Source organism: Labrys sedimenti (assembly GCF_034424805.1).
In the GTDB taxonomy this organism is placed as follows: domain Bacteria; phylum Pseudomonadota; class Alphaproteobacteria; order Rhizobiales; family Labraceae; genus Labrys; species Labrys sedimenti.
The window spans coordinates 1-56,190 of record NZ_JAXOUF010000016.1 but is presented as its reverse complement, the minus strand read 5'-3'; the positions used below and the strand labels follow the sequence as shown (position 1 = coordinate 56,190).

At 64.6% G+C, this 56,190-nt stretch carries 53 protein-coding genes, 1 tRNA gene and 1 pseudogene (1 of these 55 only partly in view); 18 read left to right on the top strand and 37 right to left on the bottom strand.

Annotation, left to right across the window (positions count from 1 at the left end; all coding sequences use genetic code 11):
- The 3 genes from U1R88_RS28105 to U1R88_RS28095 form a co-directional block, all read left to right on the top strand.
- Nucleotides 1–580, top strand: partial view of an AAA family ATPase gene (locus U1R88_RS28105; protein ID WP_322434239.1) — the 3' portion only. Its footprint begins 1,373 nt before the window's first position; the window shows 580 of its 1,953 coding nt (coding positions 1,374–1,953); its start codon lies off the left edge, out of view; its stop codon occupies nt 578–580.
- Nucleotides 577–1,911: a DUF6638 family protein gene (locus tag U1R88_RS28100; RefSeq protein WP_322434238.1), complete on the top strand. Its 1,335-nt coding sequence runs from the start codon at nt 577–579 to the stop codon at nt 1,909–1,911. Before U1R88_RS28105 ends, U1R88_RS28100 begins: the two co-directional genes overlap by 4 nt.
- A gap of 95 nt (nt 1,912–2,006) precedes the next feature.
- Nucleotides 2,007–2,693 (top strand): DUF1523 family protein, encoded by a 687-nt coding sequence (locus U1R88_RS28095; RefSeq protein WP_202908514.1) that lies wholly within the window; start codon nt 2,007–2,009, stop codon nt 2,691–2,693.
- Nucleotides 2,694–2,734: 41 nt separating this feature from the next.
- Here U1R88_RS28095 and U1R88_RS28090 read toward each other — a convergent pair whose 3' ends face one another.
- From U1R88_RS28090 to U1R88_RS28070, 5 genes are all read right to left on the bottom strand, one after another.
- Nucleotides 2,735–3,322 (bottom strand): GNAT family N-acetyltransferase, encoded by a 588-nt coding sequence (locus U1R88_RS28090; protein WP_322434237.1) that lies wholly within the window; start codon nt 3,320–3,322, stop codon nt 2,735–2,737.
- Between the two features lie 189 nt (nt 3,323–3,511).
- Nucleotides 3,512–4,288: an anti-sigma factor family protein gene (locus U1R88_RS28085; RefSeq protein ID WP_322434236.1), complete on the bottom strand. Its 777-nt coding sequence runs from the start codon at nt 4,286–4,288 to the stop codon at nt 3,512–3,514.
- A complete protein-coding gene (locus U1R88_RS28080) occupies nt 4,285–4,812 on the bottom strand; it encodes an RNA polymerase sigma factor (RefSeq protein WP_068293700.1) in 528 nt (175 codons plus the stop codon). Before U1R88_RS28080 ends, U1R88_RS28085 begins: the two co-directional genes overlap by 4 nt.
- A 99-nt stretch (nt 4,813–4,911) precedes the next feature.
- Entirely contained in the window at nt 4,912–6,396 is a 1,485-nt protein-coding gene (locus tag U1R88_RS28075; protein ID WP_322434235.1) for a YncE family protein, read from the bottom strand.
- Nucleotides 6,393–6,881 (bottom strand): DUF305 domain-containing protein, encoded by a 489-nt coding sequence (locus U1R88_RS28070; protein WP_322434234.1) that lies wholly within the window; start codon nt 6,879–6,881, stop codon nt 6,393–6,395. Before U1R88_RS28070 ends, U1R88_RS28075 begins: the two co-directional genes overlap by 4 nt.
- Before the next feature lie 187 nt (nt 6,882–7,068).
- Between U1R88_RS28070 and U1R88_RS28065 the strand changes: the two genes are divergently transcribed.
- From U1R88_RS28065 to U1R88_RS28050, 4 genes are all read left to right on the top strand, one after another.
- A complete protein-coding gene (locus U1R88_RS28065; protein ID WP_322434233.1) occupies nt 7,069–7,701 on the top strand; it encodes a DUF2239 family protein in 633 nt (210 codons plus the stop codon).
- 669 nt (nt 7,702–8,370) lie between these two features.
- On the top strand, nt 8,371–9,501 hold the full coding sequence (locus tag U1R88_RS28060) for a type III PLP-dependent enzyme (protein WP_322434232.1): 1,131 nt from the start codon (nt 8,371–8,373) through the stop codon (nt 9,499–9,501).
- 205 nt (nt 9,502–9,706) lie between these two features.
- Nucleotides 9,707–10,273, top strand: a complete 567-nt coding sequence (locus U1R88_RS28055) for a GNAT family N-acetyltransferase (protein WP_322434231.1) — start codon at nt 9,707–9,709, stop codon at nt 10,271–10,273.
- Nucleotides 10,274–10,452: 179 nt separating this feature from the next.
- A complete protein-coding gene (locus tag U1R88_RS28050; protein WP_322434230.1) occupies nt 10,453–11,889 on the top strand; it encodes a homospermidine synthase in 1,437 nt (478 codons plus the stop codon).
- Between the two features lie 38 nt (nt 11,890–11,927).
- Here the strand turns inward: U1R88_RS28050 and U1R88_RS28045 are convergent, their stop codons facing one another.
- From U1R88_RS28045 to U1R88_RS28020, 6 genes and pseudogenes are all read right to left on the bottom strand, one after another.
- On the bottom strand, nt 11,928–12,557 hold the full coding sequence (locus U1R88_RS28045) for a DUF1287 domain-containing protein (RefSeq protein WP_322434229.1): 630 nt from the start codon (nt 12,555–12,557) through the stop codon (nt 11,928–11,930).
- A gap of 2 nt (nt 12,558–12,559) precedes the next feature.
- A pseudogene (locus U1R88_RS28040) lies at nt 12,560–12,820 on the bottom strand (nitrile hydratase accessory protein); the annotation flags it as partial.
- Nucleotides 12,789–13,448 carry a nitrile hydratase subunit beta gene (gene nthB / locus U1R88_RS28035; protein ID WP_322434228.1) on the bottom strand — a complete coding sequence of 220 codons (660 nt, stop codon included), beginning with the start codon at nt 13,446–13,448 and terminating at the stop codon, nt 12,789–12,791. The gene nthB and the pseudogene U1R88_RS28040, both read right to left, overlap by 32 nt.
- A 76-nt stretch (nt 13,449–13,524) precedes the next feature.
- Entirely contained in the window at nt 13,525–14,085 is a 561-nt protein-coding gene (locus U1R88_RS28030) for a cytochrome b (protein ID WP_322434227.1), read from the bottom strand.
- Between the two features lie 48 nt (nt 14,086–14,133).
- Nucleotides 14,134–14,739, bottom strand: coding sequence for a YceI family protein (locus U1R88_RS28025; protein WP_322434226.1), 606 nt, complete (start codon nt 14,737–14,739; stop codon nt 14,134–14,136).
- A gap of 123 nt (nt 14,740–14,862) precedes the next feature.
- Nucleotides 14,863–15,774 carry a LysR substrate-binding domain-containing protein gene (locus U1R88_RS28020; protein ID WP_322434225.1) on the bottom strand — a complete coding sequence of 304 codons (912 nt, stop codon included), beginning with the start codon at nt 15,772–15,774 and terminating at the stop codon, nt 14,863–14,865.
- Nucleotides 15,775–15,907: 133 nt separating this feature from the next.
- Between U1R88_RS28020 and U1R88_RS28015 the strand changes: the two genes are divergently transcribed.
- The 4 genes from U1R88_RS28015 to U1R88_RS28000 all read left to right on the top strand — a co-directional run bounded on the left by U1R88_RS28015 (nt 15,908) and on the right by U1R88_RS28000 (nt 18,881).
- Nucleotides 15,908–16,747: an ABC transporter substrate-binding protein gene (locus tag U1R88_RS28015; RefSeq protein ID WP_322434224.1), complete on the top strand. Its 840-nt coding sequence runs from the start codon at nt 15,908–15,910 to the stop codon at nt 16,745–16,747.
- A gap of 9 nt (nt 16,748–16,756) precedes the next feature.
- Nucleotides 16,757–17,434, top strand: a complete 678-nt coding sequence (locus U1R88_RS28010; RefSeq protein WP_322434223.1) for an amino acid ABC transporter permease — start codon at nt 16,757–16,759, stop codon at nt 17,432–17,434.
- A 70-nt stretch (nt 17,435–17,504) separates the two neighbouring features.
- Nucleotides 17,505–18,242 carry an MBL fold metallo-hydrolase gene (locus tag U1R88_RS28005; RefSeq protein WP_322434222.1) on the top strand — a complete coding sequence of 246 codons (738 nt, stop codon included), beginning with the start codon at nt 17,505–17,507 and terminating at the stop codon, nt 18,240–18,242.
- Nucleotides 18,243–18,338: 96 nt separating this feature from the next.
- Complete coding sequence (locus U1R88_RS28000) at nt 18,339–18,881, top strand: P-loop NTPase family protein (RefSeq protein WP_322434221.1); 543 nt, start codon at nt 18,339–18,341, stop codon at nt 18,879–18,881.
- 304 nt (nt 18,882–19,185) lie between these two features.
- Here U1R88_RS28000 and U1R88_RS27995 read toward each other — a convergent pair whose 3' ends face one another.
- From U1R88_RS27995 to U1R88_RS27985, 3 genes are all read right to left on the bottom strand, one after another.
- Nucleotides 19,186–20,727: a trimethylamine methyltransferase family protein gene (locus U1R88_RS27995; protein WP_322434220.1), complete on the bottom strand. Its 1,542-nt coding sequence runs from the start codon at nt 20,725–20,727 to the stop codon at nt 19,186–19,188.
- Complete coding sequence (locus U1R88_RS27990; protein ID WP_322434219.1) at nt 20,724–23,135, bottom strand: GcvT family protein; 2,412 nt, start codon at nt 23,133–23,135, stop codon at nt 20,724–20,726. The genes U1R88_RS27995 and U1R88_RS27990 overlap by 4 nt, the downstream gene beginning before the upstream one ends.
- 518 nt (nt 23,136–23,653) lie before the next feature.
- Complete coding sequence (locus U1R88_RS27985) at nt 23,654–25,276, bottom strand: Na+/H+ antiporter (protein ID WP_322434218.1); 1,623 nt, start codon at nt 25,274–25,276, stop codon at nt 23,654–23,656.
- A gap of 325 nt (nt 25,277–25,601) precedes the next feature.
- On the opposite strand from U1R88_RS27985, the gene U1R88_RS27980 reads away from it, so the two are divergent.
- Together U1R88_RS27980 and U1R88_RS27975 are read left to right on the top strand one after the other, a co-directional pair.
- Nucleotides 25,602–25,904 (top strand): DUF485 domain-containing protein, encoded by a 303-nt coding sequence (locus U1R88_RS27980; protein ID WP_068293404.1) that lies wholly within the window; start codon nt 25,602–25,604, stop codon nt 25,902–25,904.
- Nucleotides 25,901–27,577 carry a cation acetate symporter gene (locus U1R88_RS27975; protein WP_322434217.1) on the top strand — a complete coding sequence of 559 codons (1,677 nt, stop codon included), beginning with the start codon at nt 25,901–25,903 and terminating at the stop codon, nt 27,575–27,577. Before U1R88_RS27980 ends, U1R88_RS27975 begins: the two co-directional genes overlap by 4 nt.
- 142 nt (nt 27,578–27,719) lie before the next feature.
- On the opposite strand, the gene U1R88_RS27970 is transcribed toward U1R88_RS27975, so the two are convergent.
- From U1R88_RS27970 to U1R88_RS27945, 6 genes are all read right to left on the bottom strand, one after another.
- Entirely contained in the window at nt 27,720–31,187 is a 3,468-nt protein-coding gene (locus U1R88_RS27970; RefSeq protein ID WP_322434216.1) for a 2Fe-2S iron-sulfur cluster-binding protein, read from the bottom strand.
- On the bottom strand, nt 31,184–31,465 hold the full coding sequence (locus tag U1R88_RS27965) for a sarcosine oxidase subunit delta (protein WP_322434215.1): 282 nt from the start codon (nt 31,463–31,465) through the stop codon (nt 31,184–31,186). Before U1R88_RS27965 ends, U1R88_RS27970 begins: the two co-directional genes overlap by 4 nt.
- 183 nt (nt 31,466–31,648) lie before the next feature.
- Entirely contained in the window at nt 31,649–32,914 is a 1,266-nt protein-coding gene (locus tag U1R88_RS27960; RefSeq protein ID WP_322434214.1) for a sarcosine oxidase subunit beta family protein, read from the bottom strand.
- Nucleotides 32,915–33,072: 158 nt separating this feature from the next.
- Nucleotides 33,073–33,189, bottom strand: coding sequence for an SEC-C metal-binding domain-containing protein (locus U1R88_RS27955; RefSeq protein ID WP_322434266.1), 117 nt, complete (start codon nt 33,187–33,189; stop codon nt 33,073–33,075).
- A gap of 143 nt (nt 33,190–33,332) precedes the next feature.
- Nucleotides 33,333–33,926: a peptide chain release factor H gene (prfH, locus tag U1R88_RS27950; RefSeq protein WP_068293415.1), complete on the bottom strand. Its 594-nt coding sequence runs from the start codon at nt 33,924–33,926 to the stop codon at nt 33,333–33,335.
- A complete protein-coding gene (locus U1R88_RS27945; protein ID WP_322434213.1) occupies nt 33,923–35,071 on the bottom strand; it encodes an RNA ligase RtcB family protein in 1,149 nt (382 codons plus the stop codon). Before U1R88_RS27945 ends, prfH begins: the two co-directional genes overlap by 4 nt.
- A 389-nt stretch (nt 35,072–35,460) precedes the next feature.
- Here U1R88_RS27945 and U1R88_RS27940 point away from each other — a divergent pair.
- A tRNA-Ser gene (locus U1R88_RS27940) sits at nt 35,461–35,550 on the top strand.
- A 166-nt stretch (nt 35,551–35,716) separates the two neighbouring features.
- On the opposite strand, the gene U1R88_RS27935 is transcribed toward U1R88_RS27940, so the two are convergent.
- On the bottom strand, nt 35,717–36,094 hold the full coding sequence (locus tag U1R88_RS27935; RefSeq protein ID WP_322434212.1) for a hypothetical protein: 378 nt from the start codon (nt 36,092–36,094) through the stop codon (nt 35,717–35,719).
- Nucleotides 36,095–36,326: 232 nt separating this feature from the next.
- On the opposite strand from U1R88_RS27935, the gene U1R88_RS27930 reads away from it, so the two are divergent.
- The gene (locus U1R88_RS27930) at nt 36,327–37,163 is read left to right on the top strand and encodes a response regulator transcription factor (RefSeq protein WP_322434211.1); all 837 of its coding nucleotides are present in this window, start codon (nt 36,327–36,329) and stop codon (nt 37,161–37,163) included.
- A gap of 179 nt (nt 37,164–37,342) precedes the next feature.
- On the opposite strand, the gene U1R88_RS27925 is transcribed toward U1R88_RS27930, so the two are convergent.
- The 6 genes from U1R88_RS27925 to U1R88_RS27900 form a co-directional block, all read right to left on the bottom strand.
- The gene (locus U1R88_RS27925; RefSeq protein WP_322434210.1) at nt 37,343–38,239 is read right to left on the bottom strand and encodes an outer membrane protein; all 897 of its coding nucleotides are present in this window, start codon (nt 38,237–38,239) and stop codon (nt 37,343–37,345) included.
- 455 nt (nt 38,240–38,694) lie between these two features.
- Nucleotides 38,695–39,024: a hypothetical protein gene (locus U1R88_RS27920; protein WP_322434209.1), complete on the bottom strand. Its 330-nt coding sequence runs from the start codon at nt 39,022–39,024 to the stop codon at nt 38,695–38,697.
- Between the two features lie 62 nt (nt 39,025–39,086).
- A complete protein-coding gene (locus U1R88_RS27915; protein WP_322434208.1) occupies nt 39,087–39,446 on the bottom strand; it encodes a DUF4180 domain-containing protein in 360 nt (119 codons plus the stop codon).
- 52 nt (nt 39,447–39,498) lie between these two features.
- Nucleotides 39,499–40,002, bottom strand: a complete 504-nt coding sequence (locus tag U1R88_RS27910; protein WP_322434207.1) for a class I SAM-dependent methyltransferase — start codon at nt 40,000–40,002, stop codon at nt 39,499–39,501.
- Between the two features lie 396 nt (nt 40,003–40,398).
- Nucleotides 40,399–40,665, bottom strand: a complete 267-nt coding sequence (locus U1R88_RS27905) for a hypothetical protein (protein WP_322434206.1) — start codon at nt 40,663–40,665, stop codon at nt 40,399–40,401.
- A 464-nt stretch (nt 40,666–41,129) separates the two neighbouring features.
- The gene (locus tag U1R88_RS27900; RefSeq protein ID WP_322434205.1) at nt 41,130–41,972 is read right to left on the bottom strand and encodes a lytic transglycosylase domain-containing protein; all 843 of its coding nucleotides are present in this window, start codon (nt 41,970–41,972) and stop codon (nt 41,130–41,132) included.
- Nucleotides 41,973–42,164: 192 nt separating this feature from the next.
- Here U1R88_RS27900 and U1R88_RS27895 point away from each other — a divergent pair, with 192 nt between their 5' ends.
- A complete protein-coding gene (locus tag U1R88_RS27895; RefSeq protein WP_068293484.1) occupies nt 42,165–42,794 on the top strand; it encodes a DUF4893 domain-containing protein in 630 nt (209 codons plus the stop codon).
- 189 nt (nt 42,795–42,983) lie between these two features.
- Nucleotides 42,984–43,895, top strand: a complete 912-nt coding sequence (locus U1R88_RS27890) for a DUF2167 domain-containing protein (protein WP_322434204.1) — start codon at nt 42,984–42,986, stop codon at nt 43,893–43,895.
- Nucleotides 43,896–43,931: 36 nt separating this feature from the next.
- Here the strand turns inward: U1R88_RS27890 and U1R88_RS27885 are convergent, their stop codons facing one another.
- The 5 genes from U1R88_RS27885 to U1R88_RS27865 all read right to left on the bottom strand — a co-directional run bounded on the left by U1R88_RS27885 (nt 43,932) and on the right by U1R88_RS27865 (nt 47,750).
- On the bottom strand, nt 43,932–44,603 hold the full coding sequence (locus tag U1R88_RS27885) for an HAD family hydrolase (RefSeq protein ID WP_322434203.1): 672 nt from the start codon (nt 44,601–44,603) through the stop codon (nt 43,932–43,934).
- Nucleotides 44,604–44,657: 54 nt separating this feature from the next.
- Nucleotides 44,658–46,046 carry a Si-specific NAD(P)(+) transhydrogenase gene (gene sthA / locus U1R88_RS27880; protein ID WP_322434202.1) on the bottom strand — a complete coding sequence of 463 codons (1,389 nt, stop codon included), beginning with the start codon at nt 46,044–46,046 and terminating at the stop codon, nt 44,658–44,660.
- Nucleotides 46,047–46,184: 138 nt separating this feature from the next.
- Nucleotides 46,185–46,370 (bottom strand): hypothetical protein, encoded by a 186-nt coding sequence (locus U1R88_RS27875; protein WP_322434201.1) that lies wholly within the window; start codon nt 46,368–46,370, stop codon nt 46,185–46,187.
- 125 nt (nt 46,371–46,495) lie between these two features.
- Complete coding sequence (locus tag U1R88_RS27870; protein ID WP_322434200.1) at nt 46,496–46,843, bottom strand: hypothetical protein; 348 nt, start codon at nt 46,841–46,843, stop codon at nt 46,496–46,498.
- Nucleotides 46,830–47,750: an aminotransferase class IV gene (locus tag U1R88_RS27865; RefSeq protein ID WP_322434199.1), complete on the bottom strand. Its 921-nt coding sequence runs from the start codon at nt 47,748–47,750 to the stop codon at nt 46,830–46,832. Before U1R88_RS27865 ends, U1R88_RS27870 begins: the two co-directional genes overlap by 14 nt.
- 159 nt (nt 47,751–47,909) lie before the next feature.
- Between U1R88_RS27865 and U1R88_RS27860 the strand changes: the two genes are divergently transcribed.
- A complete protein-coding gene (locus tag U1R88_RS27860; RefSeq protein WP_322434198.1) occupies nt 47,910–48,563 on the top strand; it encodes a glutathione S-transferase family protein in 654 nt (217 codons plus the stop codon).
- Between the two features lie 34 nt (nt 48,564–48,597).
- Here U1R88_RS27860 and U1R88_RS27855 read toward each other — a convergent pair whose 3' ends face one another.
- From U1R88_RS27855 to U1R88_RS27835, 5 genes are all read right to left on the bottom strand, one after another.
- Nucleotides 48,598–49,632: a hypothetical protein gene (locus tag U1R88_RS27855; protein ID WP_322434197.1), complete on the bottom strand. Its 1,035-nt coding sequence runs from the start codon at nt 49,630–49,632 to the stop codon at nt 48,598–48,600.
- 226 nt (nt 49,633–49,858) lie between these two features.
- The gene (locus U1R88_RS27850; RefSeq protein ID WP_322434196.1) at nt 49,859–50,854 is read right to left on the bottom strand and encodes a rhamnose ABC transporter substrate-binding protein; all 996 of its coding nucleotides are present in this window, start codon (nt 50,852–50,854) and stop codon (nt 49,859–49,861) included.
- 79 nt (nt 50,855–50,933) lie between these two features.
- Nucleotides 50,934–51,944 carry an ABC transporter permease gene (locus U1R88_RS27845; protein ID WP_322434195.1) on the bottom strand — a complete coding sequence of 337 codons (1,011 nt, stop codon included), beginning with the start codon at nt 51,942–51,944 and terminating at the stop codon, nt 50,934–50,936.
- A complete protein-coding gene (locus U1R88_RS27840; protein ID WP_322434194.1) occupies nt 51,941–54,514 on the bottom strand; it encodes an ATP-binding cassette domain-containing protein in 2,574 nt (857 codons plus the stop codon). Before U1R88_RS27840 ends, U1R88_RS27845 begins: the two co-directional genes overlap by 4 nt.
- Nucleotides 54,515–54,636: 122 nt before the next feature.
- Entirely contained in the window at nt 54,637–55,908 is a 1,272-nt protein-coding gene (locus tag U1R88_RS27835) for an ROK family transcriptional regulator (RefSeq protein WP_322434193.1), read from the bottom strand.
- Between the last annotated feature and the right edge of the window lie 282 nt (nt 55,909–56,190).

The following is a 56,190-nucleotide window of genomic DNA, read 5'->3' as shown; positions in this document are numbered from 1 at the left end:
GGTCGACGGCCCGCAGAGCAAGGAGGACTATATCGACCTGCTCTCCCTGCTGCTCGGCAAGCGCCACCAGATCCCGCTCGGCGAGCACGACCTCTTCGCCGCCCAGGAGATCAAGAAGGCGGTGGCCGCCTCCTATGACGCGCATTCGCGCCCGCAGGAAGAGGCCCTGAAAAAGGTGTTCGACAGCGTGCAGGGCAAGATCGGTGCGCTCGACACCGTCGCCAGGCTCGGGGCCTATCTCAAGGCGATCCAGGAGGCCGACGAGCGCTTCACCGGCCGTGCCATCAAGAACATCACCGATGCCATCAAGGTCAGGGCGATGGATTTCGAGCTGCCGGACGAATGGATGGAAAAGCCCGAGCTGTTCCTGACCAAGGACTATGCCACCAAGCTTGCGATGATCGCCGAGCTTGCCAGGCCCATCACGGTCGAGATGGTGATCCAGGAGATCAACCGCTACGCCGACAGTGAATTCCGCTATGCCGACAAGTCGGACGAGGCTGCCATCGACAATGCGGTGCGCGAGATGGGCCGCATGGAGGAAGCCAAGAAACGCTATCTGGAGCAGCGCGGGACATGATGGAGCGCCTGATCGAAGCGGGGCTGATGTTCGGGAACCTCATCGAGGTCTCCTCCCCCACCATGGTGGCGCGCTACAACGCGGCGCTGGAGAAACTCATCGGCAAGCGTACCGCGCTCACCGAGTTCCATATCGACCTCTCCGGCTTCTCGCCGGAGGTCGGCGACGAGCTCGACGACATCCGCTACCTCAATCCCGAGGGCTGCAACCGGATGTTCATCCTGCTCAGCCTCGACCAGCTCAAGGCACCGCTCCTGAACGCGCAGTTCTCGACCATGCGCTCGGTGCTGCGCAACTTCATGCAGGACAATGCCAAGGAGCTGATGGCGCTGAGCGTGCGCGAGGCCGTGATGGGCGAGCTCGTGCATTCGATGTGGCGCATCAAGAGCCCGGCCGACCTGCTGGAGCTGCGCTCCGTCACCGTCGAGGCCAATACGCCGACGGACCGGCTCGGCGAGGCCGAGCAGTTGTCGCGCCTGGTCGAGGATTTCCGCGCCAAGGATGATCTGTGGCAGGACGACGCCTATATCGACACCATGATCAAGCTTGCCGGCCGGGTTGGCGACATCGCCCGCAACCCGGTGCGTTTCCGCAAGACCGACTACAGCCAGGGCAATTTCTACACCAACTATTTCGACGGGCTCTATCTCTTCAGGGACATGTCCTACCCCGCCATGCTCTATCGCGGCGTGGCACCGGGCTTTCCCAAGATCGGCGCCGTGGAAACCAAGAATCTCGAAAGCGCCGTGGATGTCTGGCACTTCCTGCAGCTCAACGGCCTGATCACCTCGGTCTTCGAGGCTGCCGACCTCAATGCCAAGGCACTGCTGCGCCAGCGGCTCGACTTCATGCTGGCCAATGTCCTTGCCGGCAAGGCCGACGCGCCGGCGGAACTGGCCCGCCTCAACCGGCAGGACCTGCGCCGCTTCGCCATGCGCCACGCCGATGACCTGCCGCCGGAATTCGAGGTCGTCGAGGCTGCCTTGCGCGCCGCCGAGCAGGGACTCAAGCCCCGCCTGCCCGGCCCGACGGAGCCCGGCTGCTTCTATCTCTATCGGGCCGCCCAATTGCCGGACCGCGACCTCGTCAACCAGCTCCTGAGCGAGTTCACGCCCCTCGACATCCGCCAGCTCTTCCTGTGCAACAAGCCCGCCTTCTACAAGGCCTATCAGGGCTGGACCGAGCGCCAGCAGGACTATGTGGTGGAGTTCCTGTCCCGGGATGAAGCGCTCAAGAACGACGATGCCTGGGAGGACCTGTTCGGCGACGGCACACCGGAGGAAGAGCCCGAACCGCAGGCGGGACCCTGGGGAGCGATACCGAGGGGGTGATTCCGGGTGCGCGGGCATCTTGCCCGCCTCTTGGAAACACCCCACCTGTCGGATAGGAAGAAGCGGGCGAGACGCCCGCGCACCCGGGAGAGTTCATGCTGCGCCTGTTCAAATGGTTCCTGATCGTCCTGGTGCTGGTGGTCGGCTATTGCTGGCTCGATCAGGTGCTGCCGCGCTACGACGTGGTACGCATCGTCGGCACCGACACCAAGCGCCTCGACAGCTCCGGCTTCTTCGACAGCGAAGCGCCCAATGTGCAGGCGACCAACACGCGCGACGTGCGCTTCATCAACACCGTCTATCCCGGCGGCACCCTCAGGGTCTACCGCAACGAGGATACCGACTGGGGCTTTCCCTGGTACTACAAGTTCGACTCCGGCAACCTGATGGCGGCCGCCCAGTCCTTCCAGTCCAGTTCGGAAAGTCCGAAATGGGTGGTGATCAAGAGCTATGGCTGGCGGGTCACCTATCTGACCATGTTCCCCAACGCGCTCTCGATCCGGGCCGCGACCGGGCCGGACGAATATGTCATTCCATGGATGCGGATCTTCGTGTTCGGCGGTCTGGCGATCGGACTGATCTGGCTCTATTTCCGGCTGCGGCGCTTCAAGCGCGAGCGAATCGATCCGATGCTCATGCGCATCGAAGATCACGTCAGTGCCGCCGCCGACGCTGTCGACGAAAGGGCGGTGGCCGTATCGAGCAGCGCCACTGGCTTCATGGCCCGGATCCGGCGCTGGCTCGACAGCTGGAAGCCGAAGAACCAGCGGCGCTACAAGTAGGATCAAGTCTCGAGAATAGCTGACCTCGAGACTTCAGCCGCTCAGGCCGCCGCTCTGGCGATACCGTCGCCCACGATCGTCAGGGTCAGCGGTCCCGGCAGCATTTCGCCGATCGCCTCGAAGGCGGGATGCTCAAGCGTCACCGCCGGATCGAGTTCGATCACGCCCATGGTCTCGCCCTGCGCGAAGCTGAGCTTGGCGTTGAAGCGCCGGGCCAGCGCTTTCATGCTGGCGTTGTCGGCATGGGTGGAGACCTCGAGGCGGGTATAGCCGAGGCCGAGCGCGTGCAGCAGCAGGCGCGCGAACAGGCGCCCGCCAATGCCCTGATGTTGGCGGTGACGTTCGACGCTGAAGGCGATCTGGGCCGTCGGCTCCGCCAATTCGGGCAGTTCGTGCAATTCAGCCGCGCCGAGAACCTGGCCATCCTCGACATAGCCGATGACGGTTGCACCATCGCGGAAGCTACGCTCGGCATAGTCGGCGACGAAACTGGTGCTGATGCCGCCGTTGAAACGGTCATGCCGACTTTCGCGGTCCAACCGCAGCAGGTGATCGCGAAACTTCGGCAGATCGGACGGTCTCAACTGCCGGATAATGCCCCTGGGGGCCATGGTGGTGATCTGGTCCATCTCGCAGTCCTCGTGGCTTACCCCCGAGTCGTCACCTCCCTATGCGCGAAATATTGTGCACTGCAGCATGAATTGCAAGAAATCTCTGCCGCACCGCACACAGGGCTGCCATGCAGGAAATGACACCTGCTGCCTGGCCCTCCGGCCATGCTGACCTGCCGCGCGCCCGGACGGGGTTGGGCGCATCACCTATATGCTTCCCGAAACCTGCCTGCGGATATCGTCGGCCAGCGGATGCAGCGCGTCGGCCGGCATCGATCCCACCAGGCTGTAACCCATGCCGCGGCTTGCCCAGGTCCAGCCGTCGACCTTGCCTTCGGAATGGGCAGCCATCGCCTTGTCCTGGTCGACGGCCATCGGCCTGGTCAGCATCACGAGGCGGCCACCACGGTCGTCGTCATACATCAGCATGAGCGCCGGGCCATGGGGCGTGGATACCACCCGCCCTCCCATCAGCCGGTAGCCTGCCTTCGACAGATCCGGCAAGACTGGCCTGCGCCCCATCCGTGCACTCGCCCAATCGATGAGTTCCATAGCCTTGTCGGCACGGATTTCGACGGGCCTGATGGTATCGGAGGCATAGGCGCTGAAATTCGCCGATGCTTCACGGGCCAAGGCGCCTACCCCTTCCGAGGGCGCGGACGTCTTCTCGCGTAGAAGCCATCCCCCGGAACCGCCGGCAGCAAGAAGCAGGATGGCGGCTGCCGCGGCTCGCCATCCGGAGACGCGTGGCCGCCGCGGCGTGCCGATCATATGGGCCAGGTTGAGCCTGGTTGGAATGGGCTCGTCTGCGACTGCAGCGAAAGCAGACCGCAAACCGGAACGATGATCGGCGTAGGATCCAAAACGGCTGGCAATCTCGGGATGCGCCTCGAGATAGGAGGCGATCTCCGCCCGGCGGGCCTCGTCGAGAGCGCCGTCGACATAGGCATGGAGATCATCTTCGGAAATCGGCTTGTCGGTCATTTCACGCTCCGCAGATGGCCGCCGCGCCTGGGGGCAGATTGGTCAGAGTCTTCAAGCATTTGCCGCAGGCGTTCACGGGCGCGCGACAGCCTCGACATCACGGTTCCGATCGGGATCGCCAATATCTCGGAAACCTGGGCATAGGAAAGATCCTCGACGCCGACCAGGAGGAGCAGGCTGCGCTGATCATCCGGAAGCTGCGCCAGCGCCGAGACGAGATCGGCCTGCACCAGGGCGTCTTCCTGAGCCGGCCGGCGGGCGAGGACGCCTTCCTCGACATCCTCGAACGGCAGATGATCGCCGCGCCGCGCCTTCTGACGGAGCCGGTTGACGGCGAGATTGTGCAGGATGGCAAAGACCCAGGTGCGCGGATCCTTGCCGCGCCGCTGTTGCCAATGCGCGATCACCCGCTCCAGGCAATCCTGAACCAGGTCGTCGGCAGCGGCGGTGTCCCTCAGCAAGGCGCGGGCATACCGTCGCAAGGCGGGGATCATCGGCTCGACAAGCCTCTGCAGGTCACTCACGGTCTGGGTTACTCATGGCTTGGGGTCACTCATGGCTTTGACACAGCTTCCGCCCGATGGCGCACTCGCCGGAATGGCCGAGACGAGCGCGCCCGCTACTCATTGAACCTGCACTTGGACCACGTCACCGGGTTTTCCTTCGGTGGAGGTTGCAACCACCAGAAAACGCCTTTCGTCCTTATGCCTGGATTCGACGATCTGGCGTATCGGTCCGACCGCGTTGACGATGGCGGAGCCGGCCGGGTTCGTGGTGAAGGCCGAGAGCGGCTGCAGCGGCCCTCCTCCGTCCGGCCGGCCCGAAAGCGCAAGGACATAGGATTTCTTCGGTTCAAGGCCACTGACGGCGGCCTGGAGAATCTGGGTCAGGCCCTGATCGAACAAGGATATGCTGGTCGGCGCGGCCTTGTTACCCTTTCCCCCGTCATTCGCTCCCCTGGGCGCGAGCCTCAGATGGGCAGCCTCGCCGGCCGTACCGAGCGGCATCAGGTTCTGCAGGCCATCGCCTTCAGGCACCGCATTGGGAACATAGGCCACGGCCTGCGGCGCCTGCCCGATCGGAATGGTGGCGATCACCTTGTTGGTCAAGGTGTCGATGACGGCAAACTGGTCGGCATTTTCGAGCCCGACATAGACCCGGCTGCCATCGCCCGAGGGCCAGATGCCGTGCGGCAAATTGCCGACCGGAATGGTAGCCACCTGCGCGAAATCGTCGGTGCGGAACACCTTCACCTCGTTCAATCCGCCGACGGTCACATAGGCGAAGCTGCCCTTCTTGTTGGCCACGAGATTCACGTGATTGGTAATCGGGCCGGTATCGAGCGTCTTGACGAGATCAAAGGGAGGTTCGGCCTTGAAGACCTGCGTCTTGCCGATGTCCTTGAGGGTGAACCATACCTGCTTGCCATCGGCCGAAGCGGCGATGTTCGGGCAGAAGGGGCTCGCCTGCTTCACGCTCCCGACGATCTTATGGTCGGCGAGGGAAACGACGACGGTCTGCGGGTTGAACGACGAGCAGACATAGCCGTATTTGCCGTCCGGCGAGAAGATCTGCATGCCCGGCCCGCCCGGGACCTTGATCCGGAGCTTTTCCTCGAAGCTGCCGGTATCGATGACGGAGACATAGTCCTCGCCGCGCACCGTTACCCAGACCTCGCGGCCATCGGGCGTGAAGAAGGCTTCATGCGGGGAACGCCCGACATAGGTGGTGTGCTTGACCGCATTGGTCGCGGTATCGATGAAGGTCACGGAGTTGGAGCCGATGGAAACCACGGCCAGCGTCTTGTGGTCGGGAGAGAACCCCATGCCGTGGACCAGCACCTGGCCCTTGTAGAGCGGGCTGAGATTGCCCGGCTGCGGATCGCCGAGCCGGATGACGCCCAGCAGCCGGTTGTCGACGGGATCGCTCACCGAGACGGTATTCGAGAACTGCTCGGCCGCATAGAGGCGATCCCGGTGGCTGATCGCGATATCCGCCGCCGATGCAGGGCCGGGTATCTGTCCGGCAGCAGCGACAGCGGGCGCCAGCATGGTGCTCGCGAGAAGGCCGAAAGCGAAGAAAGTGCGATGCATGAATGAGTCCTTCATTTGCCCGTTCCCGTCATCGACATGGCGGGAGGCGGGACACTGCCGTTGGCGGGTGGATCGAGGGAGAGGTCAACGGAGGGGTCGACCTGCGTGGGAGCGGCGGCCGGAGCCGGCGGCGGGTCCCCGACTGCCAGGCGCATGGCGGCGATTTCCTGCTGCTGCTCGACGATGATTTCCTGGGCAATGCGCCTGAGTTGCTCGTTGCGGCCATAGCGCAGATAGGTCTGCGCCATGTCGATCGCCCCCTGGTGATGGGGGATCATCATCTCGGTGAAATCACGATCGACATTGCCGGTCGGCTTGACCGCCATCGCGCTCATCATCTTCGACATGGCCGCATCGTTTTCCTGGAGGAACGGCGCCTCGGCGGAGGCCGGCATGGCCTCGTGCCCGTGATGCGCGGCATCATGGGCGGCAGCCGGCAAGAAGCCGGCTGCCAGGATCCAGGCCAGCCCGATGAAGGCGGCGCGGCGCTGAACGGTCATGTTTGCGGTCCCGGTGGTTGGAGCGAGTTCATCTGGGTGGACAACCGGGGCCGGCGTTTATTCCACCGCCTGGGGCATTTTTTCTCTGCGGTCCCGTTTCCGGCGGTTGAGCCCCTATATTCACCCGGATAATATTGACATCCATTCCACCCGGGCCTATTTTGCGGGTCCAACAGGATCAGGGATCATGACCCATCTTGCCCTCATCGCCTTTGCCGGGCGCAGGCGCCTGGCCGAGGGCGATGCCATTACCGTTGCCCTGGCCATCCGCCAGGCCCAGGATGCGGGCGAGGCTTCGCCCGTACAGGTGTTCGAAGATGCCACCGGCCGGCCTGTCGATCTCGACCTGCGCGGCACGCCGGAGGACATCCGCGCCCGTTATGCCCTGATCGAGCCGCCGCCGCGTGGGCCGGGACGCCCCAAGCTCGGCGTCGTCGCCCGCGAAATCACCCTGCTGCCGCGCCATTGGGATTGGCTGGCCTCCCAGCCGGGTGGCGCCTCCGTGGCGCTGCGCCGCTTGGTGGACGACGCCCGCCATGCCTCCGAGGGGACGGACCGGCTGCGCGAGGCCCGCGAGGCTGCCTATCGCTTCATGAGCGCCATGGCCGGCAACGAGCCGCATTACGAGGAAGCGATTCGCGCCCTGTTCGCCGGCGACGACGAAAAATTCGCTGCCATGATCGCCGACTGGCCCGGTGACGTCAGCAGGCATGCGCACAAGCTGGCGGAAGCCGCCTTCACCACCACCGCGACGGCGGCCGAGGGAGGCGGCAACGGGCAGCTCCGTTATCAGTCCGCGACAGGCGGGCTTCGCGCCTGAAACCGGCCCATGAACCCGCTCCGGCGCCCTCAAGGGGCGCGCGAGCGGGCCGCCAGCATAACTCCTTTGCCGGCCACGTGAATTTTCACTTTTTGCAACGCAGAAAATTTTCGCCCCGGGCGAAAATTTTTCTTGCATATGACGCCCATTCTTCCTATTTCCCGGCTTGCCCAATTTCGCACGTGCCTGTGGCCGCGTGTCGGTCGGTGGACATCCAGACAAGAGGCTGGACGGTCGCCAGGGATGGACTAGGGATCGCGGCAGTGGTCCCTTGAGGTGATCAGGCACAGAGTGCCGAAGTCATCGAATCCCGAACAACGATCGGCAGCCGGAGGCGACCGGTGAACCCCGTACTCCGCGGGGGACGCAGCTTGAAGCAACGACGAAGCGGGCTTTTTTGGTCTCGGCTGGTTTCCATATCCAGCGACTGAAGAGGCTTGTTTCTCTTTGCCAGGCGTGCGGACCGGGTATCCCGATCCAATCCAAGGCAGTTTCGAACCATGCAGCGGCTTGATCCGTTGTGTGGCGATTTGCATCCCGTCGCGGCGAGGCATCCGGCCTTTCCGGCGGTGGGCGGCGCGTCAGCATCGAACGTCCGCGGCTCCACCCCGCGGCGGCGGTGAGGTCGCACCGATCTGTGACACCCTTTGGATTTTGGGGAGACCCGCCATGACCGACCGCATCCTCGACTATCTCCGACGTACCCCCGCCGACGGCCCCCGGCTCGTCGTCGATCTCGACGTGGTGGAGCGGAATTATTCGGCGTTCGCGCATGCGCTCCCCGACACCCGCGTCTTCTACGCCGTGAAGGCCAACCCGGCCCCCGAGATCCTCAACCTGCTGGCCGGCCTTGGCTCCAGCTTCGACTGCGCTTCCGTCGTCGAGATCGAGCAGGTGCTCGCCACCGGCGCCGATGCCGATCGCATCTCCTTCGGCAACACCATCAAGAAGGAGCGTGACATCGCCCGCGCCTTCGAGCTCGGCGTGCGCTTGTTCGCCGTCGACTGCGTGGCCGAGGTCGAGAAGATCGCCCGCGTCGCTCCCGGTTCGCGCGTGTTCTGCCGCATCCTGTGCGACGGCGCCGGCGCCGAATGGCCGCTGTCGAAGAAGTTCGGCTGCGCGCCTTCCATGGCGCCCGACGTGCTCGAGCAGGCCCAGGTCCTCGGCCTCGCCGCCTATGGCGTGTCGTTCCATGTCGGCTCGCAGCAGGGCAATGTGCAGGCCTGGGACAGCGCCCTGGCCACCGCTGCCAGCATCTTCCGCGAGATGGCCGAGCGTGGCATCACGCTGTCGATGGTGAACATGGGTGGCGGCTTCCCGGCCAAGTATCTGCGCGCCATGCCCGGCGTGCCGGCCTATGGCGAAGCGATCTTCAATTCGCTGCGCACCCATTTCGGCAACCAGCTGCCCGAGACCATCATCGAGCCGGGCCGCGGCATGGTCGGCGATGCCGGCATGATCGAGGCCGAGGTGGTGCTAGTGTCCAAGAAGGCCGAAACGGACGAGATCCGCTGGGTCTATCTCGACATCGGCAAGTTCCATGGCCTCGCCGAGACCATGGACGAGGCCATCCGCTACCCGATCCGCACCGAGCGGGACGGCGACGCCAAGGCGCCCTGCGTCCTGGCCGGACCGACCTGCGACAGCGTCGACGTGCTCTATGAGAAGACCCCCTATGATCTTCCCGTGAGCCTGTCGATCGGCGACAAGGTGCTGATCGAGGCCTGCGGGGCCTACACCACCACCTATTCCACCATCGGCTTCAACGGCTTCCCGCCGCTGGCCTCCGTGGTGATCTGACAAGGGTGTCGTCCCGGATGCATCGCAGCATGCAATGATGCGATGCAGATCCGGGACCGCTCTGGCGTCTCATCCTGAACCCGGTCCCGTGTCTGCGACGCATCGGTTTGCGCTGCATCGCGCACGGGATGACCTCCCATCGTCCCGTACGGCCGTTTCATCGGTGCGAGGGCTGTCGCTCTATCCTTTCGAAGGAGCCACGGCCATGATCCGTATTGTCCAAGAAACCTCCTCCCATCTCGAAGCTCGCGAGGCCCTGCTCGACGGCTGCTTCGGTCCGTCCCGTTTCGCCAAGACCAGCGAGCGCCTGCGCGAAGGCCGCCTGCCGGCCAAGGGCCTGGCCTTCACCGCCGTCGATGACAACCGGCTGATCGGCACGCTGCGCCTGTGGAACATCTCCGCCGGCCCCGGCCGGCCCGCCCTGCTGCTGGGACCGCTCGCCGTCGATATCAGCTATCGCAGCGAAGGACTCGGCGCACGCCTGATGTGGCATGGTATCGGCTATGCCCAGGAATATGGCCACAAGGCCATCCTCCTGGTAGGTGATGCCCCCTACTATAGCCGCTTCGGCTTTTCGACCGACCTCACCGAGCGTCTCTGGCTGCCCGGGCCGGTGGAGCGCAACCGCTTCCTCGGCCTGGAACTGGTGCCCGACGGGTTGGTGGGAGCGGCCGGCCTGGTGAACGCGACCGGCGAACTTGAAACCGCGCCCGACTTCGCGGCGCTCGTCGCCCAAGCGGCCAACGACACCGCCTTCCGCTTCGCGGCGTAACCTGGGAGCGTGGACGTCCTCGTCCGCCTCTTTCCTTCCTGTGAATGCCTTGTTTCCAAGAGCGGACGAGGACGTCCGCGCTCCCAGGATGTCATCCCTGCTTCACATTCACGCGACAAAACTTGCACCCGCGGGTCCCAGCGCCTAAACGCTGGGGCTTGCACATTTTGGAGGATTGAATGGCTCAATGGCCTGTCTACGGTAAGATTTCCGGCCCCGTCGTGATCATTGGTTTCGGTTCGATCGGTCGTGGCGTGCTGCCGCTGATCGAGCGTCATTTCGAATATGACAAGGAGCGCATGGTCATCATCGACCCGCATCCGCTCGATGCCGACCGCAAGATCATCGAAGAGCACGGTATTCGTTTCGTGCAGGAGGCCGTTACCAAGGACAATTACAAGAGCCTGCTGCAGCCCTTGCTCACCGCCGGCGGCGGCCAGGGCTTCTGCGTCAATCTCTCGGTCGACACCGGTTCCGTCGACCTGATGGAATTCGCCCGCAGCCTCGGGGCTCTCTACATCGATACGGTGGTCGAGCCCTGGCTCGGCTTCTATTTCGACAAGAATGCCGGCCCGGAAGCGCGCACCAACTATGCCCTGCGCGAGAGCATGCTGGCCGCCAAGCGCCGCACGCCCGGCGGTCCGACAGCCGTTTCCTGCTGCGGCGCCAATCCCGGCATGGTCTCCTGGTTCGTCAAGCAGGCCCTGCTCGACGTCGCCGAGGCGACGGGCCATAGCTCGGCCGATCCCAAGACCCGCGAGGAATGGGCGGCGCTCGCCCGCAAGGTCGGCGTCAAGGGCATCCACATCGCCGAGCGCGACACCCAGCGCGCCAGGCATCCCAAGCCCCGCGGCGTCTTCGTCAACACCTGGTCGGTCGAAGGTTTCATCTCCGAAGGCCTGCAGCCGGCGGAGCTGGGCTGGGGCACGCACGAGACCTGGATGCCCGAGACCGGGCGCACCCACAAGGAAGGCTGCGGCGCGGCGATCTATTTGCTGCAGCCCGGCGCCAACACCCGCGTGCTGAGCTGGTGCCCGACGCCGGGTCCGCAATATGGTTTCCTCGTCACCCATAACGAGGCGATCTCGATCGCCGACTATCTGACGGTGCGCGAGAATGGCGAGGCGGTCTACCGCCCGACCTGCCACTACGCCTATCACCCGGCCAACGATGCCGTGCTCTCGCTGCACGAGATGTTCGGTGCCGCCGGCAAGGCGCAGGACAAGTTCGTCATCCTCGACGAGAAGGAAATCGAGGACGGCGCGGACGAGCTCGGCGTGCTGCTCTATGGCCATGGCAAGAATGCCTATTGGTACGGCTCCCAGCTCACGGTCGAGGAGACCCGCAAGCTCGCGCCCTACCAGAACGCCACCGGCATGCAGGTCACCTCGGCCGTGCTGGCCGGCATGGTCTGGGCGCTGGAGAATCCGGAAGCCGGCATCGTCGAAGCCGACGAAATGGACTTCCGCCGCTGCCTCGAAGTGCAGAAGCCCTATCTCGGCCCGGTCAAGGGCTACTACACCGACTGGACCCCGCTCGATGGCCGCCCGGGCTTTTTCGCCGAGGATCTCGACACCGCCGATCCCTGGCAGTTCCGCAACATCCTGGTGCGGTGACGAAAAGCCTTCTCCCCTTGCGGGAGAAGGAAATAGGCCTACACCGGCGCGAAGCGAAAATGCCCGGTCTGCGGGAAGGCGAACAGCGTATCCTCTTCCCGCGCGCCCTGGCCGATATTGTGGATCGCCAGCCGGCGTACGGGCGTCTCGGCCGAGACCTGCGACGAGACGACCACGATATGCGGCAGATTGCCGGGCAGCATCTGGGTGACCAGGTCGCCCGGCAGGTAGTCCGCCGGATCAGCGGTCACCGCCAGCGCCGCACCCTTGCGCTTGAAGAAGGCGATCAGGTTGGGCACGCGGCGGTGGTCGATATTGGGATCGGGCGCCCGCATGCCCCAATTCCTGGGATAGGCGGCAAAGCCGGCCTTCATGTCCTCGTGCACGAGACGCTGGAGATCGAGGGCGAAGGCCTTGCGATAGGCACGCACCACCACGTCGGTGCACACACCCCGCTCGGGCGCCACATCCCCGCCGGGATAGGCGATACGCCTGTAGGCAGGATCATAGAGGGTGGTGACGCCGATCTGGCTGCGCGCCGCATCCACCAGGGCTCTGCGCCAGTCCGGCCCCGCACTGGATGCCTGCGCCAGCGCGGCATCGGCGGGTCCCCCAGCCAGGGCAAGAAGACCAAGCTGCAGAACCCTGCGACGCGTTATTTCATTCATACCAAGCCCTTGCTTGCCACCAGTTTCTCCAGCGCCGACAGCCAGTGCTCGTAATAGTGCGAGCCATCGTCGGGGGCATCGGCCGCGATCTCACGGCCCAGCGCCTCGGCCCATTCGGGCCAGGTGAACACGCCTTTTTCATGGAGGGAGACGGCGAGCGCGAAGGCACGGGCCTCCCAGGGCTCGCGGAACACGGGTTCGCCGCGATCGCGCGGAATGGAAGGAATGGCGTCAAGCGGGGTCAAGATAGCTCTCCCACAGATCGAGCATCACTGTCAGCGTCGGATCGGCCTGCGGTCCCCAGAGCTCGGTGCCGGTGAAGCGGACCGTATAGAGCCATTCGGGGTTCTCGCCTTCGCCATGGGCGTTGGTGTCGGGCAGCACGAACATGCCATGCGCCTCCACGACGGTGCCGAGATGCCCGCGCGCATAGCGCGGCAGCCTCGTATGGGTGATCTTGTGCTCGTTGCGCGCCCTGACACCCTCGCCGACAGCAAAACGCGCGGGTTGGCTGACCGGACGGTCGCAGCGCGTACCGGCGGCCAGCGCAGCCGGCACCTCGGAGGCTTTGATCACGCGCTTCACTGGTTTGGCCGGCTCGATCGCCTGCCCCTCGGCAAGCTCGGCCTCGCTGACCATCGCCTTGGCCAGCATCAGCTTGATCAGGGCCTTGATCCAGATCTCGTAATAGGAGGAGGAAAGATAATCCGCCGGCGGCAGGCTCTCGCGCGCATAACGTCCGGCATCGAGCGGCCAGGAGCCGGTGGCGCCCATGGCGAGCGTCACCGCCATCGCCCGCTTCTCCCAGGCGGCATGGAAGAAAGGTTCGTCCTTTTCCGGCGCGATCGGCCCGAAGCCCATCATGCCGCCGAGGTCCTGCGCACCGTTCATGCCAAACTCCGAGCAAGGCAAGGCCAATAGCCTGTCTTACGCGGAGTCGGTCCTGCTTGGCAAAAGCAATGAAGCCTCAGCCCCGCCCCGGCAGCATGCTCTGCAGCACGCCGTCGCGATCCCACAGCCAGTGTTTGAAGGCGGCAGCCACATGCAGGAGGACCAGGCCGATCAGCACGAAGGCGAGACGGTGATGCAACGCCTTCATCTGTTCGGAAAGCTCGAAATCGGGCGCAACCAGGTTGGGAACATGCCCTCCCCCGGGCAACTGGATCGGCAGCGGCAGCGGCGAGGCCGAGATCATCACATAACCGGTGACCAGCATGGCGAAGATCAGGCCATAGAGGGCGACATGCACCGCCTTGCTCAGCACGCGCTCGTGACGCGGCATGCTCTCCGGCAATACCGGTGCCCGGGCCAGGAGGCGCCAGGCAGCGCGTAGCGCCATCAGCAGGAAGACGAGGGCGCCCAAGCTCTTGTGCAGCTGATAGAGATCGAAGCGCTGGCCCTGGTCCGCCACCCATTCCACCATGGCAAGGCCGAGCCCCAGCATGAACAGGATAAGGGCAGCGCAGGACCAGTGCAGGAATTGCCCGGTCGCGCTCCAGCGATGGGCGCGGGAAGCCGTCCCCTTCATCACCACGCCCCCGTCACTGGGCCCAATCTTCTCATCGAACCAAGTCTTTCATTGAGCCTGGGCTTCGGTGGTGACGATCAGGTCGACATCGTTGCTGATCGCCGGAAAACCAGCGCTCATGTTGAAGGCGAGCCGCTTGATCACGCCGGTCGCCCGGAAGCCGATCTGTGCATTCGCCTTGTCGGCCGGCTTGTCCAGGGCAACGTCGATGGTGAGCGGACGAGTGATGCCACGTATGGTCAGCTCGCCCGTGACCCGGGCATGGCTGCCATCGAGCTTCTCGACCTTGGTCGAGGTGAAGGTAATGGTCGGATATTGCGCCACGTCGAAGAAGGCATCGGTGCGCAGATAGTCGTTGAAGGAGGGCGAGCCGACATCGACGGATTTCGCCGCTACCTTGAAGCTGACGCGACTGGCGGCCGGATTGTCGAAATTGATCGAGATCTTGCCGTCGAAATCGTGGAAGCGCCCCTTGGTGCGCGGCCAGCCGATACCGTCGACGACGAAGCCGACCGATGTCCTGGCCGGATTGATGCGCCAGTTGCGGGCTTCGGCCGAGCCGGCATGGCTGGCGCCGAGCAGGCAGGCGATCAGGGATATGGCTCCCAGCGAGAGCCTCTTCAATCTTGCGGGGGGCAGTCTTGCGGTGGTCATGGCTCCGTTCCGTCTCGATCCGTCACGCAGGAAGGTTCGGTTGGAAAACACACCGTGCTGGATTTTATTCGTATTCCCGATGATAGGCCGATCACAACGGGGTGAACGGCTATCGGTACCGCCTCAACCCAGGCCGATCCGCGGCACCGGCGTGCGCGAGGCCTGATCGATCAACCAGTCGACCAAAGCGCCGATCTCGGGCCTGGCGAGGGTCTCCTCGCTGCAGATGCAGTGATAGTTCTTGGCCGCCGGCACGCGCTGCGTCAGCGGCTGAACCAGCCGACCTTCGTCGAGATCGCGTGCCGAGATCACATCATCGACCAAGGCCACGCCCTGACCATCCCGGGCCGCCTGGAGAATGAGGGCGAAGTCGCCGAAATAGATGTCGGCCGCGCCCGGATATTTCACCCGGGCCTGCGCCAGCCAGCGGCGCCACTCCGATCCATCGTCCTCGTGCAGCAGCCGGTGATGCAGCACGTCGGCGGGGTGGCGGATGGCATGCGGCCCACGCAGCAATTGCGGGCTGCAGACCGGCATCAGATAGACGCCGTGCAGCATGCGCCACCAGAAGCCCGGCCAGGGCGGGTTGCCATAGACGATGGCAACATCGGTCCTGCGCCAGTCGATGGCATGGAATTCGACGCCGGTGGCGACATTCAGCCTGAGGTGGCGGTGGTCGGCCATGAAGGCGAACAGACGGGGCGCGAGCCAGGTCGTCCCCAGCACGGACGGAATGCAGAGATTCACCACGACCTCGGCCCGGCGGTCGATCCGCTGCGCCGAAAGACTGCGCACACCCTCGCCGATCTCGGCCATGGCGACCCCGACGGATTGCTGCAGCATCAGGCCGGCCTCCGTCAACACGAGCCGGCGCCCCACCTTCGCGAAGAGATCCATGCCGAGATGGAGTTGCAGCGAGCGCAACTGCTGGCTCACGGCACCCGGCGTGACATGCAACTCGGCGGCAGCGGCCCCGACATGACCGAGCCGTGCCACGACCTCGAAGACCTTGAAAGCATGAAGCGGCGGAAGCATGCGCCCCTAATTGTTTAGTTTCAATCACGCTAAAACTAGCAGAACATTTAGCTTGTTTCCATGCATCGCGTGCCGGACAGTCGGGTCATCCAGAGCAGAACAGCCAAAACCACGGCACGAAGGGAACGCATCCATGCGCTCGACGAAGACCCATTTTGCACGCACCGCTCTCTGCGGGTTTGTTGCCCTCCTCGGCGTTTCCACGGGGGCGGCCTGGGCGGCGGATGTGCCCTCCTTTGCCAGGAACGGCACCTTCAAGGTCTGTACCGCCGGCGAGTTCCCGCCGATGGAATTCTACGAAAAGCCCGGCGACAAGGCCCTTGTCGGTTTCGAGATCGATGTGGCCGAGGCACTCGCCCAGCAATGGGGCGCCAAGACCGACTATGTCGTCGGCGACTTCAAGGGCCTGCTGCCTTCGCTCGATTCCCAGCGTTGCGATGCCGTCATCAGCGGCATCACGCTCAGGCCCGAGCGGCTGCAGAAATATGACGGCATCGGTTATTTCAAGACCTCCACCGTGATGGTGACGGCTGCCGGCGACAGCGGGACCAAGGTGCCCGAGGATTTCAGCGGCAAGACCGTCGCCGTCGAGGCGGGCACAACCTTCGAACCGACGCTTGCCGCGCTCAATGCCACCTTGGCCAAGGCCGGCCGGCCCGAGGCCGTGCTGCAGCCCTACCCTTCGGCCTCGGCCGTCATCCAGCAGATCCTTGTCGGCCGGGCCGCCGGCACCATCACGCTGGACACCACGGCAGCCTATCGCATGGCGCAGACGCCCGGGCGGCTGCAGGTGCCCTACACCTATCCGGACAAGGAATATTACGCGATCTATCTGCGCAAGGATGCCGGCGACCGCAACGCCGTCCGGGCCAGCCTCGAAGCCTTGCGAACCGAAGGCCGCATGCAGGACATCCTGAAGAAGTGGAACCTGTCGCCCGAGGCCGTCGAGGTCGACGGCATCGCGGCTCGATGAAGCGGCGCAATGTTCGACTTCCAACTCTTCCTCGACGCCGTCTTCGGCTGGCCCCTGGCCGAAGGCGCGCTTCTGACCATCGCCCTGTCGCTTGCCGTGATGGCCGTGTCGATGGTGACGGCCATGGGCACGGCCTCCCTGGCCACCTCGCCGCGCCGCCTGCTGCGCTGGAGCGTCGTCGGCTATGTCTGGCTGCTACGCGGCACGCCGGCTTTGCTGGTGCTGCTTTTCATCTGGAACGGCCTACCCCAGCTCTCGCCGCTATTCCGGGCCAGTTGGTTCTCCCCCTTCCTGGCCGCCTTCTTCGCACTCACCCTGATCCAGGTGGCCTATCTCACCGAGATCCTGCGTAGCGCCTTCGCGGCGGTCGGGCCGGGGCAGCGCGAAGCCGGCGCGGCGCTCGGCCTGCATCGCGGCCAGATCTTCGTCCTGATCACGCTGCCCCAAGCCATGCGCATCGCCCTGCCCGCCCTGATGAGCGAGTTCATCACGCTCCTGAAGACCACCTCGCTCGCCACGGTGATCTCGCTCAAGGAACTGATGACCGTTACCCAATATGCGATCGCCACCAGCTTCCGCTTCATGGAATGGTATGGCGCGGCGCTGGTCTATTACCTCGTCATGGTCTCGATCCTGACCGCCATCCAGATGCGGACCGAGGCACTCTTCGCAAGAGGCCGGCGCTGATGGCCCTGCCTTCCGCCACCATCGCGCCGACCCGTACGAAGACATCGCGCCCTGATCCTGGAGGAACGGCATGATCGTGGCCCTTCCCACCGCCTGGTTTGCCAGGGAACGCCTCACGCCCGACCTGACCCGGCTGTGGGAGCCTTTCGTCCATTCCTTCTTCCAGGCCAACATCTTCCATCTCAGGGGCCGCGACGCCGACCTGGTGCTCGATTTCGGCATGGGACTGTCCTCGCTGCGCGGCGCCCTCGATCTTACCCCAGGCAAGCCCGTCCTGGCGGTGGCGAGCCACGGCCATGTCGACCATGTCGGCTCCTTCCACGAATTCGAGCAGCGTTTCGGTCACGCCGCCGAACAGACTGCCTTCGCCGAGATGCGCGACGGCGAGACGCTTGCTGCGTTGTTCCGGGGTATCGAAGAAGCCGTCGCCCAGCCGCCGACCCCGGCCTGGCGCGCCGCCGAGTACAGCCTCACTCCCGCTCCCCTGACGACGCTCCTGGCCGAAGGCGACAGCCTCGATCTCGGCAATCCCCGGCTGCGCGTGCTGCATCTGCCCGGCCATTCCCCCGGATCGATCGGCCTGCTGGACGAGCACGACGGCCTGTTCTTCAGCGGCGATGCGATCTATCGCGGCGGCCTCGTCGACGACGTGCCGGGCGCCGACAGGACAGTCTATCGCCAGACGATGGAGCGCCTCGCCCGGCTCGACGTCGCCGTGGCCCATGGCGGCCACGGCGCCAGCATGGACCGCACCGCCATGCAGGCGATCGCACGAGGCTATTTGCGGGACGGCGATGGAGAGGGGTGATTGAGTCGACGGCAGGCGGCCTTGATCGATCCGGCATTGACAAGCCAGCCTGCCTGGCGCATTGGGCACGCCCCAATTTTCATGATCGGTGCCACCATGCTGCCCACGACCGTGAAAGACTTGGCCTGCCTCGGCAAGCGTATCGTCGTCCTCGGCCCTTCCAATGCCGGCAAGTCGACGCTCGCCGTCGCCCTCTCCAGAAAGCTTGGCGTACCCGCCGTGCATCTCGACCAATTCAGCCATCGGCCCCATACCGACTGGCAGCCCCGGCCTGAGGCCGAGTTCAAGGCCCTGCATGATGCCGCCATCATGGAAGAGCGCTGGGTGATGGAGGGCAATTACACGCGCCTGATGCCGCAGCGCTTCGCCCGGGCCACCGGCGCGATCCTGATCACCTCCCATCACTGGCTGCGCTTCTATCGCTATCTCAAGCGCACGCTGGTCAACCGCTCCAGCCGCGCCGGCCATCTGGAGGGCGCCAAGGACAGTCTCAAATGGGAGATGGTCCACTGGATCCTGGTCAAGACTCGTGACAGCAGGATCAAATATGCCGAAATCATCGGCAAATCCGGCCTGCCCGCCATCGAATGCCATACGGCGAAGGAGCTCAAAAAACTCTATCGGGCCTGGGATCTGTAGAGGCTACACGCTCCTTTGGACACGATGACCGGCTTATTCTTCCATCGAGAACCAATGTGCCCATCTACCGGACCGAATAAGGGGCGACAATCCCTCCCGACTTCGGGGAGGGTGGCCCGGCAAAGCCGGGTCGGGTGGGGGTGAGTGGCGCGAGCGCTGTTGTACTTGATCGGAAAACGCCACTCTCCCCCTTCCGTCGCAGCTACGCAGCGACACCTTCCCCGAAGTCGGGGAAGGATCGCCCGTACCCAATTCTGGAAACGCATGATGCGAGTACGCACCAGTTGAAGCCAGGAAAAGCGCCCTACCCCCCGATCTCCTCCTTGCGCCTGATGATATAGGCGTCCACCGCCTCGCCCACGGCGGGATCGAGCGGCGGCGGGACATAGGCGTCGCGCGTCTTCTTCCACACCGCCAGCGCACGGTCGGTCGCGGTGCGTTCGCCGGCATCGCGCCAGTTCTCGAAATTGGACCAGTCGGAGAGCACCGGGCGGTAGAAGGCGTTCTCGTAGCGGGCAAGCGTGTGGGGGGAGCCGAAGAAATGGCCGCCCGGCGCCACGCCCCTGATCGCATCGAGGGCGATCTCGTCGTCGCCGAATTCGACAGGCTTGAGGATCTCGGCCCAGCCGCGCAGCAATTCGGCATCGATCACGATCTTTTCCAGGCTGGCCGACAGGCCGCCTTCGAGCCAGCCGGCCGCATGGTTGATGAGGTGGCTGTGGCTCATGATCGCCGCCCAGAGCGAAAAGCTGGTCTCCCAGGTCGCCTGGGCATCCGGGGCCGGGCTGGCATTGACGGCGCTGGTGCGCACCGGCACGCCGAGGCGCCGGCCGAGCTGGGCGGTCGCCAGGGCCGCATTGACATATTCCGGCGTGCCGAAGGCCGGCGAGCCCGTCTTCATGTCGACATTGGAGGTGAAGCCGCCCATCACGCAGGGCGCGCCGGGCCTCAGCATCTGGCAGAGCGCGATGATCGACAGGGCCTCGGCCGTCTGCTGCACCAGGGCACCGGCGAGCGTCACCGGCGCCATCGCGCCCATCAAAGTGAAGGGGGTGATCACCACGCATTGGCCGTGCTCGGCCATGATCATGATGCTGTCGAGGATGTCCTCGTCGACCACGCGGGGCGAATTGACGTTGGTCACCGTCATCAGGGTCGGGCGTTCGGCCAGGGCCTCGATGCTGCAGCCATGCTCGATCGCCGAAAGCGCCAGCGCGTCGCGGGCCTGCACGCCGCCGACGCCGCGCGCCGCCCAGACGAGATCCGAGAGTTCGATATGGGCGCGGTACATTTCCAGATGCCGCACGGGGACGGCAATATCGACCGGCTCCACCACCACGCCGCCCTGCCAATGCAGCAGGCCGAGGCCGTTGGTGATCTTCAGAATGTCGCGAAAAGCCTCGAGATCGCCATAGCGCCGGCCCCGCTCGAGGTCGCGGATGTTGGGCGCGCCGTTGACCGGGCCGAAATTGACGACATTGCCGCCGACATGCAGGTCCCGCACGGGATTGCGCGCATGCAGCACGAAACTGCTGGGCGCCTTGGCCAGCATGGCCTCGATGATGTCGCGGCCGAGGCGCACCATCTGCGTCGCCTCGTCGACCAGGGCGCCATGGGTGGCATAAGCCTGGCGCGCCCGCGGGCTGAGGATCTTCATGCCGTCGGTTTCGAGCAGCGTATAGGCGGCGTCGAGGATGCGCTCGACCTGCTCGGGCGAGAGGATGTCGACCGGCGCGAAGCGATTGGTCAGCCGGGGCAGCTGCGCCGTCGACGCTCCAGTGTTGCGGGCGCCGCGCTCGCGGCGGCCGGCACGGCCGTGCTCAGACCCAGTGTTTTCCCGGCTCATCCGCGCAACCTCCCGCCATTGGGATCGTGCAGGGGTGCCGCCCGCAGGATGGCGGGACGGTCCTCACCAAAAATGTCGATGGCAAAAGCGGCACCGTCCTCGTGATACTCGCTCTTGACGTAGCCGATGGCCAGGCTCTTGCCGACATAATGGCCATAGCCGCCCGAAGTGACGTGGCCGACGATCTTGCCGTCCTTCAGGATCGGCTCATAGCCGATCACTTCCGTATCCGTGTCGACCTCCAGGACGGCGAGGCGGCGCTTGGGCCCGCATTCGCGTTCGGCCAGCGCAGCGTCACGGCCGGTGAAACCCTCCTTCTTGAAGTCGATGAAGAGGTCGAGCCCGGTTTCGGCCGGCGTATAGTCGGGCCGGAAATCCTTGTTGAAGGAGCCATAGCCCTTTTCGAGGCGCAAGGAAGAGAGCGCCCTGCCCCCGAACAGTTTGAGTCCGAGGTCGGCGCCCGCCTCGAAGATCTCGTCATAGAGCGTGGCCTGGAAATCGGGCGTGGTCCACACCTCATAGCCGAGCTCGCCGGTGAAGCCGGCGCGCGAGAAGATCACCGGAGACATGCCGACGGCCGTCTCCTTGACGGCGAAGAGCTTGAAGGCGTCGGGCGAGAGATCTTCGCGCACCAGGCGCTGCATCAGCGTGCGGGCATTGGGCCCGGCGATGGAAAAGCCCGTCAGGGTCGAGGCGGCCGAGCGCACATGCACGTTCTCGGGCGGCTTTTGCTGCCAGAACCAGCGCATGTGATAGGCCTCGGCGAAGCCCGAGCCGATCAGGAGATAGCGATCCAAGGCAAGGCAGGCGATGGAGAGGTCGCCGACGATGCGCCCCTGCGGGTTGAGCATCGGCGCGATCGCCATGCGACCCGGGCGCGGCAGCTTGCAGGCCAGGAGCTTGTCGAGCCAGGCGCGCGCGCCGGCACCGGTGATCTCGTATTTGCCGTAGTTGGAGGTCTCGTAGATGCCGACGGCCTCGCGCACCGCCAGGCACTCGGCCTTGACATGGGGGAAGGCATTGGAGCGCCGGTAGGTCGGGTTCTCGGCAGGTTCGACGCCCGGAGGCGCGAACCAGAGCGCATGCTCCAGGCCGAAATTGGCGCCGAACACGGCGCCGGCTTGTCTCAGACGGCCATAGACAGGCGTGCGGCGCAGCGGGCGCGCATCCGGCAGCTCTTCGTTGGGGAAGGCCAGCCGGAAGCGGCGGCGATAATTCTCGATCACCTTGGCCTTGGTATAGCGGGGGGTGGCGAACACGCCGAAACGGGCGACGTCCATGGCCATGATGTCGGCGCCCGGATCGCCCTCGGCCATCCAGCGCGACAGGGTCAGGCCGATGCCGCCGCCCTGGCTGAAGCCCGCCATCACGGCGCAGGCAACCCAGAAATTCGGCAGGCCCTTGACCGGGCCGACCAGCGGATTGCCGTCGGGGGCAAAGGTGAAGGGGCCGTTGATCGACTTCTTGATGCCGGCGCGCCCGACGGCCGGGAAATGCTCGAAACCGACTTCGAGCTCAGGGGCAATGCGATCGAAATTGTCGGGCAGCAGCTGGGTGGCGAAATCGTCCGGGGTCTTGTCGACCGACCAGGGCGTGCAGTTGTGCTCATAGGTGCCGAGCAGCGCGCCCTTGCCCTCCTGGCGCACATAGATCTCGCCGGAAAAGTCGGTGGTGTTGATGATCTCCTTGTCCAGCCCGTCCAACTCGGGGATGGCCTCGGTGACGATGTAATGATGCTCCATCGCTAGCACCGGCAGCTCGATGCCGACCATGCGCCCGATCTCGCGGGCCCACAGGCCGCCGGCGTTGACGACATGCTCGGCATGGATGGAGCCTTTGTCGGTGGCAACGTCCCAGGAACCGTCGGGACGCTGGCTGAGGCCGGTGACCCGGGTGAAGCGGTGGATCTCGGCCCCGAGCTTGCGGGCCGCGGCGGCATAGGCATGGGTGGTGCCCCAGGGATCGACATGGCCGCCATCCGAGCGCCAGAGCGCGCCGGTGAAATATTTCTCCTCGATCAGCACATTGCGGCGCTTGGCCTCGGCCACCGGGATGATCTCGGTTTCCATGTTGAGATAACGGGCCCGGCTGGCGACCAGGCGCAGATAGTCCATCTCGCCCTCATTGGCGGCGAGCATCAGGCCGCCATTGGCGTGGATGCCGCAGGACTGGCCCGTCAACGCCTCCAGCTCGCGATAGAGGTCGATGGTGTATTTCTGCAGCTTGGAGACGTTGGCATCGCCGTTGAAGGTGTGCATGCCACCGGCGGCATGCCAAGTCGAGCCCGAGGTCAGTTCGTTCTTCTCGATGAGGGCGACGTCCGTCCAGCCGATCTTGGCCAGGTGATAGAGGATGGAACATCCCACCACGCCACCGCCGATCACCACGGCTCGCACTTCGCTCTTCATTCTCGGGACCCTTTCAAAGCAGGAGTCCCTGATACACGACATCAGCCCGCTTCGCGACGATGGCGGGGAAAACGTCCTGATGACAAAACAAACATGATGAGAGTCAACTTATCTGCCTTTCCAGGCGAAAAGTTTGAATCCTAAACAATTGATGGAAATAGAAACGTATTGATCTTGGGATCGCAGGCTTCGGGCCTCCATCTTGGAAACGCTACATCTGGAGCAGGCAAAGATGCAGATTGGAAGCCCATATGCGCTAACTTTGCGGATAAAGGAGCGACAATCCCTCCCCCGGTTTCGGGGAGGTCGCGCACACAGTTTGTGTGCGCTGGGCCGAGCAAGGCGAGGTCGGGTGGGGTAGAGTGGCGGGGTAGCTGCCATTTTAACGCAGTCCGATGCCACTCTACCCCATCCGTCGCTGCTGCGTAGCGACACCTTCCCCGAAACCGGGGAAGGATTCCCGCGCCTCCGCTCGCAAAGTTTGCGCCTACCGGCAGGGGCCTGCGCAGTCCCAGGCTTCACCCCGTCGCGAAGCGGGCTTCGAGCAGATCGAGCTCGCGCACCAATCTGCGGGCCACCTCGTCAGACAACCGCCTCGTGCGCGCAAACTGAAAGATCTGGTCGCGCTCGGCCCTGAGGCCTGCCAGGCGCAGCTGGCGCTCGATCTCGTCGATGCGGCGCGTCAGTTCGGCTTCCTCGCCGGTCTGCAGCCGCCCGTCGATGCGCTGGCGATAGAGGTCCATGATGCGCACGCTCGCATCGGCATAGAGGTCGGCATCGCTGCGCCCCAGTCCCAATTCGTGCTGGGTGCGCTCGATCGCCTTGATGGCGGCTTCGGCCGCGGCGATACGGGCATCGTCCTCCTCCTCCTGGTGCGAGGGTTCGGGTGGCAGCTCCAGGCCTTTGAGCAGGCGAGGAAGCCCCACGCTTGCCGCCACCAGGGACATCACGATCACCCCGGCCGCCAGGAAGATGGCGAGATCGCGCGCCGGGAAGGGCGTGCCGTCGGTCAGGGCCAAAGGCAGCGTCAGCACGCCGGCCAAAGTGATGGCGCCGCGCACGCCGGCGAGCGAGGCGGCGGCGATCAGCCGCCAGCTCGGCAGCATGATCGCCTTGCCCTTGCGGGCGGCGCGGAACAGGGTGAAGCGCAGCGAGGTCCACACCCACAGGAAGCGCAGGATCGCCAGCGCCAGCGTGATGGCGAGGACATAGACGATCATCCAGATCGCGCCATGGCTCTTGGCCGCCGCTGCCACGATCTGCGGAATCTGCTCGCCGAGCAGCACGAAGATGATGCCGTTGGCCGCGAACTGCACCATGTCCCACACGGCGCCGCCGCGCATGCGGGCGGCGACCAGCGATTGGCCCAGGCGCTCGACATAGCTCATGGTCATGCCGGCGGCGACGGCGGCCAGGATGCCGGAGCAATGCAGTTCTTCGGCCAGGAGATAGGCCGCGAAGGGGATCAGCAGGCTGACCAGCACCTGGGAACCCGCCTCGTCGCCGAAGCGGCGGGCGACCCAGCGATTGGCGAGGGAGGCGCCCCAGGTAACGGCGATGCCGATGGCGATGCCGCCGATCGCCACCCAGAGGAAGGTGCCGAGGGCGCTGGTGAAGGAGAAGGTGCCGGTCAGCGCCGCGGCGACGGCAAAACGCATGCAGACCAGGCCCGAGGCGTCGTTCAGCAGCGACTCGCCTTCCAATACGTGCATCAGCCGCTTGGGGATGGGCACCCTGGCCGCGATGGCGGACACTGCGATCGGATCGGTCGGCGACAACACGGCCGCGAGCGCGAAGGCGACCGCCAACGGCATGGATGGGATGATCCAGTGAATGAAGAAGCCGACGCCGACCACGGTGAACACCACCAGGCCGAAGGCCAGCTCGAGGATCGTGCCCTTGTCGCGGAACAGGCCGTCCTTGGGGATGCGCCAGCCATCCAGGAAGAGGAGCGGCGGCAGGAACAGCAGGAAGAAGACCTGCGGGTCGAGCTCCACCCTGAAACTGGCGAAGGACGCGATGAGCGCGCCGAAGCCGATCTGGACCAAAGGCAGCGGCAGGACGATCGGCAGCATCCTCGCGAGCGCGCCGCTGAGAACGACCGCCAGCAACAACAATAGAATGACCGAGATCGTCTCCATGCCCGCCTTATCCACTCGTGACGCGGCCAAGCTAGGAAGCGGCTGTTAAGATATTGTTGACCAGTCGGAGTTTTCACCAAGCAGCAAACGAAGGAGCCGGCTGGGCAGCCCGGCCTTGCGATCGCGCCTCTCCTAAGGAATTCGGCTCTGTCGAAACCTCATCGTCGGAATAGCGTCCAGCAATAGTGCGAGGCGCTCAATGGATTGGGCATAGACGCAATTGTCCATTGCGCGACATGTTGGCTTAATTCTAGGTTGAACCAGACGGCGGACCTACAAAACATCTGGGCTGCCTTGCCGGTAAAGCGGCGTCGGGGGAAACGACATGTCTTCTTACAAATCCATTGAGGCAAATCCGAAATATCAGGAACTGGTGCGGCGGCGAAGAACGCTGAGCCTGACGCTTTCGGCGATCATGATGGTCATCTATTTCGGCTTCATCCTGGTCGTTGCCTATCTGCCCGGCGTGCTCGGGCAGCATCTGGGCACCGGCGTCACCACCATCGGCATTCCGATCGGCATCCTCGTCATCGTCGCCGCCTTCATCCTCACCGGCATCTATGTCCGCAAGGCCAACGCCGAATTCGACACGCTGACCCAGGAAATCGTCAAGGAGGCACGCGGATGAAGCGCAGCACCCTCATCCTCGCGGCCTTCCTGCCGGCCCTCACGGCCACCCAGGCCCTCGCCGACGCCGTCACCGGACCGGTCCAGCAGCAGGCGACCAACTGGCACGCCATCGTCATGTTCGGCCTGTTCGTCCTTCTCACGCTGGGGATCACGGCCTGGGCCGCCAACCGCACCAAGTCGGCCTCGCAATTCTACACGGCCGGCGGCGGCATCACCGGCTTCCAGAACGGCCTTGCCATCGCCGGTGACTTCATGTCGGCGGCCTCCTTCCTCGGTATTTCCGGCCTGGTCTACATGAAGGGTTATGACGGCCTGATCTATTCGATCGGCTGGCTGGTCGGCTGGCCGATCGTCACCTTCCTGATCGCCGAGCCGCTGCGCAATCTCGGCAAGTTCACCTTCGCGGACGTCGCCTCCTTCCGCTTCAAGCAGGCACCGATCCGCGTGCTCGCCGCCTTCGGAACGCTGGTGACGGTGGCCTTCTACCTGATCGCGCAGATGGTCGGCGCCGGCAAGCTGATCCAGCTGCTGTTCGGGCTGCAATATAGCTACGCCGTCGTCATCGTCGGCGTGCTGATGATGCTCTACGTCACCTTCGGCGGCATGGTCGCCACCACCTGGGTGCAGTTGATCAAGGCCTGCCTGCTACTAGGCGGCGCCACCTTCATGGCCCTGATGGTGCTGCTCACCTTCAACTTCAGCCCCGAAGCCCTGTTCGCCAAGGCGGTGGAGGTTCATCCCAAGGGGGCGGCGATCATGCAGCCGGGCACGCTCGCCAATCCGCTCTCGGCCATCTCGCTCGGCCTCGCCTTGATGTTCGGCACGGCCGGCCTGCCCCATATCCTGATGCGCTTCTTCACCGTTGCCGACGCCAAGGAAGCCCGCAAATCGGTGTTCTACGCTACCGGCTTCATCGGCTATTTCTACATCCTCACCTTCATCATCGGCTTCGGCGCCATCACTTTGGTGTCGACCAACCCGGCCTTCCTGACCGATCCGGCCAAGGGACTGGAGGCGATCCGGGGCGGCATCAACATGCCCGCCATCCATCTCGCCTCGGCGGTGGGCGGCGACATCTTCCTCGGCTTCATCGCCGCCGTCGCCTTCGCCACCATCCTGGCCGTGGTGTCGGGCCTGACGCTGGCCGGCGCCTCCGCCATCAGCCACGACCTCTATGCCACGGTGATCAAGGGCGGCAAGGCCAAGGAACAGGACGAAATCCGCGTCTCCAAGATCACCACCGTCGTGCTCGGCGTCATCGCCATGGGGCTCGGCATCACCTTCGAGAACGTCAACGTCGCCTTCATGGTGGGCCTGGCCTTCGCCATCGCGGCTTCCTGCAACTTCCCGGTGCTGCTGATGTCGATGATGTGGCGCGGCATGACCACGCGCGGCGCGGTGATGGGCGGCTATCTCGGCCTGATCTCCGCTCTGCTCGGCGTCATCTTCTCGCCTGGCGTGTGGGAAGCCGTGCTCGGCCATGCCAAGGGCTCGGCGCCGTTCCCCTATGAAAACCCGGCACTGTTCTCGATGACCCTGGCCTTCGCCGGCATCTGGCTGTTCTCCAAGCTCGACAACAGCCAGCGCGCCGCCGAGGACCGGGCCGGCTTCGACGATCAATATGTGCGCTCGCAGACCGGCATCGGCGCCACGGCGGCGAGCAAGCATTGAGGCTCGCAGTATCGTTCGCAAATGAGCGTTCCGCCTTCTCCGGCGGAGCGCTTTTCCTGGGACCGCCAGCATCCTTGCTGGCCCTCACTTCCTGCACACGCAGCGTGTCAAAGAGCCAGCAAGGATGCTGGCGGTCCCAAGATCAGTCCAGCCTCAAGCCATATTCGGCTGCGCTCTCCACCAGCACCTCAGCGAAGGCCTGGGCCAGGGTCGAGGGGGCGAAGAGATCATAGGCCGGCTCGTCGGAGACCTGGTGCAGCAGGACCGGGATCTGCGCCATTACCGTCCGCGCGACACGGCCCGGCCCGAACACACACGCATGCAGGTCGATCCGGCATAGTTTCATCAGCGCCATGCGCGCCTGAGGCCCCGACAGGCGCAGCACGCCGAAGGCAGAGGAAAGATCCACCACCGAGGCGCTCTCGCCGAGAGCATGTTTGAGGCTGACGGCAAGACTGCCCGGACGTCCGTGTTTGTCCAGCACCAGCCAGTCGCCAGGCCCGAGCGAGAGCAGCTTCAGCGCCCCCGAGACCGCCGACCGGCCGGGCTCCGGGAGATCGAGCCCGAACTCCGCCTGGAGGGCACGGCGCAGGCCTGCCTCCCCGTCCCGCCGCAGCTTGATCTGCGCGATGTCGGGGCTGCGTTCGCCCAGCTGCACTTCGGCGACGCGATCGGAAGGCCGGTCGGGGATCAGGGCGTGATGGCCCGGTACCGAACGCGGCAGGACCAGCGGCTCGACGGCCCCGACCGGTGAGGCATCCTTCACCCTCAGATTGTCCGGATCGACGAAATGCGGGGAGACGATGATAACGTCGCAGGCCTGCCCGCGCACGGGATCGGCGGCATGCAGCCGCTGGCCGATCCGCTCCCTGCCGCCGCGCAGCAGAGCGAGGCCGATGAAGCCCTCCCCCTGCGTGCTCGGACAGGCGGCGGTGACGAAACCGAGGCTCTCCTTTGCTTCGGCCGAGGCGGTGAGATGGGCACCGGCCCGCAGCTTCTGGCCGGCATCCACGACTTTCACCCCGACCAAAGCGAGGCGCCCGGGGTCGGCAAGGCCAAGGCGGCCCGCCAGGACGCGGCCGACATAATCGCCCTTCTTCTTGAGCATGCGGCCGAGGCCGAGATCGGCGGCCGTGGTCTGGCCGTTGAGCTCGCTGCCGGCGACATGCCCCTTCTCGATCCGCAGAAGATTGAGGGCATCGAGCCCATAGGGCTTGATGCCGAAGGGCTTGCCGGCCGCAAGGATTGCTTCCCACACCGGCTCGGCATGACCCGATGGCACGCTGACCTCATAGGCGAGTTCGCCCGAAAAGGAGATGCGGAACAGCCGGCCGGAAACCCCGGCGATCACGGTCTCGGCAACGGCCATGAAGGGGAAAGCCGCATCGTCGAGGTCGTGGCCGGTGATGCGGGCGAGCACCGCCCTTGCCTTCGGCCCAGCGACAGCGAAGGTCGCCCATTGATCGGCGACATTGGTGATCTGGACGTCGAGATCCGGCCACACCGCCTGGTGATGGAATTCGAGATGCTCAAGCACCGGCCCGGCATTGGCCGTGGTGGTGGTGACGAAATAATGATCCTCGACCAGCCTGGAGGTGGTTCCGTCGTCGAGGACGATGCCATCCTCGCGCAGCATCAGGCCGTAGCGGGCCCGTCCCACCGGCAGGGACGAGAAGCCATTGGCATAGATGCGGTCTAGAAAGACGCCGGCATCGCGGCCCTGGACATCGATCTTGCCGAGCGAGGAGGCATCCGTGACGCCGACGGCCGCGCGCACCGCCTTCGCTTCGGCCAGCACAGGCGCCCAGCTGGTATCGCGCGAGGGGGAATAGACCAGGGGCCGCAGCCAGAGGCCCAGCTTGACGAAGACGGCGCCGTGCCGCGAATGCCAGTCATGCAGAGCGAGCCGGCGCTTGGGCCGGAAATGCTCGCCCGTCTCGGCACCGGCAAGGGCGCCGAAGGAGACCGGCGAGGCATAGGGGCGGAAGGTCGGCAGGCCCGTTTCGGCAATGCTCTCGCCTTTCTCGCCGGCGAGGATGGCGCTGCCGACGAGGCCGCCGGTCTTGCCCTGGTCTGTCGCCATGCCGAGCGTGGTATAGCGCTTGGCGTGTTCCACATGGGCATAGCCCTCGCGCACCGCGAGCCGCAAATCGTCGGCGGTGACGTCATGCTGCAAGTCGACGAAAACCTTGCCGACGAAGGCCTTGCTCGAGCCGCGCGAAACCTTGGCCTCCCAGAAGGGCTGCGGCGGCGTACCCTCCCCCTTCACCCCGGCGGCATCGCCGACGAGCTCGATCCGCTCATTGCCCCTGGCGCGGAAGGCCACGGCCTTTTCGTCCCACTCGAAGGGCAGGCGGGCCTGGCCGGCGAGCTGCAGCCGGGGATCGTGCCCGCCGGAGACGCAGAGCAGGTCGGCCAGCAGCATTTGCGGCCGCAGCCTCGCCGCGATCGGCGTGATGGTCAGGACATGCAGCGGCGCGCCCTCGGTGGCCGAGACCTGCGAGCCGAACCAGACGGGGATGCCGGATCGCTCCGCCTCGCGGCCGGCGGCCGAATCCGGCCTCACGTCGATGATGCCGGCGATCTCGACGCCGGCATCGGCAAGCTGCTTGGCCGAAGCATAGGCGCGATCATTGTTGACGAAGAAGGCCGCCCTTCGCCCCGGTGCCACCCCGAAGCGCGCGACATAAGTCGCCGCAGCCGAAGCCAGCATCACACCCGGCCGGTCATTGCCGGGGAAGGCGATCAGGCGTTCCTGCGCACCGGTGGCGAGCACGATCCGGCCCGGGCGGATGATCCACTGGCGCTGGCGCACTTCGTGCGGCCTCGGCACGGCCCGGTGATCGGCCACCCGTTCGACGGCGCCGACCACCAGCCCGTCATAGAGGCCATAGGCGCCGGTGCGGTTGAGCAGCGTCACCTCGGGAAGCGCCGCAAGTTCGGCGAGCTTGTCTGTCAGGCCATCGCGCGTCGCCGGATCGAGCAGCGCCGAGCCGCCGAAGGCGAAGTCCTGTTCCAGCACGATCACGCGTTTGCCGGCCCGCCCCGCCGCCAGGGCGCTGTCGAGCCCCGATGGCCCGGAGCCGACGACCAGCAGGTCGCAATGGGCATGCATGGTGTCGTAGCTGTCGGGATCGGGCTCGCGAGCCGCCCGCCCCAACCCCGCCGCCCGGCGGATCAGCGGCTCATAGACCTTCTCCCACCAGGCCGCCGGCCACATGAAGGTCTTGTAGTAGAAGCCCGCCGGCAGAAAGGGCGACAGCCAGCCATTCACCGCGCCGAGATCGAAGCCGAGCGAGGGCCAGCGGTTCTGGCTCACCGCCTCCAGCCCCTCGAAGAGCTCGATGGTGGTGGCGGGGATATTGGCTTCGCGCCGGGCGCCGGCGCGCAGTTCCACCAGGGCCGAGGGCTCCTCCGGGCCGGCCGTGAAGATGCCGCGCGGCCGGTGATATTTGAACGAGCGCCCGACGATGCGCACGCCATTGGCCAGGAGGGCAGAGGCGAGCGTATCGCCGCGATAGCCGTGCAGGATCTTGCCGTCGAAACGGAAGGACAGCGGCTTGCCGTGGTCGACCTGTCCGCCCTCGGCGAGGCGATGGGGACCGCTCATGCCGGACGCTCCGGCAGGGCGATTTCGTCATGTCGGGCAACCACGGCCTGGATTTCGTGGCTGACGGTATCGCGCAGCACCTTCAGCACCTGCCGGCAGCCATGCACATGCTGCCACCATTCCAGATGCCAGCCCGCCGGATTGGCCCGCTCATAGACATAATCGTAATAGGCCTCGATATCGGCCTCCTCGCCCGGCCGGCGCACCGAGGCATCGCCGCGATAGCGGAACTCGACCTCGTCGCGCAGGCCGCAATGGGGACAGGCAATTCTCAGCATGATGGGCGAGCCTCGACGGTCAGGACGCTTCGCAAATCCGCTGGACCGAGAGGGCTGTCATCCCCGGCGCCACCGCAGGTGGCGGGAAGGGGATCCAGGGGCTGACGAGCACGATCCATGGCCCCTTCCCCTCGCTCTGCTCGGCCGGGGATGACAATTGCGGTCATTGCGATGCTTCTCATCTCAATGCATCCAGGCATAGGGGCCGATGCCCCGTTCGTCGATCACCCGCCCTTCCCGGAAGCGCTCCAGGCCGAAATGGGCGATCAGCGGGTGTGGCTCTCCTGTCGCCACCAGATGCGCCGTGGTGAAACCGCCGGCGGGGATCGCCTTGAAGCCGCCATAGCACCAGCCGCCATTGAGGTAGAGGTTGCGCACCGGCGTCGTCGAGATGATGGGATTGCCGTCGGCGGTCATGTCCATCGCCCCGCCCCATTGGCGCAGCACGCGCAGGCGCCCGAGAGCCGGCATCAGCGTGAGGCCGGCCGCCAGCACGTCTTCCACCATCGGCAGGGCACCGCGTCGGGCATAGGAATTATAGCCATCGAGCGCGCCGCCGAAGACGAGGCCGCCCTTGTCCGACTGGCTGACATAGAAATGCCCGGCGCCATAGGTGACGACGCAGTCGATCAGCGGCTTGATCGCCTCGGAGACGAAGGCCTGCAGCACATGGGTCTCCAGCGGCAGGCGGAAGCCTGCCATCGCCGCCAGCAGCGAGGAATGCCCGGCCACGGCGAACAGCACCTTGCCGGCGCGGATGCTGCCGAGGCTGGTCTCCACGCCGGTCACGGCACCGCCCTCGCGCGTGACGCCCGTGACCTCGCACTTCTCGACGATGTCGACGCCGCGCCGGTCGGCGGCACGGGCATAGCCCCAGGCGATCGCATCGTGGCGCACGGTGCCGCCGCGCTTTTGCAGGAAGCCGCCGAGCACGGGAAAGCGGCCATTGTCGACATCGACCAGCGGCACCAGGCGCTTGACGCCCTCCTTGTCGAGCAGTTCGGTATCGACGCCTTCCAGCAACATCTGGTTGGCCCGCCGGGCGAGCAGATCGCGCTGGCCGTCCGCATGGACGAGATTGAGGGCGCCGCGCTGCGAGACCATGGCGTTGTAGTTGAGCTCGGCCTCCAGCCCTTCCCACAATCGCAGCGAAAAATCGTAGAAGCGGATGTTCTCGGGCGAGAAATAATTGGAACGGATGATGGTGGTGTTGCGCCCGACATTGCCGAGCCCGATGCCGCCGCGCTCCAGCACCGCGACATTGGTGATGCCGTGATTCTTGGCGAGATAATAGGCAGTGGCCAGGCCATGCCCGCCGCCGCCGACGATCACCACGTCATAGGCCTGCTTGGGCGCCGCCTTGCGCCAGGCCGGCCCCCAGCCGCGATGCCCGCGCAACGCCTCATAGGCCAGGCGAAATCCCGAATAGGCGGAAGTGATGGCGGACATGGATCCCGAAAAGGCTGCGAGGAGAGCGCTTGCCCGACGCAGGCGCTCTCCCGACTTAAGCACCTCGCCTGCTCTTGGCAACATCGGGCTTACAGGAGAGGGGTGCAGGCAGACACCTGCAATCCCGGGGCCTTCAGTCCCGGAAATAGTCATGCCGGTCAGCTCCGTCGAAATGGCCGCTTCTCATGCAGCACTTTTTGAAACCGGCGGGTGGAACCGCAGGGGCAAAGATCGTTGCGCCCGAGCTTTTCCTGCAGCTCGACATCGCCATGCACGAGGCGCCTGCCCCGTTTCACGCGCGTTTCCGAGGGATAGGATTTCCGGCGTTTGCTGGAGACCTCAAAAGCTCGGCATGTCGTTGAAGTTTCGATATTTCCTCATCATCTCTCTCCTTCTTCCGTCGTTGTCGGCATGTTCGTCACATCACTCGCACCGGATTGCCGCGTTCCACCTGGATGCGGGCGAGCCAGTCGCGGAAGCGGCCGGCATCGCGTTCGCGCTCATGCATGGCCGCCAGCACCGCCCTGAGGCGCGCCACCGCCAGGGTGCGGTTGCGGTGCTGCGAGCGCTCGTCGCGCGCAATGGCGCTCGCCCCGGTCGGCCGATGCACCACGCGCACGGCGCTTTCGGTGCGGTTCTGGTGCTGGCCACCCGGGCCGCCGGCACGCATGGTCTCGAAGACGAGGTCGCTCTCGGCCAGCACCGGCAGAGGCGGCGGTTCGGGCCGGCGATGCACGGCCACGAACCAGTTCTTGCGCCGGTGATGCGGCCGCAGCCGGCTCGCGGCCGTGACCTGGATGGTGCCTTCCCATTCGCGCGCCAGAGCAAGCGCCGCCTCTCCCGCGATGGAGACGAGCAGAGACGGCTTGTCGCCCGCCGGGTTGGCTTCGAGCGCACAATCGAGCCCGCGCCGCATGGCCTCGTCTTCGAGGGCCTTCGCCACCTCGGCCACGGCCAGGCGGCATTCTTTCGGCCCGCGCCCGGCCGTGATGCAGAGAAGGACGGTGCTCATCTGCCCCTCCTGTCCCGCTCACGCCGGATGCGAGCGGTCTTGAAGGTCAGCACCGGCCTGAGCACAGCGACGACGCGCGCCAGGCCCTTCGCCTCCAGATCGGCCACCACCTTGTCGATGTCCTTATAGGCATCGGGCGCCTCCTCCATCAGCAATTGGCGGTCGGTGCAGATGACTTGACCGCCGAGCGGCGTGCGGATGAGGCGGTCGAGGCTGCCGGCCGCTGCCCGCATCCGCCCGCTCATCGAGGCGCGGTCATGCTTGCGTCCCGCGCCATGGGCGAGGGAGGAAAGCGCCTCGTACGGCGGCGCCAGGGGCTCCACCAGATAGGTCAGCGTGCCGCGCGAGCCCGGCACGGGCACCAGCCCGCGATCGGACGGCGCCGCACCCTTGCGATGGAGCACCAGATCGCCCTGGCGCTCCGCCAGATTGTGCGGGCTGTCGATGCGCTCCTCGCCATCGGCCCTGACGGCCTGCAAGGCGCGCCAGGCGATGACGCGGCGGTTCAGCCGCGCATAGCGCAGTGCCGCATCGTGATCGGCGAGATAGTCGGCCCCCGCCCCTTCCAGGGCGAGGCCGGCCGTGCCATCGACATGGTGGCGCGCCCTTACCTCGGCGCCGAAGCCGCGCGAGCCGGAATGCACCAGCAGCGCCAGGCCGCCCGGCGCCAGGCCGGCAGCCATCCCCGCTGCGGCGCCGACGAGGGTCTCCACCGCCTGCACCTCGCAGAAATGGTTGCCGCCGCCCACCGTGCCGATCTGGTCGGCATGGGCGCCGGCGTCGACACCGTGTTCGGCCAGCAGCGCCCTGGCGTCGCCGTCCCACACTCCTTCCAGCGCAGCCAGGCGCTCGACCGCCTTGTCGCGCTTCAGCCGCCGTTCCGGCAGGTCGAGCGGCCAGAACTGCATGCCGCAGCCGATATCGGTGCCGATGATTTCGGGAAACACCACGCCCCTCGCGAGAGCGGCGCAGCCCACCGGACCGTGATGGCCGGGATGAAGGTCGGGCATGCCGGCCACCGCCAGCATACCGGGCCGCCCGGCCAGTTGTTGCAATTGCAAGCGCGCCGCGCCCTCGATCCAGGACGAGGCGGATGCAAACAGGCGGACACGCGCCTGCGCGTCCGCATCGGGAAAATTGCCCATGATCAATCTTTGACGAAAGACGTGCCACGTCAGCACGGAACCCGCGCCTCAGGCGACGGCGGACCGGCAGGACCTCGAAATGAGAAGGCACGTCACCCTGTGGAGCCGCCCCAGGCGTTTTGCGCCGGGCGGTATCGGGTGGTCAGTTTGCAGCCCTGACCGGGCGGAGAGGCATCGTCATGGCCTGGCCCTTTCGTCGCATGGGAGGGAAGATCCCTCGAAGGATGGCTCAGCTAGCAGGAAGCCGGGCGGCGCGCCAGTGCAATCGGGCAACAGGTTCGATCAAAGCGAAGGCGAGGCCTGCGGCGACGCGACATTCTCCCAATTTTTCCGCCATTCCGGTCTTGCCCCGCGCGGCGCATATCTATATGAAGCGCCCGACCAGCTGCGGAGAGGTGGCAGAGTGGTTGAATGCACCGCACTCGAAATGCGGCATGGGGGCAACTCCATCGGGGGTTCAAATCCCTCCCTCTCCGCCATTTATCCCTGAAATCGTTGGTATTCTTGGTTTGAAAGCCGGCGATCTTTCGAGAGGCCTGCTTGAGACGAGATTGGTGACGTGAGCAAATGCACTGTCACCGCAATCCGCTTGCGCCTGTTAGAAATGTCGCTGTGGCCGTACCTATTAGGCCCGTTTGCCCGCCTTCAGTGTTGCAGATGAGCGGAGACAACATCGGTCAATCCCTCAATGTCGAGCCCGTCGAAGCTTCCACACTCCTCATACGGAATCTCGTCATCAGGTGATGACTCGCGTTCCAGGATGGCAGTGTAAACCGGCGAGAGCGTGTCGGTGCAGGCAATGTAGACGAGCCGGCTCGCGTCATTGGGAGAGGCGATACCTATAGCCATATGATCCCCTTCCCAATGATCAGCCAGTTGAAAGAATTGATGGCCCAGGCGATCACGCAAATAGTCGAGCGCTGCAATAATCGCGATGTGTTTGTGCATTGCTCCGGACTCATGATGTCGGAGGATGATGGCTGGTGGCTTGAACTCGTTGGTAATGGCACTTTGGGTGCCCATCAAGTCAGCCGCAACGTGGCCTTTCCTGCCGCAAGCAGCGCGGCGTAGCTGGTCGGGGTTGCGCAACCGCGCAGAGGAGTGCCAGCCAGCATCACTGCGATGGCCGTTCCCCCCGCAACATTGCGCAGATGACGACACCATCCCAATACCCTTCAGCGTTTCGGCCTTAATGCGGTCAACGGCCCCACTTCCCGAAGCCTTCAGCGTTCATAGAATTCTAGATGAAACAGACATGTGCGACATGCCAGCGCAACTGGCAGATAGCCGGAACTTTCAGCACTTCCCTATCTTCAGACAATATGCCAAATGGGGTAGCTTTGATGCGCTGGATCTAATGCTTTGGGGCTATGAGATGTACGGGAATGAGGCTGAACGGGGCAATGTTGTAAGCGCCCCGCTCGTCTATCTTGTCGACGACGACGCGGGTTTTCGCGAAGAAATGGTCGCAGGATTATCGAGGCTAGGCGTGAACGCACATGGGTTTCCCAGTGCCGCAGCCCTGTACCGGGCTTATGCCGCCAGGCCATCGGAAATCGTGGTCCTCGACGTTGGCCTCGAGGATGAAGACGGTCTGTCCATAGCGGCGCATTTGCGGGTCTCCCAGTCGATCGGCATCATCCTGGCGACAGAACGAGATGCCGTAGAAGACAGAATCGTGGCCCTTCAGAAAGGTGCAGATGTCTGCCTGGCCAAACCCATCGATGTTCGGGAACTTGCTGCCACGGTGGCGGCGCTCAACAGCCGCCTCGACAGACATTACCAGGCGCCGCCTTTCCCTCAATTCCCGCAATGGGCTTTGGAGGAAGGAGGCTGGACGCTCACCGACGGCAGGGGTCACCGCCTGCGCCTGACGACCGCCGAGCAGCGCCTCCTGGGACGCTTGTTCCGTGAACGCGGCCACACCGTTGAGCGGAAAGCGCTCGTCGAAGCCATGGGCGCGGATGTCTATGACTTTGACTATGCAAACCTCGACACCATCGTAGGCCGCCTGCGGCAAAGAGCCAAAAAGGCCAATATGCATTTACCCCTGCATGCAATCCGTGGTCGTGGCTTCAACTTCACTGAGTAGGTTTCGATCTTTCTGATCGTAAATTGCATGCTCGTTGAGAGCAAAGCGGCGGGCGGCGGTGAAGCCATTCGGATCGTCCTGCGGTCATGAGGCCAATCTAGACCCGCAGCCGCCGCAAACCGGACTCGGTCGCTCCTCTGCTGGCAACCGAGTCTTTTGTACCGTGATTTGTCGAAAGATTAGAATTTATAGCTGAGACCAAGCGTGCTGGTGACTTGATCCCATCCAATCTTCACGGGCTTGTCGATCAAAGTATTAGCATTCGCAATATAACTGGTTCCATAGGATTTTTCTTGGAAGGCGGTATAGCGGACCTCGGCTCGCAGCAACCAGTTTGCGGTGATGGCATACTCTGCGCCCAGACCGGCTGTCCAACCAATATGGACCTTACTCGAAGAGGTTCTGGCAGACAAACCGGAGACGGGAATTCCACCCTGAGCAAACAGCCCGGTGTTATTGATCAAGTTGGCTTCGGCGATAGCGATGCCGCCAGTCGCGTAGAGCAAGATATTATCAATTGCATAGCCGGCACGCAGACGAACTGAACCTTGCCATTCACTCTTCAAATGAAGACTGCGCTGTACGAAACCCGTCATACCAAGACCAAAAGGGTCATCCTCGCGTGTAGCATGCACGCCAGCTAGTCCATTAGCATGGCCTTTAATGCCAGCATAATCCACGTCACCCTCGACACCGACCACAAGCCCGCTATTGGCGAACTGGTAATTGTAGCCAGCATGCACGCCACCAATAACGCCCTTCACGTCGAATTTATTCGGCATGAATTTGTCATCTGTAATCTCGCAAACCCCCGTCATGACAAGAAAAGTCTGGCCAGGCGGGCATACGAGTGGCGTTCCGCCCATCATAATTGCTCTGTCTCGAGCAATCAGATCATTCTGGTCCACATTTTGCTCGCCCCATCCATATCCCGCATGGAGGCCCGCATAAAAGCCGGTCCAGCTATAGCCGGGCGCCGCAGGAGCGGCCGGCTCCGCCGGGGCGGGCGCGAGATCGGCGGCCAACGCGGCTGATGGAAACAAAACGGCCAAGGCAACTGCCAAAACAAGTCTCAAGATCGCCCCCCACTATTCACTGCGACAGTGATTATTAATCACTATATTTTGCCCTAGAATTTTGGTGATAGTCGAGACATTTTTACTATGATTTGACAGATTTCCGCCAGAAAAACCGGGAATTCTCTAGAATCCAGATCCAATAGAAAATGTAATATCCAGATACTGTCACTATCTTACACATACTGTCGTATAATGCCTTTGCTTTGGGGTGACGCACTAATGTTTGCGCGGTGCGACTGACCTTTCGATGTAGGTCTCCCGCAATTCGAACATTGGGTGTTCCGCTTTCCAGGCAATCGTCATCCCGAAGTCGGCGCTCGCGGTCTCGGCAGGCTGGCCATTCTCCTTCAAGCCGATTGCGCCGGCTTCCCGGAAAGGGTTGCGGCGGTATCAAGCACCTTCACTGCAAAGCCGGTGACATCAGGCGGCGGGCGGGTGCCCCGACGCGATTGTCACGTCGGAACGGCCAACATATCGTTGGTTATCGCCAGGAGCCGCCGAGGCCGATCGTGGATCCACGAGACAGAACGATTCACTGCCGCATCCACGGCCGGCAGCCGGCGGCCTTCGTCTGCCAGCACATCGTCCACGGTGCCCGAGACGGCTATCGTGTCGGCTTCTGGTTCGGCGACGATCCGGTGAATCCCAGATCCGATGCCTGGTGCGATGCCTGCGAGGCTCGCCTGGCGAAGGCCAACTATGTCTGGGGCGATGAAGCCGAAGCGCAGGCGGGCGTAACCGTTGTCTGCGGCGCCTGCTGCGACTCCGCCCGGAACTTTCACTTGGGGGTCCCGCGCCAACCAGCATAGCGGCGGGAAACGCTCGCGCCGCCCCTTCCCGGGGGCTATAGCCGGCTGCGCAGTTCCGCTAGGTCGGCAGCGAACCAGATGTCCCGGCCGCGATTGGCTTCCCGCACGAAGTCGCGCAGGGCGTCGCTCTCGGCGATCCAGGCCGAGATATCGCCGAGCACGGCGAGACGCAGGCGGTAATTGACGAATTTCTGCACCACGGCGCCGGCGAGCCGCGTGCGGAGGCGGAAGAAATCGTCGGCGAGCCGGGCGACGGGGATCGCCACCATCGTCGCTTCCAGCTCCCAGGCCTTGCCGAGAAAATCGTTGATATCGCCTTCGCCGGCCAGCTTCTCGCCCTCCTCGGCGCAGACCAGCACCCGGACGCCCCGGATCTCCTCGACTCTGTCGTTCACGGTCGCTCTCCCAAGGGCTTCGTCACGGCGGCATGCACCGGCGGCCTCTATCTCAGACGATCTCGTAGATGTGATATTGGTCGCCCGTCACCTGCGGAAAGTCCCGGCGCCGAAAGGCGGGCGGCACCTCGCCGTCCACCAGGGCGATGTCGACATTGGAGATATAGAAGCCGCCCTTCGCCATCAAACCGGGCAGATAGGCGATGATGTCGGCCACGATCGGCACGGCGCCGTGCCTGTCCTTGAGGCCGAGGTCGGAATGGGCCAGCGCAGCCTTGCGCGGCAGGCGCTCGGCGGCGGTGCGGATGGTGTCGGCGATATCGCCGAGGAAGAGCAATTCGTCCGCCGGGCGCACGAAGACATTGGGGCTCACCCTGATGTCGAAGGCATAGATGTCTCGATCGGGGAAGTTCTGGCGCAAATGGTCATAGGTCCGGCCGTGGCCGAGGCCGAATTCGAGCACCGGCCCCTCGACGCCCCGGACGAGCTCGACGGCGAGGTCGAGGCAGTTGCGCTGGGCCGTCATGCGATTGATGAAATTATCGAGGTAGCTCATTATCCATTTCACATCATTGTAGAAATCCCGGCCAAGTGCCGGGAGTAGGCTTCCGGATGCTGCTTCCGAACCGGATATGCCGGTCGTCATAAGCCAGCGGCCCGGAGCGAGGCAAGCGATCCTGCAGGGTTGGGCAACGCCGGGCAGCCCGGCGGCCGCGACATGCGGGTCTCTTCCAATGTCCGTCAAATTTGCCGGTGTGCGCGAACATAGCGTAGCGGCTAAGTTGATTCTGCGAACGGCGCGGCAATCTCCGAACAGATCCCCTCCCTGCCGTGTTGTTCGCGTCTTTCCAGCTCGTCTCTCTCTCGTCTAACCTCCCAGCCCGCGCAAGCGGGCTTTTTCTTTTCCTGCCAGGATTGAGCGGGGGACCGGGTTGCACCAGCTTCCGTTCGGTTATCCCCGGGAATAGGGAATGCCGATCTCGGCTCGTTCCAGCAGCCACTCCCAGTGGCCCCGGGCATAGCCGCGCGAGACGTCGGCCAGGAGCTTGGTCATCTCGGCCTCGATCGCAGCGATCTCGGCCATGGCGTGGCTGTTGGCGACCAGCAGGACGCGCACGGCCATGCGCGCATCGCCGTCGCAATCGGCGATGACGCGCTCCACGTCCGCCTCCAGATCCTCCGGGAAAGCCTGTTCGGCTTTGCTGGCTTGCGACGTCATTGGCGGATCTCCCTGTTCGGAAAACTGAAATCGGCTGGTATCTCGCTCCACCGTGACGATGCACGAGCCCGCCCCGGCCCGGTTCCCGCCGCTGCCGGCAAACCACTGGACGACTTCGGAATCGAGACCGGAAAATTAGGCGAGGGCCCCGTGGCTGTCGAGCATTTTGTTCATGATATGTTCCGATATCGACAGCGTCGGAGACGCCCACCCGAGGTTCTGCGCAGCACACGCGCGGCAGCTTCAAAAATTTTTCACTCGAAGCACGGAACCAAATCCCGGCCGGCCGGTTCAATTCGCAGTCGGATGCCTTGAGACCGTTCCTGGCATTCGAGCGGGCCCGCCCGCATGACTTCGAGCTGTTGACGCACTCGTAGTTTCTTCGGGCTTTGTGGCCCGACCCAACGACCCAACTGCCGGGTGCCCCCGCATCCGGCTTTTTCTTTGGCCGGTCGGCACCGGACTCAATTGCGCAGCACTGCGCAGCTGCCACCGGCCCGGTGCAGCTTGTCGCAGATGAGGCCCGCCTCGCGCATGGTGCGGGCCGGCAGCCGGACACGGTAGAAGGCCCGCCGGCCGCGCCCGGCCATGCGCGTGCCGATGATCAGCGTCTCCCGGCCCGACAGGATGGCCGGGAAGCGCTTGACCGCCCGCTCATAGGAGGCGATGGCGATCGCCTTGGAGAAATTGCCGGAGAGCTGCACGCCGAAGGGCGCATAGGGGCCCTCGATCAGGCGTGGCGCTTCCTTGCGCACGGCAGTGACCACAGCGAGGCAATTGACCGGCCTAGCTGGTTCCTCCCTCCGCTTGAGACCGTCGTCCGAGGCCCAGTCATAGACGCTGCGATGGGTGATGAAGCGGACATAGGCCTCGGTTTCCGCCGGCAGATAGCGCTGCCGCGAGAACCAGTCCGACAGGCGCTTGGGTCCGGCATTGTAGGCCGCGAGCGCCAGCCCCCAATTGCCGAACTGGTTCTTCAGGGCGGTGAGATAGGCGGCGGAGGCCGGTATCGCCTTTTCGGGATCGAAGGGATCGTCGAGCTTCCATTCGGCTGCCGTGCCCGGCATGAACTGGGCGATGCCCTGGGCACCGGCGCTCGAGGTGACGCCGGGCCGGAAACTGCTCTCGCGCCAGATCAGGCGCGTGAAGAGCTCGGTCGGAATGTCGTTGGCGCGCGCCGAGGTCTCGATCAGGCGGCAGATCGCCTCGTCCAGGCTCTCCTGGCGGGCCTCCGCCCGGCCTGCCACGGCCATGCAAGCGAAGGCCGCGAGAAGCAGGATCGTCGCAAGAAAAAGCCGAAAGGTCACAAACAAGGCCCCGCCACTGCCAGCGCGGCTTTCTCTATCGCCGCAGCCGGGCTCCTCGGCAAGTGCTTCCGCCCCTGGATTCTCATCTCCCGACAGCTGGCTCGCGGGCAATGACCCATGACGCCGTGCCTGCCTTGCCAGGATCGCGTGGACTGGTGCAAACAGGACATCCCGCCAATTGGAAGTTCCATCATGACGAGATGTCATTGGGCCGTCGCCGCTCTCGCCTGGTTCGCAGCCGCCACCGGCACGGCCCTGGCCGCCTCCGACTTCGATCCCACGCCATTGCTGCCCGTGTCGATCGAGGACGCCGACCGCACCCGCCTGATGAATTTCGAAGCGACGCGCCGCAGCGCCATCGATGCGGTGCTCGGCTCCAATGCCCGCCATACCGCGGACGGCATGGCCCTGGAGGAGATCCTCGCCGGCGAGCCCAGGCCGATCGCCAATACGCGCGAACTCGTCGGCACCTGGCGCTGCCGCAGCGCCCAGCTCGACGATGGCTCGAAGGCCAATGACGGCAAGGGCAGCGTCTATGCCTATCCCTATTTCAAATGCGCGATCAGCGAACGCGGCGGCAAGCTGTTCTTCGCCAAGATCAACGGCTCCCAGCGCGTCAGCGGCTTTCTCTACCGCGTCAGCAACACCCGCTTCGTCTTCCTGGGCGGCAACGCCAATGGTGACGACCCGCCGGTCGCCTACGGCGCCTCGCCCAAATCCGATGCGGTGGCCTATCTGTTCAAGGCCGGCCCGCGCAAGTTGAGGCTGGAAATGCCGCAGACCTGCTGCAGCACGCTCGAGATTCTCGAACTGGTGCGCTGAGGCGACAAATCAAGCATCTCGGGCAGAGCGGCAAGGCCGCCGCCACGACACATGCGCCGCACCGCAACAAGTCTTGCCGATTCATCACCAAAGATCGGCATGACTATCCATTGGTGAAAACGCAAACAACGACTTCCGAGCCGCCAATCTTCATGCTAAGCACCTCAAAAATGGCGCTGGGGAAGTGACATGAAAATTGCAACAGCCTTCGTTTTTAGTCTTATCATTACCACCCTAAGTATAAGTAGTTCCTTTTCCGAAGATTTACCATCTGGACAAGAGGCTCGGGTTCAGCAGCTCATCGCTATTCAAAAATCCCTCAAACCTAAATATGACACAGTCCAAATTCCACTTGCTGAGGCAACTCTTCAGCTCGGAAAAGACTACTACTTCCTCAATTCGGAAGATTCCAGGAAAGTGATCGTCGACGCCTGGAAGAACCCGCCCAGTTCTGCAAATAATGTCCTGGGAATGATCTTCAAGGACGGAACCAATTTCGCCGACGCACAATGGGGCGCGGTCGTCACCTATAAGCCGGAGGGCTACGTCTCCGACGAAGACTCCAAGACGGCCGACTATGATGCCGTCCTCAAGCAATTACGCGAGGGTGAAGACCAGGAAAACGCCGATCGCGCGAAGCAGGGCTATGAGCCGATACATATCGTCGGCTGGGCACAGCCGCCCTCCTATGATCCAGTGCGCCATACGCTGATCTGGGCCCAGAACCTGCACTTTGGCAACCAGACCGACAACACGCTCAACTATGATGTGCGCATCTTGGGTCGCCGCGGCCTCCTCAGCCTCAATATGATCTCGACCATGTCGAGCCTTCCCGAAGTCAGTGCGGCAGCGACCAGCCTCGCCAGCCTCGCAACCTACAAGTCCGGTGCACGCTACGAAGATTTCTCGCCGTCCTCCGACGCCAAAGCCGAATATGGTCTTGCCGGCGTGGTCGCCGCCGGGCTCGGCGTTGCCGCGGCCAAGAAGCTCGGTCTCCTCGCCCTACTGCTGGCCTTCGGCAAGAAGTTCTTTGTTTTCATCTTCTTGGCGGCGGCGGGATTGCTCGGCTCGGTGAAACGGCTTTTCGCACGCAGGAGCTGATCTCGGGGACGCGGCAAGCGCCACCCGCCCCCCCCCTTACGCCTCGAAAGCCGCCCGATCCAGCGTCAGGAGATCGCCGATGCGCTCGATGGTGACGTCGGGCTTGGGCTCGATGGTGCTCATATCCGCCTCCAGGGCGTAGTGGCCCTGGCGCACGAAGATGGTGGTGAGCTTGTCGCCCATCACCGCCTTCATCTTGGCGAGCAGGCGGGGCTTGTCGTCCACCATGGCGTAATGCTCGGCCGGATAGTGGCGCTGCACGGAGCCTAGCATCTGCTCCTTGTGCAGATAGATCATCACCCGCCCTTCCACCGCATCCCACAGGCCGGCGCGCTGCACCTTGCGCGGCTGGAACACGATGTCGCCATCCGAAAGCACGGCAGGGGCGCTGAAACCCTTGAGATGGGCGATCGCTTCCAGCGCCTTCGGAAAGACGCGTTCGGCGAAGGGATATTCCAGGAGGAATTTCGACATCTGCAGCAGGTCGGGGTCGTCGTCCAGCCCGGCGCGGAAGAGCTGGAGCGCCGCCAGGTAGTCGGCATAGCCGTATTCGTCGCGGATCTTGCCGTAGATCGCCCAGTAGCGCGCGCGCTGATCGGCCCCGAAAGCTTCCTCGATATGGTCGCCGAGGTCCTCGCCGAAGCGGTCATTGTCGAGCAGCGTGTTGTCGACGTCGAGAAGGACGACGAGCTTGCGGTCAGCGGACACGGCGAACTCCTATGATTTTACGCGAAATGGGGACAGGGTGCGGACGGGACTGCGCTATCGCCCCATCCGATTCCAGGCATCGAGGCCCGCGATCTTGTAGGCCTCGGCGAGGGTTGGATAGTTGAAGGTGTTCTCGATGAAATAGTCGATCGTGCCTTTGAGGTTGAGCACGGCCTGGCCGATATGGATCAGTTCGGTCGCCCCCTCTCCCAGGATGTGCACGCCGAGCAGGCGGCGCGTCTTGGTCGAGAAGATCATCTTCATGATGCCGCTGTCGAGCCCCATGATGTGGCCGCGCGAAGTCTCCCGCAGCCTGGCGATGCCGACTTCGTAGGGAATGCCCTTCTGGCGCACCTCCTCTTCCGTCAGCCCCGTCGTGGAGATCTCCGGTACCGAATAGATGCCATAGGGGAAATATTCCGGCGGCGGCGGCGGATCGAGGCCGAAGGCGTGGCAGGCGGCCACTCGCCCCTGCTCCATCGAGGTGGAGGCGAGGCTGGGAAAGCCGATGACGTCGCCAGCCGCATAGATATGCGGCACCTCGGTCTGCAGGGTGGCGGGCGTGACGCCGATGCGTCCCCGGTGATCGGTCTTCAGGCCGGCCGCATCGAGGTTCAGCCTGTCCGTATTGCCGACGCGCCCGGCAGCGAACATCAGCATCTCCGAGGATACCCTGCGCCCGTCCCCCAGCTTGGTGACGACGCGGCTGTCCTCGCGCTCGATCGAGACCACCGGAGAGCCCAGGCGCAGCGAGACGTTGCGGTCCCGCAGCTCATGCATAAACTCCTCGATCAGTTCCTTGTCGATGAAATCGAGGAAGCTCGAGCGCGGTTCGATCAGCGTGACGGCGACATCGAGTGCGCTGAAGATGGTGGCATATTCGACGCCGATCACCCCGGCGCCGATCACGGTGAGGCTGCGCGGCAACCGGGGCAGCTCGATGATCTCGTCGCTGTCGAAGACATTGTCCGCATTGAACGGCACGTAGTCGGGGCGGAAGGGGCGCGTGCCGCAGGCGATCAGGATGTAGTTCGCCGTTACCGTGCTCTTGGTTCCGGTCTCGGTGGTGATCTCGATTTCGTGCGGGCCGAGAAAGCGCGCCTCGCCGCGGGCCGTGCGTACGGTGTTGCGGCTGAACTGATGCTCCAGCACCTCGACCTCGTGGTCGAGCGTCTTCTGCAGACGCACCATCAGGTCGGTGGCGCCGATATCCTGCTTGACCCGATAGGCCCGGCCATAGAAGCCGCGCTCGCGCCAGCCCGACAGGTTGAGCACCGTCTCGCGCAGCGTCTTGGAGGGAATCGTCCCGGTATGCACCGACACGCCGCCGACGCGCCGGCCCTTCTCCACCACCAGGACCGACTTGCCGAGCTTGGCCGATTGTACGGCGGCACGCCGGCCGGACGGGCCCGAGCCGATGACGAGCATGTCATAATCATACATGGAGGGAAGTCTCTAGGCGGTTGGAACGAAGTGTCGAAAAGGCGGGAAATGCCCCGCAGCATCGTCATGCTGCATGACAGCATGAATGCACATAGGGGCCTCGCCTGCCAAGAGACAAGAAAAAATGCCACGGCGACATCAGGCGTCGGGCGGCAGGCCGATGGCGGCAAGGCGATCGAGAAGGCGCCGATGCAGTTGCTCCGACAGGCCGGCCACCGAGAAAACCAGGGCATGAAACCAGGGATTGGCATGGCCGATGTCGAATTCGAAGCCGACCACATGGCGCTCGTCGCGCCCGGCGATATCCCACAGAGCGGTAACCATGGCGTCGCCAGCGTCGTCGAAGTTCCCCTGTCCGTGGCGTTCCTCGACAAGGCGGAGCGAAAAGCGATACGTCCGGAGCGGGTGCTTCCCCTCCTGTCGTCTCCCCGCGGGATCGGGACAGGCGATCATCGCGCACCCGAATCCGGTGTCTGGGACTGGAGAAGCTCACCCGTTTCGGCGTCGCGCAGGCATACGACATCGGACAGGTGGAAGACGTGAACCTCCCGCTGCTGATGCACCGACTCGCGTGACGTGTTGCAGGTGACATGTTCCCACCAATCGCCCGCATCGCGGCACCAGGCGATATCGTAGACGAGCAATTCGCGGCCGTCGGCCATGCAGACGAGGGTGGCTTGCCCGTCCCGGTGCTGCAAGGTCTTGCGCAAGGGAGCCCCATATCCAGCCGTGATCGGGCCCCACCCCTGCTGCTCGATCGTCACGGCAGTATCCCAGGCTTCGTCATCGGCCGGCACCAGAGGCTGCCGACGCCACGTCCGCGACCGCCGTCGACCAGGCAGGATCCTCGTGCCTGGCCCAATAGGCCTCGAGCAGCGCCCTCGTGACCGGTCCCATGCGCCCCTCTCCGACGGCGGCGGCATTGATCCGCGTCACCGGCATGATGCCGCCGGCGGTCGAGGTGACGAAGACTTCGTCGGCAGCCAGCGCCTCGGCTGCCGGCACGACCCGTTCCTCCAGCGGAAAGCCGAACTCGGCGGCAAGGTCGATGGCGGTCTGGCGCGTGACGCCGCGCAGCACGCCGCGGTCCGGCGTGGCGATCCGACCCTGGCGGACGGTGAAGATGTTGAAGCCGGGGCCTTCGGCAAGATTGCCCCCGGCATCCGTCAGCACGGTACTCTGGGCGCCACGGTCATAGGCGTCGTAGAGGCCCATGACGAAATCCAGCCAGTGATAGTTCTTGACGGTGGGATCGACCGAATCCGGCGGGATGCGGCGGATGTCGGACAGCACGATCGAAAGCCCGGCCTCGCGCTGTTCGGGCTTGAGGATCCAGCCGAAGGGAATGGCAAAGCAGATCAATTGATTACAGGCCTCGCGAAGATCGCGCGAGAAGGTCGGCGAGGTGCCGCGCGTCAGCACCATCTCGACATAGGCATCCTCCAGACCGGAGCGGGCGACGCATTCGGCGAGGATCCGGGCCAACTCGCCGGGCGAGACCGGTAAAGTGAGGCGCAGCCTGTCGGCCGAGCGCGCGAAGCGCTCGATATGGCTGTCGAGACGGAAGAAGCGGCCCTTCCAGACATGCACGACGTCATAGGTCGCATCCGAATGCAGGAAGCCCCAGTCGAGCACCGAAATCTTGGCTTCCGACATCGGCACGAAGGCGCCATCGATATAGGCTGTTCCGGCAGGATAGTTCATGCGACCTCGCTCTTGCCCCAACGGCCTTCAATCGGAATCGGGCCTGTGCGATCTGCGCCCGGCAATGAAAATAATTCAAGGCCGATGTCGCCCTCCGGCAGGCTCGTTCGTCGTCACGATAGGAGGCCGAGAAAGTCGGCCAGGCAGGAAACCGATGCGATGACAATCACCATCACGGCCTTTGAGCGTTCGCCCGACGGTGGCAAGGGACTGGCGCGCGATACGCGCGTTCGCTGGGCGCTCGAGGAAGTGGGCCAGCCTTATGAGGTTCGCCTGGTTTCGTTCGCAGACATGAAGGCGCCCGGCCATCTGGCCCTCCATCCCTTCGGCCAGATTCCCACCTATGAGGAGGGTTCTCTGTGCCTGTTCGAGACCGGCTCGATAGTATTTCATCTCGCCGAGCAGCATGAGGGCCTGCTCCCGAAGGGGCGCGATGCACGGGCGCGGGCGATCACCTGGATGTTTGCCGCGCTCAACACCGTCGAACCGCCGATCCTCGAACTGGTGACAGCCAGGATATTCGAAGCCGACAAGCCTTGGAGCGAGGAGCGCCTGCCGCTGGTCAAGGACCGTGTTCGCGCCCGGCTCGACCAACTCTCGACTCGCCTGGGCGCTGCCGACTGGCTCGACGGCGCGTTCAGCGCGGGCGATCTCCTGATGGTATCCGTGCTGCTACGCCTGAGACCATCGGGCCTCCTGGACGAATATCAAAACCTGGCGGCCTATGTCGCTCGCGGCGAAGCCCGGCCCGCCTATATAAGGGCTTTCGACGCGCAATTTGCGATCAACGCGCCCTCACCCCGCCGACCATGAGCCGGAAGACCGAGCCGGCACCGGGGACAACGACTTAACTTGGCGCCGGGGTATGGCCGCGAATGCGCCAGCCGAGCGTGAGCGGGGTTTCGGGCTCGATCGTGAGCGCCGTGCGCACGCCGGCAAGCGCAATGGGATTGTCCGAGGCGGCGATCACCGATCCGAAATCGAAGGCCGAGGCCACCGGTTCGACGCCGACGCACAGATGCCGCCCGTTCCAGGGCGGAAACTTGCGCCCGCGATTGCTCATCCATAGCAGGCAGGACGGCAGCTTCGCCGTGTCCCAGGAAATATCCCAGGCGACGCGGTCGTGCTCATCGACGAGATGCACACCGCCTTCGATGCCGCAGAGCTGCAGGATGTCCTCGCGGTCATCGGCGAAGGGCAGCCTGTCGAAACGCTCGCTGCCGCCCGCCTTCACCGCGACATCGGCAAGTGTCGCGAACCGGCGGTCCGGTTCGGCCCGCGCCGCCGGCTCCGCGACCGGATGGGTCAGGCCGAACCGATAGGGGCCGGGCTCGATGCGGAAGGATCCCGGCGCACCGCGCAGGGCGAAATTGGGATGAAAGCCGAAAGGTCTGATGCAGCGGCGCCGGGCTCGGATCTCGACACAGACCTCCAGCCCCGCCTGGCCATCGATCGGCCGGATCGTGCGGGTGATGCGTTCGATGGGCGAGTCGCCGGGATAATCGAGGCCGAGGATGATCGCATCCTGCGTGCGCGACACCAGGCTCCATTCGGACGCCGCGCTGTAGCCATGCAGCAGGTGGTCGCTCGGGCCCAGCGCATGGGCGGCCTCCGGCAACGAAGCATCGACCAGCCCCCGCCAGGCACCGACCAGGGCGTCATCGCTGCCGTAGAGCCGCCCGAAGGGCAGACAGGGCCAATCGCCGCGCAGATTGTCCAGGCCCGGCTCGACCGCCTCGCCGGCCGTGATCCAGGGCGCCTCGTGGAAGGGTTCGACGAAGCGGCCATCCTCGAGGCGAAAGCGCGTACGGCCCAGGGCGGCGGCGCCGGCATGTACCGTCACCTGGCCATGCGACCAGTCGAGCGACCAGGTTTGCGGCATATGGATATGTCCGATTGTTGGAAGGGGTGCGAGCCGGCAACGACAGACCGTCACTCTGCTTCAGTCATCCCGTGCGCGATGCAGCATGCAATGCTGCTTCGCAGACACGGGACCGTCAAATCACAAGGACGCCTTATGCGGAGGACGATCCCGGATTTGCACCGCATCACTATGTGCTGCGATGCGTCCGGGATGACCCGTGGGCAGGCACCCCCGTCTGCAGTTTTTAGAACTTGAATTCCTCGACATTGGCCGGCGTGACGATCTTGGCGGGACCGAGCACCACCTCACCCTTTTCGCCCACCGTATAGTCGCCGAGCCGCCCAGCCTTGAACTTGTCGCCCGGCTTGCCCTCGATCTTGCACTGCGCCAGTTGCTGGGCGCCGTAATAGGTCAGGTAGCCGAGATCCTTGACGTTCCACCAGATATCCTGGACGGAGCCGTTCTGGATGTATTTCTTGATCAGCGTGGCCGGCGCCAGGCCCGTCAGCTTGACCTTGCCGAGGCTACCCGCCTGTTCGAGGGCGCGCGCCGCGGCCGGCAGGCCGATGCCGGCGGGAATGATGATGCCCTTGAGGTTCGGGAAGGCCTGGACGAGGGCCAGGGCCTGCTGCTGGTTGACCTGCTCGCTCTCCTGCCCATAGGCGATCTGCACCAGCTTCATCTTGGCGAATTTCGGTTCCTTCATCTTGTTCTTGATGAAGTCGATCCAGGCATTCTGGTTGGTGGCCGTCGGCGTGGAGGAGAGGATGGCGAAATCCCCCTCATAGCCGATCATCTGACCCATGCTTTCCAGCATCATCTCGGCCAGGCTGTCGCCCTTGGCCTGGTTGAAGAAGAGCGAGCGGGCCGCTTCCGAGACGTCGGAATCGTAGGAGACAATCTTGACGCCCTGCTTGGCGGCGCGCTTGAGGGCGGGCGCCACGGCATTGGCGTCATTGCCGGAGATGGCGATGACGTCGACCTTCTGGGACACGAGATTGTTGATGAACTCGATCTGGGCTTCGGCGGTCGCCTGGGACGGCGCCTGCTGGATCACCTTGCCGCCGATCTCCTTCTGGGCCTCCTCCGCCCCGGTCCTGGCGACCTGGAAATAGGGGTCGGTGTCGAGCTTGGGCAGGAAGCCGACGGTAACCGGCTCCTTGGCGCATTTCTCGGCCGCGAGGGCCGGGACCGCTGCGCCGAGCAGGATGGCCGTGGTCAGGATCAGGTGTGTTCTCATCGCTCTTTTCATCGCTGTTCTCATGGGCTCGTCTCCTCCTTCACGCCTTTTCGAGGTCGTTGTTGGTCTACGCTTTCAGTCAGGTCGTCCGTTCCGGCCCTTTCGGCAGGCCGGCTGTCTTGAACTTTGCCTGGAGACCGCCATAGAGGCGCTGGGCCGTGGTGCTGAGCAGCAGCGAGAAGATCAGCAACAGCCCGATGACGGTGCCCTGCGCATCGCCGCCGATCTGGCTCAGGCCCAGCACGTTGCGCAGCGTGGCGATCAGCACCAGCGCCAGGAACACGCCGGTGAGCTTGCCCTTGCCGCCGAAGACGCTGACGCCGCCGAGCAGCGCGATGGTGATCACGTCGAGTTCCAGGCCGATGGCATTGTCGGCCCGCGCATTGGCGAGGCGGGCGGTGAAAACGATGGAAGCGATGGCGCAGATGAAGCCGCTGAGCACGAACAGGCCGAGGCGGATGCGCGCCACCCGCACGCCGGCGTAGAGCGCCGTATCGGGGCTGCCGCCGATGGCATAGATGCGCCTGCCGATGCCGCTCATCTGCAGGAGGACGGCAAATACCGGCGCCAGCACGAGGAAGGGCACGATCGTCCAGGGAATCGGCGTGTCACCCAGCGTATCGATGCCGAAATCGGTGAAGCTTTCGGGAAACTCGTTCACCGAGCCGGTGCCGAGCAGGATGTAACCGATGCCGCGGAACATCGCCATGGTGCCGAGGGTGACAACCAGCGACGGCAGGCCGAGATAGGTGACCAACACGCCGTTGAAGGCGCCGGCCAGGATGCCCGCCAGCAGCGCCAGCGCGATCGCCCCCTCCAGCGGCAGGCCCTCGCGGATCAGCAGGCCGAAGACTACGCTGCACAGGGCCAGGATGCTGGCAACCGACAGGTCGATCTCGCGGGCGATGATCAGCAGCACCATGGGCAGCACGATGAGGGCGCGCTCGGATGCGCCGGCAATGGCCTGCGAGATGTTGAAGACCGTGGCGAAGTTCGGCACCGCGAAGACCGCATAGGCGAGCACCGCCAGCGTCAGCAGGGCCAGGAAATTCTCCCAGCTGGCGATCCTTTCGACGAGGCTGGTCTTCATCGTGCCCTCCGTCCCTGCTGGGTCCGCCGCCCGATCACGGTGTCGACACCGATGGCGAGCAGGATGACGAGGCCATAGACCCCCTGCAGCCAGAGCGGATCGACGCGCACCAGCGTCAGGCCGTTCTGGATCACCAGGAGCGTCAGCGCACCAAGCGCGACGCCCAGCACCGTTCCGGCACCGCCCCTGATGGCGACGCCGCCGACCACCACCGAGGCGATCACGGTGAGCTCGAAGCCGAGCGCCACGCGGGCATCGATGGTGGCGTAGCGCGAGGCCCACAAGGCGCCGTCGAAACCGGCGAGCAGGCCCGCCAGCATGAAGGCGCCGAGGACGAGCGCGGTGCGGCGAATGCCGATCAGGGCGGCTCCATCCGGATTGGAACCGATGGCATAGAGCTCCCGGCCAACCGGCCAATGCTTCAGGATCGCGCCGATCGCAACCAGGCAGGCAAGGGCAATGAGGATCACGGCCGGAATGCCGGCGATACGGGCGCTGGTCATGTCGAGCCAGGCCTGTGGCACCTGGTCCGCGCTGATCTGCCGGCCGCCCGCCCACAGGCTGTTCAGGCCGCGGAAGACCGAGAGCGTGCCGAGCGTGACCACGATCGCCGGCACGCGGCCAAGGGTCACCACCAGCCCGTTGAGGGCGCCGCAGGCGAGGCCGATGGCGCAGGCCGTGGCGACGCCCAGCAGCACAGAGCTTTCGGGATGGGCGTGCATGAAGCTGGCGGCGCCATAGGCCGACAGGCCGATCACCGAGGCCACCGACAGGTCGATGTTGCGTGTGAGCAGGACCAGCATCTGGGCCACGGCGACGATCATGAGGAGCGCCGCATCCATGGCGATGGCGGTGAGGTTCTCGGGGCTGACCATGCGCGGATTAAGGAACATCACCGGCAGGACCACGGCCGCCATGGCGCCGACCAGCCCGACCTCGCGCCGGCGCAGCAGCGCCTTGAGCCAGCCAGCCTTGGCCTCCTCGGTCTTGGCGGCCTCATCGCGCCGCATTTGCGGAGCCTCGATGGCCAAGGCGCCGCCGGCATCGGTGGCCGCGCGGATCACCTTTTCCTGATCAGCCTCTGCGCGTGTGAAGGAGCCGGCCATCCGGCCCTCGCGCAGCACGACGATGCGGTCGCACATGCTCACCAGTTCCGGCAGTTCGGAGGAGATCAGGATGATCGCGAGGCCCTGCTGGGCCAGTTCGGCGATCATGGTATGGACCTCGGACTTGCTCTCGACATCGATGCCCTGGGTGGGCTCGTCGAGGATGAGGAGCCTGGGCTGGGTGGCGAGCCATTTCGACAGCACCACCTTCTGCTGATTGCCGCCCGAGAGCGTCTTTACGGGCTGGTCGAAGCTGCGGAATTTCAGTTTCAGCCGCTTGAGATGCGGTTCGACCAAGGCGAGTTCCTGCCGCCGCATCACCAACCCGGCCATCGTCGCCTTCTCGATCACCGGCAGGGAGGCATTGTCGAGAATGGGAAAATCCATCACCAGGCTCTGGCCGAGCCGGTCTTCCGAGACATAGGCGATGCCGGCGGCCATGGCGGCGGGCGGGTCGGCGAAGGCCACCGCCTTGCCCGCCATCTCGATGCTGCCGGCCGTCGGCTGGTCGATGCCGAACAGCACGCGGGCAATCTCGGTGCGCCCGCCCCCGACCAGCCCGCCGAGACCGAGGATCTCGCCGGCCCGGACATTGAAGGAGACATCGTCGAACGCCCCTTCGCGCGACAGGCCGGAGACAGCGAGCACCTCCGCGCCAGGCTTGGACTCCCATTGCGGATAGATGGCCTTGAGCGGCCGCCCGATCATCATCTGCACGGCCTGGTCACGGTCGAGTTCAACAGCCCGCTTCACGCCGATCAGATGCCCGTCACGCAGCACGGCGATGCGGTCGGCGATGCGGTAGATCTCCTCCATGCGATGGCCGACGAACATCATCGCCACCTGCCGCGCCTTGAGATCGGCGACCACGGCGAAGAGGCGCTCGACCTCGCGCTGGGACAGGGCCGCCGTCGGCTCGTCCATGATCAGCACCTTGGCATTGACCGACAAGGCGCGGGCGATCTCGACCAATTGCTGCTCGGAGGTGCGCAGCTCCTTCAAGGGATCCTCGGGCGAGCATTGCAGCCCGACGACATCGAGCAGGGCGCGCGCCTCCTCGCGCATGCGCTCATAGTCTATGCGGGCCAGCGAGCGTCGCGGCATGTGGCCAACGAAGATGTTCTCGAACACCGTCAGGTCGCCGAACAGGCCGGGATGCTGGTGCATCACCGCAATGCCGCGGCGCTGTGCCTCCAGCGGCGACCAATGCTCCACCGGCTGGCCACCGATGATCACCGCCCCCTCGTCCGGCCTGTAGACGCCGGCGAGCAGCTTGACGCAGGTGCTCTTGCCCGCGCCGTTCTCGCCCAGCAGGGCCAGTACCTCGCCGGGCAGGAGATCGAAACTGGCATGGGAAAGGGCGATCGTCCCCCCGAAACGCTTGGAGGCATTCGCCAGGCCGGCAGCCGCGACGGGAGACGCGATCGAGGCTCCGAAATCCTCATCGGCCAGGCAGCTCTTCATGGCATTGCCCGCCAGCGATGACGCGACCGAGATACGCCCACCATCATCGTCCCCTCACCTTTAATTATTAAAGCAAATGGATATATCGATGCTCCCGAACTGTCAAGCGCGGGACCGCCCCGCTAGCCCGCGCCGATATAGGTCTTCAGGCTGGCTCGGCCGATACCCGGCGCCTTGGCCTTCACCAGCGTGGCGCTGTCAGGCGCGAACATGGCGTAGAGCGGCAAGATGGCCGCACCGATGGCCGCCGCCCGCGGCCCCATGGTGCCAACCTCGATCGCGGGTGCAAACAGGCCTTCGGGCACGATTTCCCCGAAGCGACGCGACACCGTCTCGACCGTACGCTGCAGGATGGCGGCCGGCAGGATGCCGTCGATCACGATGGCCGAGACATCGACCACGGCGATGGCACCGACGATCGCCTGAGCCAGGGCATCGGCGCAGTCATCGATCCACTCGCCGAGAAAGGGCTCGGCCTTCTCGCCGATTTCATCGAGCTCGAGAGCCCGTCGGATCGGCACGCCGTTCTGGCGCAGATGGTTGGTGAGCACATAGATCGAAGCCCGGCGCAGCAGGATCTCGAAAGGCCCTTTCGGCGCCGGCACGCTCGACAGCAGCGAAGGCGTCACCGGATAGGGACCGAAGGCCGCCGAATTGCCGTTCGGGCCGGTTTCCAGATTGCCGTTGATAATCAGCCCGCCGCCAATGAAGGTGGAGATGAACAGATAGATGAAGTCCCGCACCTCGCGGCCCCGACCATAGACAAGCTCGGCCGTCGCCGCGCCGGAGGCATCGTTTTCGAAGAACAGCGGCAGGTCGATGCTGTCGCCCAGGGCCTTGGCGAAGTCGAAATCCTCCCAGGCCTGGGTGATCGAAGCCGGCATGCCCAGTTCCTTGGTCCAGCTGTCCATGAAATAGGGCATCGCTACCCCGACACCGACCACCCGGCCGCGCAGATCGGGCGCCAGGCCGGCCCGGAAGGTGCGGACATAGGCAGCCGCCAGTTCCGCCACCATCTGCGGCTCGGGGTATTCGTATTCGCTGGTCTCCATGCGCAGGGTCCGGCCGGTGAAATCAACCAGCACGGCATCGAAGGCCCGCCGGCCGACATGCAGGCCGATCGAAAAAGCGCCGTCGGGCGCTGGCGCATAGAGAGTGGAAGGCTGGCCGACCTGTCCGGCTCGCTTGCCCTCATGGCGGACCAGCCCGACTTCCTCGAGATGGTCGACGATGACGGCGACGGCCTGGGGCGTGAGATTGGCCGAGCGGGCAAGCTCAGCCTTGGAAGCCTGGCCGAGGCGCTGCAGGGCCTCGAGCACCACACGCTCATTGTAGCGCCGCACCTGGACGGAATTGCTGCCCTTGCGGCTCGCGGGCGCGTTCGGCTGGGACATGATCGCCATCGTGCTCCAAGGAATGAAGGATCTTGAGCCGGTAAGATCCTTCAATTATTAAAGCACTATGCTTAATTATCAAGCAGGAGATGAAACGTCGGAGGGGAATGCCTCCCGGGATTGCAGGCCTCACCTGCTCTTGGGACGCCTGCTCTTGGAAACTGCGAGCGTGGAAGAAAGGAAGATGCAGGCGAAGACGCCTGCGCAGACTGCTGACAAACCCCGTCATTTTTTGGCGGGGTTATTTCATGTGTTTGATGCAAGGGTTTGAGTGTCAGGCTT

What these genes read in the sequence shown, in the direction of transcription:
- U1R88_RS27980 (WP_068293404.1), top strand. Translation starts at nt 25,602, where the DNA reads ATGTCTTCTTACAAATCCATTGAGGCAAATCCGAAATATCAGGAACTG.
- U1R88_RS27895 (WP_068293484.1), top strand. Translation starts at nt 42,165, where the DNA reads ATGACGAGATGTCATTGGGCCGTCGCCGCTCTCGCCTGGTTCGCAGCC.
- U1R88_RS28045 (WP_322434229.1), bottom strand. Translation starts at nt 12,557, where the DNA reads ATGAATGAAATAACGCGTCGCAGGGTTCTGCAGCTTGGTCTTCTTGCC.
- U1R88_RS27850 (WP_322434196.1), bottom strand. Translation starts at nt 50,854, where the DNA reads ATGAGAACACACCTGATCCTGACCACGGCCATCCTGCTCGGCGCAGCG.
- U1R88_RS28100 (WP_322434238.1), top strand. Translation starts at nt 577, where the DNA reads ATGATGGAGCGCCTGATCGAAGCGGGGCTGATGTTCGGGAACCTCATC.
- U1R88_RS27995 (WP_322434220.1), bottom strand. Translation starts at nt 20,727, where the DNA reads ATGAGCCGGGAAAACACTGGGTCTGAGCACGGCCGTGCCGGCCGCCGC.
- U1R88_RS27845 (WP_322434195.1), bottom strand. Translation starts at nt 51,944, where the DNA reads ATGAAGACCAGCCTCGTCGAAAGGATCGCCAGCTGGGAGAATTTCCTG.
- U1R88_RS27860 (WP_322434198.1), top strand. Translation starts at nt 47,910, where the DNA reads ATGACAATCACCATCACGGCCTTTGAGCGTTCGCCCGACGGTGGCAAG.
- U1R88_RS27970 (WP_322434216.1), bottom strand. Translation starts at nt 31,187, where the DNA reads ATGAGCGGTCCCCATCGCCTCGCCGAGGGCGGACAGGTCGACCACGGC.
- U1R88_RS27985 (WP_322434218.1), bottom strand. Translation starts at nt 25,276, where the DNA reads ATGGAGACGATCTCGGTCATTCTATTGTTGTTGCTGGCGGTCGTTCTC.
- U1R88_RS27930 (WP_322434211.1), top strand. Translation starts at nt 36,327, where the DNA reads ATGTGCGACATGCCAGCGCAACTGGCAGATAGCCGGAACTTTCAGCAC.
- U1R88_RS28015 (WP_322434224.1), top strand. Translation starts at nt 15,908, where the DNA reads ATGCGCTCGACGAAGACCCATTTTGCACGCACCGCTCTCTGCGGGTTT.
- U1R88_RS28060 (WP_322434232.1), top strand. Translation starts at nt 8,371, where the DNA reads ATGACCGACCGCATCCTCGACTATCTCCGACGTACCCCCGCCGACGGC.
- U1R88_RS28085 (WP_322434236.1), bottom strand. Translation starts at nt 4,288, where the DNA reads ATGACCGACAAGCCGATTTCCGAAGATGATCTCCATGCCTATGTCGAC.
- U1R88_RS27840 (WP_322434194.1), bottom strand. Translation starts at nt 54,514, where the DNA reads ATGAAGAGCTGCCTGGCCGATGAGGATTTCGGAGCCTCGATCGCGTCT.
- U1R88_RS28050 (WP_322434230.1), top strand. Translation starts at nt 10,453, where the DNA reads ATGGCTCAATGGCCTGTCTACGGTAAGATTTCCGGCCCCGTCGTGATC.
- U1R88_RS28065 (WP_322434233.1), top strand. Translation starts at nt 7,069, where the DNA reads ATGACCCATCTTGCCCTCATCGCCTTTGCCGGGCGCAGGCGCCTGGCC.
- U1R88_RS28030 (WP_322434227.1), bottom strand. Translation starts at nt 14,085, where the DNA reads ATGAAGGGGACGGCTTCCCGCGCCCATCGCTGGAGCGCGACCGGGCAA.
- sthA (WP_322434202.1), bottom strand. Translation starts at nt 46,046, where the DNA reads ATGTATGATTATGACATGCTCGTCATCGGCTCGGGCCCGTCCGGCCGG.
- U1R88_RS28095 (WP_202908514.1), top strand. Translation starts at nt 2,007, where the DNA reads ATGCTGCGCCTGTTCAAATGGTTCCTGATCGTCCTGGTGCTGGTGGTC.
- U1R88_RS28090 (WP_322434237.1), bottom strand. Translation starts at nt 3,322, where the DNA reads ATGGACCAGATCACCACCATGGCCCCCAGGGGCATTATCCGGCAGTTG.
- U1R88_RS28020 (WP_322434225.1), bottom strand. Translation starts at nt 15,774, where the DNA reads ATGCTTCCGCCGCTTCATGCTTTCAAGGTCTTCGAGGTCGTGGCACGG.
- U1R88_RS27865 (WP_322434199.1), bottom strand. Translation starts at nt 47,750, where the DNA reads ATGAACTATCCTGCCGGAACAGCCTATATCGATGGCGCCTTCGTGCCG.
- U1R88_RS28010 (WP_322434223.1), top strand. Translation starts at nt 16,757, where the DNA reads ATGTTCGACTTCCAACTCTTCCTCGACGCCGTCTTCGGCTGGCCCCTG.
- U1R88_RS27975 (WP_322434217.1), top strand. Translation starts at nt 25,901, where the DNA reads ATGAAGCGCAGCACCCTCATCCTCGCGGCCTTCCTGCCGGCCCTCACG.
- U1R88_RS28070 (WP_322434234.1), bottom strand. Translation starts at nt 6,881, where the DNA reads ATGACCGTTCAGCGCCGCGCCGCCTTCATCGGGCTGGCCTGGATCCTG.
- U1R88_RS27935 (WP_322434212.1), bottom strand. Translation starts at nt 36,094, where the DNA reads ATGGGCACCCAAAGTGCCATTACCAACGAGTTCAAGCCACCAGCCATC.
- U1R88_RS27990 (WP_322434219.1), bottom strand. Translation starts at nt 23,135, where the DNA reads ATGAAGAGCGAAGTGCGAGCCGTGGTGATCGGCGGTGGCGTGGTGGGA.
- U1R88_RS27910 (WP_322434207.1), bottom strand. Translation starts at nt 40,002, where the DNA reads ATGAGCTACCTCGATAATTTCATCAATCGCATGACGGCCCAGCGCAAC.
- U1R88_RS28025 (WP_322434226.1), bottom strand. Translation starts at nt 14,739, where the DNA reads ATGACCACCGCAAGACTGCCCCCCGCAAGATTGAAGAGGCTCTCGCTG.
- U1R88_RS27875 (WP_322434201.1), bottom strand. Translation starts at nt 46,370, where the DNA reads ATGGTTACCGCTCTGTGGGATATCGCCGGGCGCGACGAGCGCCATGTG.
- prfH (WP_068293415.1), bottom strand. Translation starts at nt 33,926, where the DNA reads ATGAGCACCGTCCTTCTCTGCATCACGGCCGGGCGCGGGCCGAAAGAA.
- U1R88_RS27890 (WP_322434204.1), top strand. Translation starts at nt 42,984, where the DNA reads ATGAAAATTGCAACAGCCTTCGTTTTTAGTCTTATCATTACCACCCTA.
- nthB (WP_322434228.1), bottom strand. Translation starts at nt 13,448, where the DNA reads ATGAACGGTGCGCAGGACCTCGGCGGCATGATGGGCTTCGGGCCGATC.
- U1R88_RS28055 (WP_322434231.1), top strand. Translation starts at nt 9,707, where the DNA reads ATGATCCGTATTGTCCAAGAAACCTCCTCCCATCTCGAAGCTCGCGAG.
- U1R88_RS27960 (WP_322434214.1), bottom strand. Translation starts at nt 32,914, where the DNA reads ATGTCCGCCATCACTTCCGCCTATTCGGGATTTCGCCTGGCCTATGAG.
- U1R88_RS27965 (WP_322434215.1), bottom strand. Translation starts at nt 31,465, where the DNA reads ATGCTGAGAATTGCCTGTCCCCATTGCGGCCTGCGCGACGAGGTCGAG.
- U1R88_RS28005 (WP_322434222.1), top strand. Translation starts at nt 17,505, where the DNA reads ATGATCGTGGCCCTTCCCACCGCCTGGTTTGCCAGGGAACGCCTCACG.
- U1R88_RS27945 (WP_322434213.1), bottom strand. Translation starts at nt 35,071, where the DNA reads ATGGGCAATTTTCCCGATGCGGACGCGCAGGCGCGTGTCCGCCTGTTT.
- U1R88_RS27855 (WP_322434197.1), bottom strand. Translation starts at nt 49,632, where the DNA reads ATGCCGCAAACCTGGTCGCTCGACTGGTCGCATGGCCAGGTGACGGTA.
- U1R88_RS28000 (WP_322434221.1), top strand. Translation starts at nt 18,339, where the DNA reads ATGCTGCCCACGACCGTGAAAGACTTGGCCTGCCTCGGCAAGCGTATC.
- U1R88_RS27905 (WP_322434206.1), bottom strand. Translation starts at nt 40,665, where the DNA reads ATGACGTCGCAAGCCAGCAAAGCCGAACAGGCTTTCCCGGAGGATCTG.
- U1R88_RS27835 (WP_322434193.1), bottom strand. Translation starts at nt 55,908, where the DNA reads ATGTCCCAGCCGAACGCGCCCGCGAGCCGCAAGGGCAGCAATTCCGTC.
- U1R88_RS28075 (WP_322434235.1), bottom strand. Translation starts at nt 6,396, where the DNA reads ATGAAGGACTCATTCATGCATCGCACTTTCTTCGCTTTCGGCCTTCTC.